Annotated in this window: 51 protein-coding genes (2 of these 51 running past the window's edge); 10 read left to right on the top strand and 41 right to left on the bottom strand. The window is 72.6% G+C overall.

Translation table 11 applies throughout. From position 1 onward, the window contains the following. The 4 genes from Asi03nite_RS16580 to gltB form a co-directional block, all read right to left on the bottom strand. Window positions 1–107, bottom strand: partial view of an acyl-CoA thioesterase gene (locus Asi03nite_RS16580; protein ID WP_203680733.1) — the start only. 772 nt of this gene lie to the left of the window's left edge; the window shows 107 of its 879 coding nt (coding positions 1–107); its start codon is at window positions 105–107; its stop codon lies off the left edge, out of view. After that, entirely contained in the window at window positions 104–1,540 is a 1,437-nt protein-coding gene (gene pyk / locus Asi03nite_RS16575) for a pyruvate kinase (RefSeq protein ID WP_203680731.1), read from the bottom strand. The genes Asi03nite_RS16580 and pyk overlap by 4 nt, the downstream gene beginning before the upstream one ends. Before the next feature lie 396 nt (window positions 1,541–1,936). After that, entirely contained in the window at window positions 1,937–3,406 is a 1,470-nt protein-coding gene (locus Asi03nite_RS16570; protein ID WP_203680729.1) for a glutamate synthase subunit beta, read from the bottom strand. Further along, entirely contained in the window at window positions 3,399–7,952 is a 4,554-nt protein-coding gene (gene gltB / locus Asi03nite_RS16565) for a glutamate synthase large subunit (protein ID WP_203680727.1), read from the bottom strand. Before gltB ends, Asi03nite_RS16570 begins: the two co-directional genes overlap by 8 nt. A 191-nt stretch (window positions 7,953–8,143) precedes the next feature. Between gltB and Asi03nite_RS16560 the strand changes: the two genes are divergently transcribed. Beyond that, complete coding sequence (locus Asi03nite_RS16560) at window positions 8,144–9,022, top strand: GNAT family N-acetyltransferase (protein WP_203680725.1); 879 nt, start codon at window positions 8,144–8,146, stop codon at window positions 9,020–9,022. 498 nt (window positions 9,023–9,520) lie between these two features. Here the strand turns inward: Asi03nite_RS16560 and Asi03nite_RS16555 are convergent, their stop codons facing one another. The 6 genes from Asi03nite_RS16555 to trpC are packed head-to-tail and all read right to left on the bottom strand — an operon-like array spanning window position 9,521 to window position 15,407. Then, window positions 9,521–10,711 (bottom strand): FAD-dependent oxidoreductase, encoded by a 1,191-nt coding sequence (locus Asi03nite_RS16555; RefSeq protein ID WP_239102730.1) that lies wholly within the window; start codon window positions 10,709–10,711, stop codon window positions 9,521–9,523. A 6-nt stretch (window positions 10,712–10,717) separates the two neighbouring features. After that, complete coding sequence (gene lgt / locus Asi03nite_RS16550; protein ID WP_239102729.1) at window positions 10,718–11,809, bottom strand: prolipoprotein diacylglyceryl transferase; 1,092 nt, start codon at window positions 11,807–11,809, stop codon at window positions 10,718–10,720. 55 nt (window positions 11,810–11,864) lie between these two features. After that, window positions 11,865–12,518, bottom strand: coding sequence for a pyridoxine/pyridoxamine 5'-phosphate oxidase (locus tag Asi03nite_RS16545; RefSeq protein WP_203680723.1), 654 nt, complete (start codon window positions 12,516–12,518; stop codon window positions 11,865–11,867). Next, a complete protein-coding gene (trpA, locus tag Asi03nite_RS16540) occupies window positions 12,518–13,315 on the bottom strand; it encodes a tryptophan synthase subunit alpha (protein WP_203680722.1) in 798 nt (265 codons plus the stop codon). Before trpA ends, Asi03nite_RS16545 begins: the two co-directional genes overlap by 1 nt. After that, entirely contained in the window at window positions 13,312–14,553 is a 1,242-nt protein-coding gene (trpB, locus tag Asi03nite_RS16535; protein ID WP_203680721.1) for a tryptophan synthase subunit beta, read from the bottom strand. The genes trpA and trpB overlap by 4 nt, the downstream gene beginning before the upstream one ends. Continuing rightward, window positions 14,550–15,407 (bottom strand): indole-3-glycerol phosphate synthase TrpC, encoded by an 858-nt coding sequence (gene trpC, locus Asi03nite_RS16530; protein ID WP_203680720.1) that lies wholly within the window; start codon window positions 15,405–15,407, stop codon window positions 14,550–14,552. The genes trpB and trpC overlap by 4 nt, the downstream gene beginning before the upstream one ends. Before the next feature lie 319 nt (window positions 15,408–15,726). Here trpC and Asi03nite_RS16525 point away from each other — a divergent pair, with 319 nt between their 5' ends. Continuing rightward, the gene (locus Asi03nite_RS16525) at window positions 15,727–16,014 is read left to right on the top strand and encodes a hypothetical protein (RefSeq protein WP_203680719.1); all 288 of its coding nucleotides are present in this window, start codon (window positions 15,727–15,729) and stop codon (window positions 16,012–16,014) included. A 45-nt stretch (window positions 16,015–16,059) separates the two neighbouring features. On the opposite strand, the gene Asi03nite_RS16520 is transcribed toward Asi03nite_RS16525, so the two are convergent. Genes Asi03nite_RS16520 through hisI form a run of 3 tightly spaced genes read right to left on the bottom strand, consistent with a single transcriptional unit; the run spans window position 16,060 to window position 18,472 of the window. Continuing rightward, window positions 16,060–16,611: a Trp biosynthesis-associated membrane protein gene (locus tag Asi03nite_RS16520; protein ID WP_203680717.1), complete on the bottom strand. Its 552-nt coding sequence runs from the start codon at window positions 16,609–16,611 to the stop codon at window positions 16,060–16,062. Then, window positions 16,608–18,116: an anthranilate synthase component I gene (locus Asi03nite_RS16515; protein ID WP_203680716.1), complete on the bottom strand. Its 1,509-nt coding sequence runs from the start codon at window positions 18,114–18,116 to the stop codon at window positions 16,608–16,610. The genes Asi03nite_RS16520 and Asi03nite_RS16515 overlap by 4 nt, the downstream gene beginning before the upstream one ends. After that, entirely contained in the window at window positions 18,113–18,472 is a 360-nt protein-coding gene (hisI, locus tag Asi03nite_RS16510; RefSeq protein ID WP_203680715.1) for a phosphoribosyl-AMP cyclohydrolase, read from the bottom strand. Before hisI ends, Asi03nite_RS16515 begins: the two co-directional genes overlap by 4 nt. 204 nt (window positions 18,473–18,676) lie before the next feature. Between hisI and Asi03nite_RS38535 the strand changes: the two genes are divergently transcribed. Beyond that, window positions 18,677–20,602: a hypothetical protein gene (locus tag Asi03nite_RS38535; RefSeq protein ID WP_203680714.1), complete on the top strand. Its 1,926-nt coding sequence runs from the start codon at window positions 18,677–18,679 to the stop codon at window positions 20,600–20,602. 238 nt (window positions 20,603–20,840) lie between these two features. On the opposite strand, the gene Asi03nite_RS16500 is transcribed toward Asi03nite_RS38535, so the two are convergent. Then, complete coding sequence (locus Asi03nite_RS16500) at window positions 20,841–21,566, bottom strand: DUF2470 domain-containing protein (RefSeq protein WP_203680713.1); 726 nt, start codon at window positions 21,564–21,566, stop codon at window positions 20,841–20,843. 70 nt (window positions 21,567–21,636) lie between these two features. Between Asi03nite_RS16500 and rpsD the strand changes: the two genes are divergently transcribed. Beyond that, the gene (gene rpsD / locus Asi03nite_RS16495; protein ID WP_203680712.1) at window positions 21,637–22,245 is read left to right on the top strand and encodes a 30S ribosomal protein S4; all 609 of its coding nucleotides are present in this window, start codon (window positions 21,637–21,639) and stop codon (window positions 22,243–22,245) included. A 97-nt stretch (window positions 22,246–22,342) separates the two neighbouring features. Here the strand turns inward: rpsD and Asi03nite_RS16490 are convergent, their stop codons facing one another. Further along, a complete protein-coding gene (locus Asi03nite_RS16490) occupies window positions 22,343–24,100 on the bottom strand; it encodes an ABC transporter ATP-binding protein (RefSeq protein ID WP_203680710.1) in 1,758 nt (585 codons plus the stop codon). Between the two features lie 49 nt (window positions 24,101–24,149). Further along, window positions 24,150–25,925: an ABC transporter ATP-binding protein gene (locus Asi03nite_RS16485; RefSeq protein WP_203680709.1), complete on the bottom strand. Its 1,776-nt coding sequence runs from the start codon at window positions 25,923–25,925 to the stop codon at window positions 24,150–24,152. A gap of 137 nt (window positions 25,926–26,062) precedes the next feature. Between Asi03nite_RS16485 and Asi03nite_RS16480 the strand changes: the two genes are divergently transcribed. Beyond that, window positions 26,063–26,689, top strand: coding sequence for a TIGR03085 family metal-binding protein (locus tag Asi03nite_RS16480; protein ID WP_203680708.1), 627 nt, complete (start codon window positions 26,063–26,065; stop codon window positions 26,687–26,689). A gap of 71 nt (window positions 26,690–26,760) precedes the next feature. Further along, complete coding sequence (locus tag Asi03nite_RS16475) at window positions 26,761–28,071, top strand: APC family permease (protein ID WP_203680707.1); 1,311 nt, start codon at window positions 26,761–26,763, stop codon at window positions 28,069–28,071. A 340-nt stretch (window positions 28,072–28,411) separates the two neighbouring features. Here the strand turns inward: Asi03nite_RS16475 and Asi03nite_RS16470 are convergent, their stop codons facing one another. After that, entirely contained in the window at window positions 28,412–29,302 is an 891-nt protein-coding gene (locus Asi03nite_RS16470; RefSeq protein WP_203680706.1) for a carbohydrate kinase family protein, read from the bottom strand. 126 nt (window positions 29,303–29,428) lie between these two features. Between Asi03nite_RS16470 and Asi03nite_RS16465 the strand changes: the two genes are divergently transcribed. After that, window positions 29,429–31,252, top strand: coding sequence for an AMP-dependent synthetase/ligase (locus Asi03nite_RS16465; RefSeq protein ID WP_203680705.1), 1,824 nt, complete (start codon window positions 29,429–29,431; stop codon window positions 31,250–31,252). 307 nt (window positions 31,253–31,559) lie between these two features. Beyond that, entirely contained in the window at window positions 31,560–32,321 is a 762-nt protein-coding gene (gene hisF, locus Asi03nite_RS16460; RefSeq protein ID WP_203680703.1) for an imidazole glycerol phosphate synthase subunit HisF, read from the top strand. 94 nt (window positions 32,322–32,415) lie between these two features. Here the strand turns inward: hisF and Asi03nite_RS16455 are convergent, their stop codons facing one another. Together Asi03nite_RS16455 and yczE are read right to left on the bottom strand one after the other, a co-directional pair. Further along, window positions 32,416–32,844: a hypothetical protein gene (locus Asi03nite_RS16455; RefSeq protein WP_203680701.1), complete on the bottom strand. Its 429-nt coding sequence runs from the start codon at window positions 32,842–32,844 to the stop codon at window positions 32,416–32,418. A gap of 131 nt (window positions 32,845–32,975) precedes the next feature. After that, on the bottom strand, window positions 32,976–33,599 hold the full coding sequence (gene yczE / locus Asi03nite_RS16450) for a membrane protein YczE (RefSeq protein WP_203680700.1): 624 nt from the start codon (window positions 33,597–33,599) through the stop codon (window positions 32,976–32,978). A 58-nt stretch (window positions 33,600–33,657) separates the two neighbouring features. Between yczE and yczR the strand changes: the two genes are divergently transcribed. Then, on the top strand, window positions 33,658–35,112 hold the full coding sequence (yczR, locus tag Asi03nite_RS16445) for a MocR-like transcription factor YczR (protein ID WP_203680699.1): 1,455 nt from the start codon (window positions 33,658–33,660) through the stop codon (window positions 35,110–35,112). 233 nt (window positions 35,113–35,345) lie between these two features. Here the strand turns inward: yczR and priA are convergent, their stop codons facing one another. The 6 genes from priA to hisD all read right to left on the bottom strand — a co-directional run bounded on the left by priA (window position 35,346) and on the right by hisD (window position 40,146). Further along, window positions 35,346–36,065 carry a bifunctional 1-(5-phosphoribosyl)-5-((5-phosphoribosylamino)methylideneamino)imidazole-4-carboxamide isomerase/phosphoribosylanthranilate isomerase PriA gene (priA, locus tag Asi03nite_RS16440; protein ID WP_203680698.1) on the bottom strand — a complete coding sequence of 240 codons (720 nt, stop codon included), beginning with the start codon at window positions 36,063–36,065 and terminating at the stop codon, window positions 35,346–35,348. 9 nt (window positions 36,066–36,074) lie between these two features. Continuing rightward, a complete protein-coding gene (locus tag Asi03nite_RS16435; protein WP_203680697.1) occupies window positions 36,075–36,398 on the bottom strand; it encodes a hypothetical protein in 324 nt (107 codons plus the stop codon). After that, on the bottom strand, window positions 36,395–37,021 hold the full coding sequence (gene hisH / locus Asi03nite_RS16430; protein ID WP_203680696.1) for an imidazole glycerol phosphate synthase subunit HisH: 627 nt from the start codon (window positions 37,019–37,021) through the stop codon (window positions 36,395–36,397). Before hisH ends, Asi03nite_RS16435 begins: the two co-directional genes overlap by 4 nt. Beyond that, window positions 37,021–37,632 (bottom strand): imidazoleglycerol-phosphate dehydratase HisB, encoded by a 612-nt coding sequence (hisB, locus tag Asi03nite_RS16425; RefSeq protein ID WP_203680695.1) that lies wholly within the window; start codon window positions 37,630–37,632, stop codon window positions 37,021–37,023. Before hisB ends, hisH begins: the two co-directional genes overlap by 1 nt. A 76-nt stretch (window positions 37,633–37,708) precedes the next feature. Further along, window positions 37,709–38,785 carry a histidinol-phosphate transaminase gene (locus tag Asi03nite_RS16420; RefSeq protein WP_203680693.1) on the bottom strand — a complete coding sequence of 359 codons (1,077 nt, stop codon included), beginning with the start codon at window positions 38,783–38,785 and terminating at the stop codon, window positions 37,709–37,711. After that, on the bottom strand, window positions 38,782–40,146 hold the full coding sequence (gene hisD, locus Asi03nite_RS16415) for a histidinol dehydrogenase (RefSeq protein WP_203680691.1): 1,365 nt from the start codon (window positions 40,144–40,146) through the stop codon (window positions 38,782–38,784). The genes Asi03nite_RS16420 and hisD overlap by 4 nt, the downstream gene beginning before the upstream one ends. Before the next feature lie 211 nt (window positions 40,147–40,357). Between hisD and Asi03nite_RS16410 the strand changes: the two genes are divergently transcribed. Further along, window positions 40,358–41,065, top strand: a complete 708-nt coding sequence (locus Asi03nite_RS16410; RefSeq protein WP_203680689.1) for an LON peptidase substrate-binding domain-containing protein — start codon at window positions 40,358–40,360, stop codon at window positions 41,063–41,065. Here Asi03nite_RS16410 and Asi03nite_RS16405 read toward each other — a convergent pair. The 16 genes from Asi03nite_RS16405 to murC all read right to left on the bottom strand — a co-directional run. Next, entirely contained in the window at window positions 40,980–41,735 is a 756-nt protein-coding gene (locus Asi03nite_RS16405) for a hypothetical protein (RefSeq protein WP_239102727.1), read from the bottom strand. The genes Asi03nite_RS16410 and Asi03nite_RS16405 overlap by 86 nt on opposite strands. A gap of 28 nt (window positions 41,736–41,763) precedes the next feature. Further along, on the bottom strand, window positions 41,764–45,297 hold the full coding sequence (dnaE, locus tag Asi03nite_RS16400) for a DNA polymerase III subunit alpha (RefSeq protein ID WP_203680687.1): 3,534 nt from the start codon (window positions 45,295–45,297) through the stop codon (window positions 41,764–41,766). Window positions 45,298–45,331: 34 nt separating this feature from the next. Then, window positions 45,332–46,738 carry a MinD/ParA family ATP-binding protein gene (locus Asi03nite_RS16395; RefSeq protein WP_203680685.1) on the bottom strand — a complete coding sequence of 469 codons (1,407 nt, stop codon included), beginning with the start codon at window positions 46,736–46,738 and terminating at the stop codon, window positions 45,332–45,334. A gap of 197 nt (window positions 46,739–46,935) precedes the next feature. Further along, window positions 46,936–47,934: a hypothetical protein gene (locus Asi03nite_RS16390; protein ID WP_203680684.1), complete on the bottom strand. Its 999-nt coding sequence runs from the start codon at window positions 47,932–47,934 to the stop codon at window positions 46,936–46,938. A gap of 22 nt (window positions 47,935–47,956) precedes the next feature. Further along, a complete protein-coding gene (locus tag Asi03nite_RS16385; RefSeq protein ID WP_203680682.1) occupies window positions 47,957–48,886 on the bottom strand; it encodes an RluA family pseudouridine synthase in 930 nt (309 codons plus the stop codon). Further along, on the bottom strand, window positions 48,883–49,467 hold the full coding sequence (gene lspA, locus Asi03nite_RS16380) for a signal peptidase II (RefSeq protein WP_203680680.1): 585 nt from the start codon (window positions 49,465–49,467) through the stop codon (window positions 48,883–48,885). Before lspA ends, Asi03nite_RS16385 begins: the two co-directional genes overlap by 4 nt. Next, window positions 49,440–50,168, bottom strand: coding sequence for a TraR/DksA family transcriptional regulator (locus Asi03nite_RS39150; RefSeq protein WP_507762558.1), 729 nt, complete (start codon window positions 50,166–50,168; stop codon window positions 49,440–49,442). The genes lspA and Asi03nite_RS39150 overlap by 28 nt, the downstream gene beginning before the upstream one ends. Window positions 50,169–50,290: 122 nt before the next feature. Beyond that, window positions 50,291–50,596, bottom strand: coding sequence for a DUF167 domain-containing protein (locus Asi03nite_RS16370; protein WP_203680676.1), 306 nt, complete (start codon window positions 50,594–50,596; stop codon window positions 50,291–50,293). 264 nt (window positions 50,597–50,860) lie between these two features. After that, window positions 50,861–52,186, bottom strand: coding sequence for a hypothetical protein (locus Asi03nite_RS16365; RefSeq protein ID WP_203680770.1), 1,326 nt, complete (start codon window positions 52,184–52,186; stop codon window positions 50,861–50,863). A 31-nt stretch (window positions 52,187–52,217) separates the two neighbouring features. Beyond that, window positions 52,218–53,030 (bottom strand): DivIVA domain-containing protein, encoded by an 813-nt coding sequence (locus Asi03nite_RS16360; RefSeq protein WP_203680674.1) that lies wholly within the window; start codon window positions 53,028–53,030, stop codon window positions 52,218–52,220. Between the two features lie 55 nt (window positions 53,031–53,085). Beyond that, on the bottom strand, window positions 53,086–53,379 hold the full coding sequence (locus tag Asi03nite_RS16355; protein ID WP_203680672.1) for a YggT family protein: 294 nt from the start codon (window positions 53,377–53,379) through the stop codon (window positions 53,086–53,088). 23 nt (window positions 53,380–53,402) lie between these two features. After that, window positions 53,403–54,137, bottom strand: coding sequence for a cell division protein SepF (locus Asi03nite_RS16350; RefSeq protein ID WP_203680671.1), 735 nt, complete (start codon window positions 54,135–54,137; stop codon window positions 53,403–53,405). Between the two features lie 189 nt (window positions 54,138–54,326). Further along, window positions 54,327–55,040, bottom strand: a complete 714-nt coding sequence (locus Asi03nite_RS16345; protein ID WP_203680670.1) for a YggS family pyridoxal phosphate-dependent enzyme — start codon at window positions 55,038–55,040, stop codon at window positions 54,327–54,329. A gap of 9 nt (window positions 55,041–55,049) precedes the next feature. Then, window positions 55,050–56,198, bottom strand: a complete 1,149-nt coding sequence (gene ftsZ / locus Asi03nite_RS16340) for a cell division protein FtsZ (protein WP_203680669.1) — start codon at window positions 56,196–56,198, stop codon at window positions 55,050–55,052. A gap of 299 nt (window positions 56,199–56,497) precedes the next feature. Beyond that, window positions 56,498–57,265 carry a cell division protein FtsQ/DivIB gene (locus tag Asi03nite_RS16335; RefSeq protein WP_373872120.1) on the bottom strand — a complete coding sequence of 256 codons (768 nt, stop codon included), beginning with the start codon at window positions 57,263–57,265 and terminating at the stop codon, window positions 56,498–56,500. Window positions 57,266–57,268: 3 nt separating this feature from the next. Beyond that, window positions 57,269–57,432, bottom strand: the final stretch of a protein-coding gene (gene murC, locus Asi03nite_RS16330) for a UDP-N-acetylmuramate--L-alanine ligase (RefSeq protein WP_203680763.1). It continues 1,240 nt past the right edge of the window; only the last 164 of its 1,404 coding nucleotides appear in the window; its start codon lies beyond the right edge, outside the window; its stop codon occupies window positions 57,269–57,271.

The following is a 57,432-nucleotide window of genomic DNA, read 5'->3' as shown; positions in this document are numbered from 1 at the left end:
CCGGTCTGCGGGCTGTCACCGGTGAAGGTGGCCGCGTCCACCTGCCTCAGGTCCAGGATCTCCAGAAGCTGGTCGACGGCGGCTTGACCCTGCAGGGGCTGCGTCATACGACCGACGGGTCCACGAGGGAGCCCAGCTGGTGCACACGCAGCGTGTTGGTGGAACCGGGCGCGTTCGGCGGGGAGCCGGCCACGACGACCACGTACTCGCCGGGCTTGGCCAGGCCAAGGCCCAGCATCTTCGCGTCCACCTGGCGGAACATGTCGTCGGTGTGCTCGACGAAGTCGGTCAGGAAGGTCTCCACACCCCAGCTCAGGGCGAGCGTGTTGCGGACCTCGGCGACCGGGGTGAACGCGTAGAGCGGCAGGTCGCAGTGCAGCCGGGCGAGACGGCGCACGGTGTCGCCGGTCTGCGAGAAGGCGACCAGCGCCTTGGCGCCGATGTTCCGGGCGATCTGCGAGGCGGCGATGGTCAGCGCGCCACCGTGCGTCTTCGGGTCGTGCTGCAGCCGGGCCACGCCCAGCCCGCCGCCCTCGGTGGTGGTGACGATCTTGGCCATCGTGCTGACCGTGAGCACCGGGTACTTACCGACGCTGGTCTCACCGGAGAGCATCACCGCGTCGGTGCCGTCGAGCACCGCGTTCGCCACGTCGGACGCCTCGGCGCGGGTCGGGCGCGAGTTCTCGATCATCGAGTCGAGCATCTGGGTCGCCACGATGACCGGCTTCGCGTTCTCCCGGCACAGCTGCACGGCGCGCTTCTGCACCAGCGGGACCTGGTCCAGCGGAAGCTCGACGCCCAGGTCGCCGCGGGCCACCATGACGCCGTCGAAGGCCAGCACGATCGCCTCGAGGTGGTCGACCGCCTCCGGCTTCTCCACCTTGGCGATCACCGGGACGCGGCGGCCTTCCTCGTCCATCACCTGGTGGACGAGCTTGATGTCGTCCGGCGAGCGGACGAACGAGAGCGCGACCAGGTCGACGCCGAGCTTCAGGGCGAAGCGCAGGTCCTCCTCGTCCTTGTCGCTCATCGCGGGGACGCTGACCGCCACGTTCGGCAGCGAGACGCCCTTGTTGTTGCTGACCGGGCCACCCTCGGTGACCAGGACCTGGATGTCGTTGCCCTCGATGCCGGTCACCTCGACCGCGACCTTGCCGTCGTCGATCAGGAGGCGGTCACCGACCTTGACCTCCTGTGGCAGCTTCGTGTACGTGCACGAGACGCGCTCCCGGGTGCCGACGATCTCGTCGCCGGTGATGACCACCCGGTCACCGGTCTCCCAGCGGTGCGGTCCGTCGGCGAACTTGCCGAGCCGGATCTTCGGACCCTGGAGGTCGGCGAGGATGGCGACCGGACGGTCGGCCTGCTCCGCGGCGGAGCGGACCAGCTCGTACATCTCCCGGTGGTTCTCCCGGGTGTCGTGGCTGAAGTTCATCCGGGCCACGTTCATACCCGCCTCAACCAGCCCGAGCATCCGCTCGGGGGACTTGGTGGCGGGGCCCATCGTGCAGACGATCTTTACGCGGCGTGTCACGGCCATCAGGCTAATCCTTCTCCTGGGGCGGCTCGGCGGCCGACCCCCGTCCTCGGCATGAACTGCGGGTGTCGACGGCGAGGTCAACCCGGGAAATCACGGGTTCGCTGCGTCGTCCGCGGGCTTCAGCGACCGCCGGACCAGCTTATCGGGCGTCCCGGTGGGCTCGTCAGCACATGCCACAACCCCCTTGCCGGCACCCCGGCAAGGGACACTGAACAGCAAAAACAGCAGCCATGCGCCCTGTGCGGGAGGCCGGGGGCCGGGTTGGCCGCAACCACCACGCATGTCGCCGGACGGCGGTGGGAGCGCCGGAAGACAACAGGCGGAGCCGAGTGTCTTCCGGCGCTCCCGTCACGGGCTCACCGGGGGCGAGAAGCCCGCCGGGCGGAGCGAGGCCGGCTACACGGAGAGTGGCTGCTGGTCCGAGCGGACCGGCGCGGGGAGTTCCCCGGAGGCGCCGAGGTAGTCGTGGATCGCGGCCGCCGCGGACCTTCCCTCGGCGATCGCCCAGACGATCAGGGACGCGCCCTTGTGCATGTCGCCGGCCACGAAGACGCCCTCGGCATCCGTCTGCCAGTTGATGTCCGCATCCAGCACGTTGCGCCGGTTGCGGGTCAGCCCGAACTGCGAGAGCAGCGGCTGGTCCTCGGTGCCCTCGAAGCCGATCGCCAGCAACACCAGGTCGGCACGCAGCTCGCGCTCCGAGCCCGGGGTGACGGTGACCTGCCGGACGCCGCCGACCCGCCGCACCGACACGTCGGCCAGCCGGATCGCGACCAGGTTGCCGTCCCCGTCGCCGACGAACTCCTGGACGGCCACGCCGAAGACGCGCTCGCCGCCCTCCTCGTGCGCGGCGTAGTTGCGCAGGATCATCGGCCAGGTGGGCCACGGGTCCCGGATGCCGGCCCGGACCTCCGGGGGCAGCGGGTACTGGTCCAGCTGGGTCACCGACGCGGCGCCCTGGCGGTGCGCGACGCCGAGGCAGTCCGCCCCGGTGTCGCCGCCGCCGATGATCACCACGTGCTTGCCCCTGGCGTCGATCGGCGTGCTGTCCTGCAGGCCGGCGACGATCCGGTTCGCCGGGACCAGGTGCTCCATCGCCAGGTGCACGCCCTTCAGCCCCCGGCCGGGGGTCTGCGGGGTGTCCCGGCCGGCGAGCGCGCCCGCGGCCAGCAGGACCGCGTCGTACCGCTCCCGCAGATCGTCGGCGGTGATGTCGACGCCCACCTCGACCCCGGTCTGGAAGACGACGCCCTCGGCGGCCATCTGCGCGAGCCGCTCGTCGATGACGTGCTTCTCGATCTTGAAGTCCGGGATGCCGTACCGGAGCAGGCCGCCGATCCGGTCGTCACGCTCGTAGACCGTGACCGCGTGCCCGGCCCGCGCCAGCTGCTGGGCGGCGGCCAGGCCCGCCGGGCCGGAGCCGACCACCGCTACCGACTTGCCGGACGGGGCCGGCGCCGGCTGCGGCACCAGGCCGCGCTCGAAGGCGTGGTTGGCGATCTCCACCTCGACCTGCTTGATGGTGACCGGGTCGTCCGCGATGCCCAGCACGCACGCCGCCTCGCAGGGCGCCGGGCAGAGCCGCCCGGTGAACTCCGGGAAGTTGTTGGTGGCGTGCAGCGACTCGATCGCCGACTCCCAGTTCCCGGTACGGACCAGGTCGTTCCAGTCCGGGATGCGGTTGCCCAGCGGGCACCCGTCGTGACAGAACGGGATGCCGCAGTCCATGCAGCGGGTGGCCTGGTCGCGGATCAGCTCCTCGCCCGCGGGCGGGTAGACCTCACGCCAGTCCATGATCCGCACCGGGACCGGCCGCCGCTTGGGCAGCTGCCGCTCGTAGCGGAGGAAACCGTTCGGATCAGGCACTGGTGACCCCCATGACCGCCTCGTCCACGTTGCGACCGGCGGCTTCGGCGGTCCTGATCAGTTCCATCACGCGCTTGTAGTCGCGCGGCACCACAGCGGTGAACTGCTCGACCGCTGCCGCCCAGTCCTTGAGCAGGCGCCCGGCCACCGCCGAGTCGGTCTCCGCATGGTGCTTCTCCACCAGCGAGCGCAGCTGGTCGCGCTCCTCGTCGGTGAGCGGCGCCAGGTCGACCAGCTCCGGATTCACCAGGTTCTGGTCGAGGTCCAGCACGAACGCCTTGCCGCCGCTCATGCCGGCCGCGAAGTTGCGCCCGGTCGGACCGAGCACCACCACGGTGCCACCGGTCATGTACTCGCAGCCGTGGTCGCCGACACCCTCGACGACTGCCGCGCCGCCCGAGTTGCGGACCGCGAACCGCTCGCCCACCCGGCCGCGCAGGAACAGTTCACCGCCGGTCGCCCCGTACAGGATGGTGTTGCCGGCGATGGTGTTCTGCTCGGCGACGAACGGCGCGTCCTCGGACGGCCGGATGATCACCCGGCCGCCGGACAGGCCCTTGGCGACGTAGTCGTTGCTGTCACCGATCAGCCGCAGGGTCACGCCGCGCGGCAGGAACGCGCCGAACGACTGGCCGCCGGTGCCCCGCAGGGTGAACTCGATGGTGTCGTCGGGCAGGCCGTTGCCGCCGTACCGCCGGCTGACCTCGCCGCCCAGCATCGCGCCGACGCTGCGCTGGTCGTTGCGGGTGACCACCTCGGCACGGACCTTGGCGCCCTTGATCAGAGCCGGCTGGGCCAGCGCGATCAGCTCGTTGTCCAGCGCCTTCTCCAGGCCGTGGTCCTGAGCCACCACGCCGCGGCGGGCCGCGTCCGCGGGCAGCTCGGGGACGTACAGGATCGGGGCCAGGTCGAGGCCGCCGGCCTTCCAGTGGTCCACCGCCTCGGCCACGTCCAGCACCTCGGCGTGCCCGATGGCCTCCTCGATGCTGCGGAAGCCCAGCTCGGCCAGGATCTCGCGGACCTCCTCGGCGAGGAACAGGAAGAAGTTCTCCACGAACTCCGGCTTGCCGGTGAACCGCTCGCGCAGCACCGGGTTCTGCGTGGCGATGCCGACCGGGCAGGTGTCCAGGTGGCAGACCCGCATCATGACGCAGCCGGAGACGATCAGCGGCGCGGTGGCGAAGCCGAACTCCTCGGCGCCGAGCAGCGCCGCGATCACCACGTCCCGGCCGGTCTTGAGCTGGCCGTCGACCTGCACGGTGACCCGGTCCCGCAGCTTGTTCAGCAGCAGCGTCTGCTGCGCCTCGGCCAGGCCCAGCTCCCACGGGGTGCCGGCGTGCTTGAGCGAGTTCAGCGGGGACGCGCCGGTGCCGCCGTCGTGGCCGGAGATCAGGATGACGTCGGCCTTCAACTTGGCCACACCCGCGGCCACCGTGCCCACGCCGATCTCGGAGACCAGCTTGACGTGCACCCGGGCGGCCGGGTTGACCATCTTCAGGTCGTGGACCAGCTGCGCCAGGTCCTCGATCGAGTAGATGTCGTGGTGCGGCGGCGGGGAGATCAGGCCGACGCCCGGGGTGGCGTGCCGGGTCTTGGCCACCCACGGCCACACCTTGTTGCCGGGCAACTGGCCACCCTCGCCGGGCTTCGCGCCCTGCGCCATCTTGATCTGCAGGTCGTCCGCGTTCACCAGGTACTCGCTGGTGACGCCGAACCGGCCGGAGGCGATCTGCTTGATCGCCGAACGGCGCTCCGGGTCGTAGAGGCGCTCGACGTCCTCGCCGCCCTCACCGGTGTTCGACTTGGCGCCGAGCCGGTTCATCGCGATGGCCAACGTCTCGTGGGACTCGGCGGAGATCGAGCCGTAGCTCATCGCGCCGGTGGAGAACCGCTTGACGATCTCGGAGGCCGGCTCCACCTCGCCGATGTCGACCGGCGGGCGGCCGGAGTCCAGCCGGAACAGGCCACGGAGGTGACCCGCCTGCGCGGACAGCTCGTTCACCTTGCCGGTGTACTTGCGGAAGACGTCGTACTGCTTGCTGCGGGTGGCGTGCTGCAGCAGGAACACCGTCTCCGGGTTGAACAGGTGCAGCTCGCCCTCGCGGCGCCACTGGTACTCGCCGCCGACCTCGAGCCGGCGGTGCGCCCGCTCGGCCGGGTTCGCCGGGTACGCCTTCTCGTGCCGCGCCTTGACCTCGGCGTGGATCTCGTCCAGACCGACGCCGCCGATCCGGCCCGAGGTGCCCGCGAAGTACCGCTGGAGCAGCTTGTTGTCCAGGCCCACGGCCTCGAACACCTGCGCGCCGCAGTACGAGGACACCGTCGAGATGCCCATCTTCGACATGATCTTCAGGACGCCCTTGCCGAGCGCCTTGACGTAGTTGCGCACCGCCTTGCGCGGGTCGATGCCGGCCAGGGCCCCGGTGGCGATCAGGTCGTCCACGCTCTCGAAGGCGAGGTACGGATTGACCGCCGCCGCCCCGAAACCGATCAGCACCGCCGCGTGGTGCACCTCGCGGCAGTCGCCGGACTCCACCACCAGGGCCACCTGGGTGCGGGTCTGCTCGCGCACCAGGTGCTGGTGCACCGCGGCGGTGAGCAGCAGCGACGGGATCGGCGCCAGGTCCGCGTTGGAGTCGCGGTCGGAGAGCACCAGGATGCGCACGCCGTCCTCGATCGCCTCGGACACGTGCCGGCAGATCTGGGTGAGCCGCGCCTTGATCCCCTCGGCGCCGTCCCGCAGCGGGTACAGCCCGGAGACCCGGACCGCCTTGAAGCCGGGCAGGTCGCCGTCCTCGTCGATGGAGAGCAGCTTGGCCAGCTCGTCGTTGTCGATCACCGGGTACGGCAGCACGATCTGCCGGCAGCTCGCCGGTCCCGGGTCGAGCAGGTTGCCCTCCGGGCCGATGGTGGTCGCCAGGCTGGTGACCAGCTCCTCCCGGATGGCGTCCAGCGGCGGGTTGGTGACCTGCGCGAACAGCTGGTGGAAGTAGTCGAAGAGCAGCCGCGGGCGGGTGGACAGCGGCGAGATCGGGGTGTCCGTGCCCATCGAGCCGAGCGGCTCGGCGCCGGTCCGCGCCATCGGCGCGACCATCACCTTCAGCTCCTCCTCGGTGTACCCGAACACCTGCTGGCGCCGGGTCACCGAGTCGTGCGTGTAGATCACGTGCTCGCGCGGGGGCAGGTCGGCGAGCTCGATCAACCCGGCGTGCAGCCACTCCGCGTACGGCTCGGCCGCGGCCAGCTCGGCCTTGATCTCGTCGTCGTGCGCGATCCGCCCGGCCGCGGTGTCGACCAGGAACATCTTGCCCGGCTGCAGGCGCCCCTTGGCGACCACCTCGGCCGGGTCCAGGTCGATCACGCCGGCCTCGGAACCGAGCACGACCAGGCCGTCGCGGGTGTGCCACCAGCGGCCCGGGCGCAGGCCGTTGCGGTCCAGCACCGCGCCGATGACCGTGCCGTCGGTGAACGCCACCGCGGCGGGGCCGTCCCACGGCTCCATCAGGCTGGCGTGGAAGCGGTAGAAGGCGCGGCGCGCCGGGTCCATGCCCGGGTCGTTCTCCCACGCCTCCGGGATCATCATCAGCACCGAGTGCGGCAGGCTGCGGCCGGACAGGTGCAGCAGCTCCAGCACCTCGTCGAAGCTGGCCGAGTCGGACGCCTCCGGCGAGTTGATCGGGAACAGCCGCTTGATGTTGCCCGGCAGGTTCCTGGTGGCCAGCAGCGCCTCGCGGGCGGCCATCCAGTTCTTGTTGCCCCGGATGGTGTTGATCTCGCCGTTGTGGGCGATCAGCCGGTACGGGTGGGCCAGCGGCCAGGACGGGAAGGTGTTCGTCGAGAACCGCGAGTGCACCAGCGCGATCGCGGAGGCGACCCGCTCGTCGGTCAGCTCCGGGAAGAACTCCGGCAGCTGCTCGGGCGTGAGCATGCCCTTGAACGTGATGGTGCGCGAGGACAGCGACGGGAAGTACGCCGGGACGCCGCGCTGCGAGGTCTCCCGCTCGGCCTGCTTGCGGATGCAGAACGCCACCCGGTCCAGCTCCAGGCCGGACAGCTGCTCACCGGCCGGGCCGGCGGGCGAGTCGACGAGCCGGTGCGCGGCGATGAAGACCTGCCGGATCGCCGGGCGCGCGTCCTCGGCGGTCGCGCCCAGGCCGGCCGGGCTGACCGGGACGTCCCGCCAGCCGAGCAGGTCGCCGCCCTCGACCAGGGCGTACTTCTCGAAGACCTTGACCGCGCGGGCGGCCTCCTCCGGATCGGTCGGCAGGAACACCAGACCTGTCGCGTAGTGGCCCGCGGCGGGCAGCTCGAAATCGGTGATCGCGCGGTAGTACTCGTCCGGGACCTGGATCATGATCCCGGCGCCGTCGCCGGTGTTCTGCTCGGCGCCACGCGCGCCCCGGTGGTCCAGGCGGATGAGCGCCGACAGGCCCTTCGCCACGACGTCATGACTGCGACGGCCGTGAATGTCAGCAACAAAGGCCACGCCGCAGGCGTCACGTTCATACGCCGGGTCGTACAACCCCTGGGGGTGCGGATATGCCACCGGGCCTCCTGTCGTCTCTGGTGTTTCAGATCAAGGTCGGGACGACGTCGGCCCTGCAAAGTCTCTTGAGTCTACGTTAAGAGACACTGATCTCCGCCAGGTGCGGTTTGATCACACCCAGCCCCTGGATCTCGGCTTTGTGTGGACGACCTGAATAGCACAGCCGCACCGCGGACCGGTAGTCTCGCGCGATGGCACGAGCGGATTCCGACCACTTCGACCGGCTCGAACAGTTCTACGACGCTTTGCCCCGGCCATGGGCCCGGACCGAGGAGATCGGTTCCCTGGTGCTCTTCGTCCGCGAGGGCGAGGGCTGGCCCTACTATGCCCGCCCGCGGCGGGGCGCGCCCACACCGTCCGCGGCCGACCTCACCGACTGCCGGGCCCGGCAGCGCGAGCTGGGCCTCCCGGAGGCGTTCGAGTGGGTCCACGAGACCACTCCCGACCTGCTCGCGGTGGCCCGTTCGGCCGGCCTCGAGGTGCTGCTCGCGCCGCTGCTCAGCCTCGATCCGCAGGCGCTGGTGCCGGACCTGCCGGTGCCCGGGGCGACGATCCGGGCGGTCGACCCGGGCGCCCCCGGCTTCGCCGCCGACCTGAACGCGTCGCGGGCCGTGGCCCGGCTCGCGTTCGCCGCGCCGGCCTATCGCTCGCCGCTGGAGATCGCTGAGAAGACGCTGGTCATCGACGGTGCCGGACCGTCCGAGCGGGACGCCGCGGCGGGCCTCGCGCTCAGCGACGCCGCGGTCGGCGAGACCGGGCGGATGCTGGCCGGCGGCGACTACGAGATCGTCGTGGTGGAGTCGCCGGAGGAGGGCGTCCTGGCGACCGGGACGAGCCAGCGGGTCGGCGACGTGGCCGAGATCGCCGGGGTGGCCACGCTCCCGTCGGCCCGAGGCCGCGGATACGCGTCACAGCTCACCGCCACGCTGGCGCGCAACCTGCTGCGCCGCGGCGCCCACCTGATCTTCCTGTCCGCCGGCGACGACGACGTGGCCCGCCTCTACACCAAGGTCGGCTTCCGCCGGATCGGCACGGCGTGCGTCGCGGAGCCCGCCGCGGCGCCCCTCTGAGGCAGGGTCCCGCGACTCGCTCACACTTCCCATGATGTGGTACGCGGTAAGCACCGTTAGCAAATTCGGTCGTTACCGCACGGCAACCGGCAGGCCACCGGGGCGGGGCGGGTGAACTCCACCTCCTCCCCGGCTCCCTGGCGGCGTGTCCTGGGCCGTCGAATCTCCCCCGGTTCAGCGGGGCGACGAACGGCCGGACACGACAGCCCTCTGCTCTGCGGAGTATCGGCAGGGTGGGCGTGGTACGCCGTATTCGTCTCCGCACCCGGCCGGCCCTGGCGTCCGGGGTGCCGTGCCTCATGCCGGCCGGCATGGCGGTGTTCGGAGAGCGCAGCTCGTCGGCCCAGCAGCGGGCCGGGGAGCAGATCGGCCGGCTCCAGGTGCTGACGCGTCAGGTCATGGGGCTCGACTCCCGGGACGCGCACCTCGCCGCCATGGCCCGCGACCTCGGCGAGATCGCCGGCTCGTTCCGCTACCGGGCGGGCCGGCGCCGGGGCGTCACTCGGGTGGCGACCAGTCCGGGACCGTGTCGACGGTGCGGCCCAGCAGGCGCGGGCGCATGTGGTTGAGAGCGGCGTCCCGCGCCCGCAGCGCGAGGCGCCCCCGGGCCTGCACCACAGCGGACATCCGCCGGCTCTGCCGGACCACTGTCGCGGTCCGCGGCTGCCGCAGCCGGGTGTACCCCTCGATCGCCCGGGTCAGGGCCTCCCCCGGCGCCACGCCGGCGAGCAGCGTGCGCAGCGTCGCGGCGTCCTCGAACGCCAGGCAGGCGCCCTGCCCGAGATGGTGCGGCATGGCGTGCGCGGCGTCGCCGATCAGCAGCACGCCACCAGGTCCGGACGGGAACGCGTACGTCCGGGGCAGCGGCCGCAGCTCCCGGACGCCCTGCGGGACGAGTTCCTCGGGCCGGGTCAGCGACAACAGCTCGCCGACCGGCTCGTGCCACCCGGCGAACCAGCGTTGCAGCAGCGCCAGCTGGGTGGCCGCCGGCTCCGGCCGGGGCGCGCCGGCCGCGGTGGCGACCCAGTAGATGCCGCCCTTCCCGGCGGCGTGCGCCCCGAGCGGGATGGACACGAAGCGGTACCCGGCGCCGAGCGTCTCCCCGCCCAGCGCCTGCCCCTGCGAGAGCTTCGGCACCCGGTAGCCCGGGATCACCGCCTGCCAGGCCGCGAACCCGGAGCCGACCGCGGCCGACTCGGGCGCCAGCGCCGCCCGGATCCGGCTGTCGATGCCGTCCGCGGCGACCAGCAGGTCCGCCTCGATCAGGCCGCGGCCGTCACCGACCGCGGGGCGCTCGCGGCGGCCGGCGCGCACCGTGGTCACCTCGAAGCCGGTCCGGATCTCGGTCTCGCCAAGACCCGCCACCAGCGCGTCGTACAGGTCCTCCAGGTGCACCACGGCCGGCGCCGGGTCACTCGCGCCGGCCCGCTGGCGTGGCGGCACCAGCCACTGCCCGTCCGGGCGGCGCACCCCGCCGTCCGGCAGCGGCGACGCGATCGCCGACCACCCGCCGTCCGGATCGAGGGCGTCCAGCGCGCGGCGGCCGTTGGGCCAGAGGACCATGGCGGTGGGCGGGGCGGCGATCCGCTCGGCGCGCTCCAGGAGCGTCACCCGCCACCCGGTGCGGGCCAGCGCGCCGGCCGTGGCCAGACCGGCCATCCCCGCGCCCACCACCACGGCCGTACGCATTCCGGATCAGCGCTCGTCGGTGATCGGGCCGGTCACCGGCTCGTCCTGGGCGGAGTCGGAGGACTCCGCCGGCTTCGCGGGCCCGGCGGGCTCCGGAGCGAGCACGCCGGTCCGCTGGTACTCCCGGAAGCGTTCCTCGCTGACCACCTGGTAACCCGCCGGGGCCTTCTTCGCGGCGGCCGGCGCGGAGACGTCCACCGCGGAGACCCCGGACTCGGCGTCCGCCGCGTCCGGGGCCGGCGCCTCGGTCGGGGCGTCGATCGGCACCACGTAGGCCCGGGGGCCGCGCATCACGACGAAGTAGATCGCCGCGCCCAGGAACACCACGATCGAGGTGAACACGTTGAGCCGGATACCGAAGAAGTGGTTCGCCTCGTCGGTGCGGAGCATCTCGATCCAGCAGCGGCCCGCCGTGTACGCCATCACGTACAGCGCGAAGGCCCGACCGCGGCCGAACTTGAACTTCCGGTCGAGCAGCCAGACCAGCCCGCCGACGCCGACGTCCCAGAGCGCCTCGTAGAGGAAGGTCGGGTGGTAGAGATCCGGGCGGGTGACCGGCTCGCCGTCGATCATGGTGGCGTGGCCCGGGTTCGCCGAGTCCATCTCGTGCACCTGCAGACCCCACGGGACCGTGGTGACCCTGCCGTACAGCTCGTTGTTGAACCAGTTGCCGAAGCGGCCCAGGGCCTGCGCGATCGGCAGGGCCGGGGCCAGCGCGTCGGCGAAGACGCTCAGCGGCAGGCCCATCTGGCGCGACGCGATCCACGCGCCGACCGCACCGCCGGCCACCGCCCCCCAGATGCCGAGACCGCCCTCCCAGATGTAAAGCGCCCGGACCGGGTCACCGCCGGAGCCGAAGTAGTCCTGCGGCGAGGTGGCCAGGTGGTAGAGCCGGGCGCCGATGATGCCGAACGGCACCGCCCACACCACCATGTCCAGCGACGCCCAGGGCGCCACGCCACGGTGCCGCAGCCGCTGCTCCATCAGGAGCGTGGCGACGACCATGCCGGCGATGATGCAGAGCGCGTAGGCCCGGAGCGGGAACGGGCCCAGGTGCCACACCGACGTGGTGGGACTGGGGATGAGGGCGTAGTTCACGGGTGCACACGCTACCGTCGCGAGGCCCGTTGGCAATGCCCAGGGAGACCCCGGCTCAGGGCCAGAGCTGTTCCCTGAGCCAGGAATCCGCCGTTCGGCGGTAACGCAGGCGCACGTGCCGGCGGCCCGGGTCACCCTGCCAGAACTCCACGCCGACCGGGTCGACCGCGTACACGGCGTGGGCGGCCGGCACGAAGTCCGGGTCGGCGGCGATCAGCCGCTCGGCCTCGGCGCGCGCCGGCCCCTCGTTCTGCGGGTCGGTCACGACGTCGCTCTGCGCGCTGCTCAGCATCGCCAGCCGGGAGAGCGGCGAACGCGCCAGGAAGTCCTCGGCCGCGGCCTCCGGACCAAGATCAATGACAGTTCCGCGTACGCGGACCTGCCGGCCCTGTTCGCGCCAGTAGAAACCGAGCGCCGCGGCCGGTCGAGCGCCGAGCTGCCGCCCCTTGGCGCTGGTCCGGTCGGAGGCGAAGTGCCAGCCCCGCTCGTCCAGGTCGCGCAACAGCAGCACCCGGACATCCGGCAGCCCGTCCTGGTCCACCGTGCTCAGGCTCATCACGTGCGGCTCGCGCACCCCGGCCGCCACCGCCTCGCCGAACCAGCGCAGGAACAGCTCGCGCGGCTCGGCAGGGGTCCGGCCGAGGTCGAACCTCGGCAGCTCGCCGGCCATCGCCGGCAGGGTGCGCAGCAGCCAGCTGATGTTTCCCATCAGCGGTCGCGCACTCCCTCCGCCAGCTCCGAGCTGAGGTCGCGCAGCCGGCGCAGGCCGGTGGCCCGGTCCGGCGCCTCCAGCACGCTGCGGATCAGCGCGCTGCCCACGATCACCCCGTCGGCGAACGCGGCCACCTCGGCGGCCTGCGCGCCGGTGCCGACGCCGAGGCCGACGCCGACCGGCATAGCCGGGTCGACCGCCCGCACCCGGGCGACCAGCTCGGGCGCCTGGGAGGAGACCGTCTTGCGGGCGCCGGTGACGCCCATCAGCGCGGTGGCGTAGACGAAGCCCCGGCAGTTGGCCACTGTCATCGCGATCCGCTCGTCCGTCGACGACGGCGCGACCAGGAACGTCCGGTCGATCCGGTGCCGGTCCGACGCCGCGATCCACTCGCCCGCCTCGTCCGGGATCAGGTCGGGCGTGATCATCCCGGTGGCCCCGGCGGCGGCCAGGTCGCGGGCGAACGCGTCCACCCCGTACTTCTCGATCGGGTTCCAGTAGGTCATCAGGACCACCGTGGCGCCGGCCGAGGCGACCGCCTCGATGATCTTCAGGGTGTCGCGGGTGCGCACCCCGGCGGCCAGCGCGATGTCGCTGGCCTTCTGGATCACCGGGCCGTCCATCACCGGATCGGAGTACGGCAGCTCGACCTCGATCACGTCGCAGCCGGCCTCGTGCATCGCGATCATCTGCTCGATGCTCTGGTCGACCGTCGGGAAGCCGGCCGGCATGCAGCCGACCAGCACCGCCCGGTTCTCCGCCCTGGCCTTCGCGAAGGTGTCCGCAATGCTCACGTGTTCTCCCCCGGGACGACGGGCTCGACCTTGTCGAGGATGCCGAAGTAGGCGCCGGCGGTGTGCACGTCCTTGTCGCCGCGGCCGGACAGGTTCACCACGATGGTCGGGGTGCGGCCGAGCTCCTCGCGCAGCCGCGGGGCGATCTTCGCGGCGCCGGCCAGGGCGTGCGAGCTCTCGATCGCCGGGATGATCCCCTCGGTGCGGCAGAGCAGCTGGAACGCGGCCATCGCCTCGTCGTCGGTGACCGGCTCGTAGACCGCCCGGCCGGTGTCGTGCAGCCAGGCGTGCTCCGGCCCGACCCCCGGATAGTCCAGGCCCGCCGAGATCGAGTGCGACTCGATGGTCTGGCCGTCCTCGTCCTGCAGCAGGTAGGTCCGGTTGCCGTGGAGCACCCCGACCGAGCCGCCGGTGATCGACGCCGCGTGCCGGCCGGTCGCCACGCCGTCGCCGCCGGCCTCGAAGCCGAACAGCCGGACGCCCTCGTCCGGGACGAACGCGTGGAAGATGCCTATCGCGTTGGAGCCGCCGCCGACGCAGGCCGCGACCGCGTCCGGCAGCCGGCCGAGCTGGTCCAGGCACTGCTGCCGGGCCTCGACGCCGATGCCGCCGACGAAGTCCCGGACGATCTCCGGGAACGGGTGCGGGCCGGCCGCGGTGCCGAGCAGGTAGTGCGTGGTCTCGACGGTGGAGACCCAGTCCCGCAGCGCCTCGTTGAGCGCGTCCTTCAGGGTGCGCGAGCCGTTGGTGACCGGCACGACGGTGGCTCCGAGCATCCGCATCCGGGCCACGTTGAGCGCCTGCCGCTCGGTGTCGGTCTCGCCCATGTAGACCACGCACTCGAGGTCGAGCAGGGCGGCCGCGGTCGCGCTGGCCACGCCGTGCTGGCCGGCGCCGGTCTCGGCGATCACCCGGGGCTTGCCCATCCGCTTGGCGAGCAGCGCCTGGCCGAGCACGTTGCGCACCTTGTGGGCGCCGGTGTGGTTGAGGTCCTCCCGCTTGAGCAGGATCTCCGCGCCGAGCGCCGCGGACAGCCGGTTCGCCCGGTACAGCAGCGAGGGCGTGCCCGCGTAGTTGAGCAGCAGGTCCTGGAAGGTGGCCTGGAACTCCGGGTCGCTCTTGGCCGACCGGTACGCCGCCTCCAGCTCGTCGAGCGCCTTGATCAGCGCCTCCGGGACGAACCGGCCGCCGTACCGGCCGAAGTGCCCGGACAGGTCCGGCAGCCTCTCGACGCTCATCGGACCGGCCGCGGCGTGGCCGGGTGGTTCCCGGCGTTGACCAGCTCGGCCACCGCGTCACGCGGCGACTTCTGGGTGACCAGGCCCTCGCCGACCAGCACCGCGTCGGCGCCGGCCGAGGCATAGCGGATCAGGTCGTGCGGGCCGCGGACCCCGGACTCGGCGATCTTCACGACGTTGTTCGGCAGGCCGGGGGCGATCCGCTCGAAGACCGACCGGTCCACCTCGAGGGTGCGCAGGTCCCGGGCGTTCACCCCGATGACCTTGGCGTTCGCCTCCAGCGCCCGGTCCGCCTCCTCCTCGTTGTGCACCTCGACGAGGGCGGTCATGCCCAGCGACTCGATCCGCTCCAGGAGGCCCACCAGCGCGTTCTGCTCCAGCGCCGCGACGATCAGCAGCACCAGGTCGGCGCCGTGCGCGCGGGCCTCGTGCACCTGGTAACTGGAGATCACGAAGTCCTTGCGCAGCACCGGGACCTTGACCGCGGCACGGACCGCGTCGAGGTCGTCCAGCGAGCCGCCGAACCACCTGCCCTCGGTGAGCACGCTGATGCACCGGGCGCCGCCGGCCGCGTACTCCCCGGCGAGCTCGGCCGGGTCCGGGATGTCGGCCAGCGCGCCCTTGGACGGCGACGACCGCTTCACCTCGGCGATCACCGCGACGCCGGGCTTGCGCAGCGCCGCGTACGCGTCGACGGCCGGCGGCGCCGCCGCGGCCCGCGCACGCACCTGCTCCAGCGGTGTCTGCGCCTGACGCGCCGCTACGTCCTCGCGCACACCGGCGAGGATCTCCTCGAGAACGTTCTGCGGCCGTGCGGGACCGCCACTGCCCGCTTCCGCCTGATCGGATGTCACGTAATGACTCCCCTCTCCGGGTGTCTTCGGCCCGATGCTAGGCGGCGAGGCCGGTCCCCGGCCTCCCGGGGTATGGCGCGCCTCACGAGGTGGACTGGGGCATAATGCCAGGCTGCCCGGCCCGCGTGTCAGTTCGCTCACATCGACCGCCGTCCTTGTACCGCGCTGTGCAGGGACACCTCCACCGAACGGCCGACGCCACTTTGCGTTGACAGGCGTGTCACCGTGCGGAAATACGACTCCGGCATCGTATGACTCGGGCAGACTTGTCCACGGCGTCGACGGCGCCGCCACCCGGACGATGATGCGGAGTCGACCAATGGCCACTGATCAGACCCCTCAGGCAGCGGGTTTCGCGGAGGTGTCCCGGACCCTCGTCGCGATCGCCGCGGAGGTGCTGACCGGCGTGCAACGCGCGGTGGTGGGACCCGGCAACGTGCGTACCGCTCGTGACAATGCGTGGTCGGCGATCGAGGCCGACCGGGCCCGGGCACAGGCCCGCGCGGACACCAGCCGGGCGGTGGCCGAGATCGTCGCCACCGGCCCCCGGCGGACCGTCGCGGCGGCCCGTCACCGGGCCCGCGCGGTCGCCGCTACCGTCCGGTAACCCCCGAACCGGGCGGAAGATATCCGCGCCGAGCGCGAAAAGCTCTCAAACGGTCGGATCGTCGCCCCGGTCCAGGGCGTCCCAGGCAGCGCGGTTGTCGGTGGGCTCCAGCGCGGAGCTCGGCCGATCGACAGGGGTGCCGGTAGGGGCCGGCCGCCGTTCGTACCGCGAGCTCATCGCCGCCCAGAGATGGCCGTGCCGCGCGGCGAGCAGGCCGCCCAGCGCGATGGCCGCGCCGCCCAGCCCGCAGGCGGCCGGCCAGACGACCGCCCCGGCGCCGGCCTCGCCGGCGTCCAGACCCACCCGGGCCAGCACCGCGCCGGCCACCACCCCGACCCCGGCGAGCAACAGCAGGATGCCGAGCACCCGCCGGGCGACGCCCTTGGTGGCCAGCAGCGCGCCGGTCCCGGCCAGCGCCACCACGGCCAGGCCGACGAGCCAGGGCCGCGCGTCGGCGCCGGTGCGGGCGGTGCTCAGGTCGGACAGGCCGGTGCGGTGCTCGACGGTCAGCGACCACGTCCGGGTGACGGCGAACAGCGCCAGCCCGGCCCCGGCCAGGCAGGCCGCGATCGCGGTGAGCTGGGTCCGGCGGTTCATCGGGCCGCGCGCAGGGTCTCCGCGGCGGCGATCGCCGCCAGGACGGCCGCCGCCTTGTTCCGGGTCTCCTGCTCCTCGGCCGCCGGATCGGAGTCGGCGACGATGCCGGCGCCCGCCCCGACGTACGCCACGCCGTCCTTGAGCAGCGCGGTCCGGATCGCGATCGCCATGTCCATGTCCCCGGCGAAGCCGAAGTAGCCCACCGTGCCGCCGTAGAGACCGCGCCGGGTCGGCTCCAGCTCCTCGATGATCTCCATGGCCCGGACCTTCGGCGCGCCGGAGAGCGTGCCGGCCGGGAACGTCGCGGCCAGCGCGTCGAAGGCGGTCCGGTCCGCGCGGAGCCGGCCGACCACCGTGGAGACGATGTGCATGACGTGGCTGTACCGCTCGATCCGGGCGAACTCCGGCACCTCCACGCTGCCCGCCTCGCAGACCCGGCCCAGGTCGTTGCGGCCCAGGTCGACCAGCATGACGTGCTCGGCGCGCTCCTTCGGGTCGGCGAGCAGCTCGGCGGCGAGCGCGGCGTCCTGCTCCGGAGTGGCTCCGCGCCAGCGGGTGCCGGCGATCGGATGCAGCAGCGCGGTCCGGTTCGCGCTGACCTTGAGATGCGCCTCCGGCGAGGAGCCGACGATGTCGAAGTCGTCGAAGCGCAGCAGATACATGTACGGGCTGGGATTGGTGGCCCGCAGCACCCGGTAGATGTCCAGCGCGCCCGCCTCGGTGGGCCGCTCGAACCGCTGGGCCACCACGATCTGGAAACCCTCGCCGGCCCGGATCGCCTCCTTGGCCCGCTCCACCGACTTCTGGTAGTCGCCCGGCACGGTGCGGCTGACCGGCTCGCCGGCCGGCACCCGCTCCACGGTGGACACCATCGGCGGGGTGGGCCGGGACAGCGCCGTGGTCATCGCGTCCAGCCGGCCGACCGCGTGGTGATAGGCCGCGCGCCGGGCGTCGTCGTCCGCGTCCTCGGCCAGCACCGCGTTGGCCACCAGCAGCGCCGAGCCCTCGTGGTGGTCGAGCACCACCAGGTCGGTGGCGAGCATCATGCCCAGCTCGGGCAGCGGCACGTCGTCGGCCGCGACGGCCGGCAGCCGCTCGAAGCGGCGGACCAGGTCGTAGCTGAGATAGCCGACCATGCCCCCGGTGAGCGGGGGCAGGTCGCCGTCGGCCGCGGCGCCGCCGGTCAGCGCGGCCACCGTCTCACGCAGCGCCACCACCGGGTCACCGTCGCGGGGGACGCCGTCCGGCGGCGTGCCCAGCCAGGCGGCCTGTCCGTCCTTCTCGACAAGCGTCGCGGCGCTGCGGACCCCGACGAACGAGTAGCGCGACCAGGCCAGGCCCTGCTCGGCCGACTCCAGCAGGAAGGTGCCCGGGCCACCGGCCAGCTTGGTGTAGACGCCGACCGGGGTCTCCCCGTCGGCCAGCAGCTTGCGGGTGACCGGGACGACCCGCCGGCGAACCCGGAGGAACCCGGCCTCGTCGGGCAACGTGGCTCCGCTGGTCATGACGCCTCCACTGGCAGCTCGTCGGTGAAACAGGTGTGCGTGCCGGTGTGGCACGCCGCCCCAGTCTGGTCGACGGTGAGCAGCAGCGCGTCCCCGTCGCAGTCCAGTGCCACCTTCCGGACGTGCTGGTGGTGGCCGGAGGTGGCGCCCTTGACCCAGTACTCCCCGCGGCTGCGGGACCAGTAGGTGGCCCGGCCGGTGGTCAGCGTGCGATGCAGCGCCTCCTCGTCCATCCAGGCCAGCATCAGCACGTCGCCGGTGCCGTGCTCCTGGACGATGGCGGCGACGAGGCCGTCGGAGGTGCGCTTGAGCCGGGCGGCGATAGCCGGGTCGAGGTAGGTCTTGGCGTCGGACACGAGCCCGATTCTCCCGCATCGCCGGGGCGGCTCCGCGCGGGATCCGCCGGATCCACGATCCGGTCACAGGGGATGTGCCGGGCCGATCCGACCGGTACCGTCGGCGGGGCGCTGTACCGCCTAGATTCCCTCATCGCCCGCCGCCGGTGTGTCCGCGCAGCTCCTAGCCGGGTGGGCGGGCCTCGCGACGGGAGTGGTTTACCGATGGAGCCCACGTCCAGTTCCGACAACGACCGGCCCGCGCCGGGACTCGCCCGCTTCTGGCAGGTCCGGCCGGATGCCGGCGCGGCCCCGGACGAGCCCGCGGGAGAGGAGGCGCAGATGGTCGCGCTCGGCTCCCGGCGCGCCGCCGACCAGCTGGAATCCGGCCTCCCGGCACTATCCGCCGACCTGCTGGCCGGCTCCTCCCTGCCGTTCGGCAGGCGCGCGGCGCCCCCGCTCGGCCCGGTCGCCTCCGCGCACGGCCCGGCCGGCTCCAACGGCTTCCACGGCGACCCGGGCGGTCTGCCCCCGAACGATCCGTTCGGACTGCACCGCGCCAATCGCCACCCCGGTCCCGGCCGCGCTGACCAGGGCGGACGCTCGTCCGACCGGGACCGGCACGGCGATTCTGATCACTCGGTGCCGTCGGGCCCGCAGCCCGAGCCCGGCCAGGACGTAGAGTCCCAGGGGCCCGAGGCGCAGACACCCGGACCGGAGACCTCTTTCGGGGGATTCCGGCTCGGCGGCACCGGGCGCCTCCTCTTTGGCGGGCGGGCCCCCGACGCGCATCCGGGCGTCAACGGGCACCCCCTCGGGGCGGAGCCATCGGCCGCGGAGGAGACCCGGGTCGCCGGGGACGGCGGTGCCCAGGTCGCCGGACCACCGGCCGACGAGCAGTCCACCGGTACGACACCGGCGGACGAGCCGGCGGACCTGGCGCCGCCGGAGGCCGGCCAGGATTCCGCCGACGAGGCGGGACCACGCGACGAGAACGGACGTGAGGACATGAACGGACGGGCAGGAGCCCCCGGCTACGCACAGGCCGGCGACACGCCGGGCTACGCACCGGCCGGTGACGCGGGCCCGGACGAGGCGCCCGGGGCGGACGGCGGCCCGCTCGACGAGCCGGCCGAGCCGCGGTCGGCCGCCGGCTGGGCGTCGGTCCCGGCGCAGCCGCCGACCTCGGGCGGTCCGGCCGGGCCGGTCTCCGGCGCGCCGGTGTCGCCCGGTTACGCGCCGGCGCCGTACCTGGCCACCGACTTCACCCCGGACCACCCGGCCGGCACGCTGGAGCCGGCCGAGCACGCGGCGGAGCAGCAGCCGGTCCCCGCGCCGCTCGACCCGGCCGCGTCCGCCGCGCCGGTCTCCCCGGCCCAGCCCCAGCCCCCGGCGCAGCCGCCGGCCCCACCGGCCACCGGCTCGGCCCCGGTGCCGGCACCCGCGCCGGATCTGCAGTTCCCGGCCGTGCCGCCGGCGCCCGTCCCGCAGATCCCGGCCACCCGCACGCCGCCGGACCTGCCGCCCGCCCCGGAGACCGGGTTCGCGTTCGGCTCGCCGGCCACCACCGGTTACAGCCTGGGCCGCTCCGGCGAGGCCTTCGGCGTCGCCTCGGTCACGCCGGCCACGCCGCAGACCGGCTCGGTCACCCCGCCGCCGCTGGAGTTCCAGCCGTACCCGGAGTCCGGCCTGGCCGGCGTCTCGGTGAGCAGCATCGGCCGGCGTGGCCTGGCCGAGGAGGAGCCGCACCCGGCGCCGGCCGCCCAGCGCTCGGCGAGCCTGGAGGACGCCGAGCCGGTCCGCCGGCCGGGCCGCCGCGCGGCGCAGGACGACGACGATCTCGGCGTCGACCCCGCCCTGGCCGGCGAGGAGGGGACGATCATCCGCCCCACGGTGTGGGACGAGGACGCCGCCCGGCACTTCCGCGCCGCCTGGCACGAGGTGAAGGCGGAGTTCGTCGACGACCCGGTGAACGCGCTGACCCGCGCGCACGACCTGCTCACCGACGCGGTCAACGAGCTGACCGAGGTGCTGCTGGCCGAGCGCGACGAGCTGGACCCGCTCCGCGGGACCGACACGCCGGACACCGAGAGCATGCGCATGGCGATGCGTGGCTACCGGGAGTTCCTCGACCGGATCCTGTCCCTCTGACCGCGCCACCGTTCGGGTGAAGGCGGGCGGCCCCCGGCACGGGGCCGCCCGCCTTTCTTTGTCACCCCGGGCACCGAGGCACCGGTGAGCGGGGCGAACGGGATCTCATCGCCCGACGGCGGCAGAAGGTGGAGCGATGAGATCCCGCGCTTCGGGAAGATCCGGTCCGGGACACGCCTGACCGGCGGCCGAACGGCGTGGCGGTACCGGTCCGCACGCCACGGCCCGGCGCCCCGGGTCACGCGGCGCAGCGGCGGCAGAGGATCGGGTGCAGCAGGTGGGCCAGGTCGTGGTGGTCGGTGACCGGGCGCGGGAAGGCCAGCCGGGCGCTGCGGGACCCCATCCGGACCAGGAAACCGTAGCGGTCCAGGCGTACCACCCGGGGCTCGTCCTCCGGGCGGGCGGCCTTGCCGAGCTGCCGGCGCACGTAGTCGCCCATCTCGGCCAGGTGGTGGTCGGCCAGGTCCGCGATCAGGTCGAACTCGACGGCGCGCAGCGGGTCCGGGGACGCCTCCGCGTAGTCGTCCGGGTCGATCTCCGCCAGGTTCTCGTTGCGCTCGAAGCGGACCTCCGCCACGTCCATCCGGTACAGCCCCTGGGTCCGACCCACGTCCAGCAGGTCACCGCAGGCGTCCGTGTTGGCGTAGTCCAGCGCCGCCGCGCGGGCCTCGTCCCCGCTCAGCCGTGACGCCCAGCCGGAGACCCAGACCCGGCCCAGCGCCGGCGACGAGGCCATCGGGGGCACGTCCCGGATGTCGAGGACCAGCGCGGTGTCGTCGTTGCCCGGCTGCGGCCGCAGCGCTGCGGAAAGCGTGCCCTCGGTGGGTACGAGCAGCAGCGGGCGGCCCTGCGTGTCGGTCACGTGCCGGACCGGGAGGGGCGCGGGGTGGCAGGCGATGTGGGCGACGGCGGGCAGGTGACCAGCGGCGAGCGTACGCGCGATCTCGGCGGGACTGGGTTGCATGACGAGCACCTCCGGGCACCGGTTAGGCTTACCTAAGTTAGGTAAGGCTAACCGTAACAGGAGATCCTGCGTGAACAACTCGCGACCCAAAGCCAAGCTCTCCCGGGCGCTCGGCATCCCGCTGACCCGCAAGTGCGTGAAGTACTTCGAGCGGCGGCCGTTTCCGCCGGGCGTGCACGGCCGTGGCCGGCGCAAGAGCTCGGACTACCAGGTGCGCCTGCTGGAGAAGCAGCGCCTGCGGCACCAGTACAACATCAGCGAAGTCCAGATGCAGGCCGCGTACGACGCCGCCCACCAGGCCGAGGGCAAGACCGGCGAGACCATGGTGACCCTGCTGGAGCGCCGGCTCGACGCGACAGTGTTCCGGGCCGGCCTGGCCCGCACCATCTACCAGGCCCGCCAGCTGGTGGTGCACGGTCACTTCACGGTGGACGGCAAGAAGGTGGACCGGCCGGGCTACAAGCTGAAGCCGGGCCAGGTCATCGAGGTCAGGGAGAGCAGCCGGCAGAAGCCGCCGTTCCAGATCGCGGCGACCGGCGCGCACATCGACGGGCCGACCGCGCCCTACCTGTCGACCGTGCTGGAGGAGCTGCGCGTCACCGTGATCCGGGTGCCGCTGCGCACCGAGATCCCAATCCTCTGCGACGAACAGCTGGTCGTCGAGTACTACGCCCGATAAGGCTCGTGACAACGCTGAGATGGCGGGCCTCTCGCCGCGGTCGCCCCTCACGAGGCGGCCGCGGCGAGCGACCCGCCATCTCACCGATCGAGACTGGTCAGCGTGTCTGTTCCAGCCAGCTGGCGTAGAGCTTGGCGTAGATCGAATCCGGCTCGGTGACAAGGCGCGAGTGCGGGCCGCGTTGCACGACGCGGCCCGCGTCCACCACGATCACCTCGTCGGCGGTCTCCGCGGTGGACAGTCGATGGGCGATGGCGACCGTGGTCCGCCCGCGCGTCACGAGGTCGAGCGCGTGCTGCAGACGCACCTCGGTGGCCGGGTCCACCGCGCTGGTCGCCTCGTCGAGCACCAGCAGGTCGGGATCGGCCACATAGGCCCGGACCAGCGCCACCAACTGCCGCTCCCCCACGCTGAGCGCCTCCCCGCGCTCGCCCACCGGGGTGTCCAGCCCCTCGGGCAGCCCGGCCAGCCAGTCCGCCAGGCCCAGCTCGGTGAACGCGTCCCGCAGCTGCGCGTCGGTGAGCGACGGCTCGGCGAACCGGATGTTCTCCGCGATCGTGGCGTCGAAGAGGAACCCGTCCTGCGGCACCATCACCACCCGCGACCGCAGCGACGAGAACCGCACCGAGGTCAGCGGCGTGCCGGAGAGCAGCACCTCGCCCTCGGCCGGGTCCATCAGCCGGGTCAGCAGTTTGGCGAACGTGGTCTTGCCGCTGCCGGTCTCGCCCACCACCGCGTACTTCCGCCGGGCCGCAAGATCAAGGTCAACGTCCGCCAGTACGACGGGTCCGCCCGGATAACGGAACGAGACGCCGTCGAAGCGCACGGAGAGCGGCCCCCCGGGCAGCGGCACCCCCCGCTCGTCCGGATCCGCCACGTCCGGCTCGACGTCCAGCACGTCCAGGATGCGACGCCAGCCGGCCACCGCGTTCTGCGCCTCGTTGAGCATGTCGGTGGCGATCTGCACCGGCTGGATGAAGAGCGTGACCAGGAACAGGAACGCGGTCAGCTGCCCCACCGTCAGATCGCCGTCCACGCCGAGCAGCACGCCCACGACCACCACGCCGGCCAGCGCCAGACCGGCCCCGACCTCGCCGCTGGAGAAGCTGGTCACGCTGGTCCGCAGGGCTTTCTGCTGGGCCACCCGGAGGTCCTCGATCGCGGTGTCCAGGCGGGCCTGGGTGCGGCCGGAGACGCCGTAGGCCCGGATCACCGTGGCGCCCACCACACTCTCCGCGATCGCCCCGAGCATCACCCCGGTCCGCTCCCGCGACGCCTGGTAGACCGCCCGCAGCCGCTTCTGGAACAGCCGGATCACGCCGACCGCCGGCCCGAACGCGATCAGCACCACCAGCGCGAGCTGCCAGGAGTAGACGAACATCACCAGCGCCGAGACCACCAACTGGCCCGAGGCGAGCATCAGCTGCATGCCGCCGTACTGCAGGAACTGCGAGATCTGGTCGACGTCGCTGGTCACCCGGGAAACCATCGAACCGCGCCGCTCGGACTGCTGGTGCAGCATCGACAGGTCGTGGATGTGCCGGAACGCCCGGGACCGCAGCCCGGCCAGCGCGGTCTCGCTGACCGTGAACAGCCGGCGGGTCATCAGGTACCCGCAGAGCGTGGAGACGAGCAACGCGCACAGCGTGACCGCCACGACCTCGCCGACCACGCCCAGGTCGGGGCCGCCGGCCGCGCGGACGCCGTGGTCGATGCCCTGCTGCACGGCGATCGGCACGGCCACCCGGCCGGCCATCTGCAACACGGCCAGCGCGACCGTGCCGCCCAGCCCGGTCCGCAGCTCCGGCGAGAGGGCCAGCCCGCGCCGGACGGTCGCCAGAGTCCCCTCGCTCATGCCGCCACCTCCGCTTCGCTCCGGCGCCGGCGCGCGCCGGGCACCGAGCTCACTGGTTCTCCGCCTTCTCGTACGCCGTGACCAGCTCCTGGTAGCCCTTGTGGAAGGTCATCAGCTCGGCGTGGGTGCCGGTCGCCACCACCCGCCCGCGCTCCAGGTAGACGACCTGGTCGGCGAGCGCGATGGTGGCCCGCCGGTACGCCACCACCAGGATCGACGCCCCCGCGTCCGCGCCGCGCAGCGCGCCCAGGATGGCCGCCTCCACCCGCGGGTCGACAGCGCTGGTGGCGTCGTCGAGCACCAGCAGCCGCGGCTTGCCGGCCAGCGCGCGGGCCAGCGTGAGCCGCTGCCGCTGGCCGCCGGAGAGCGAGGTGCCGCGCTCGCCGACCGGCGTGTCCAGTCCCTCCGGCAGGCCGGCGACGAACCGCTCGGCCTGGGCCAGCGCGAGCGCGCCGCGCACCGCGCCGTCGGTGACCGCCGGCCGGTCCAGGGCGATGTTGCCGCGGACCGTGTCGTCGAAGACGAACGGGATCTGCGGGACCAGGGCGGTCGCCGAGGCGAGCGCGGGGAGCGCCAGGTCGGGCAGTTTCACGCCGTCGATGCCGACCGTGCCGGACTCCGGGTCGACCAGGCGCACGGCGAGCGACGCGATCGTCGACTTGCCCGAGCCGGTCGCGCCGACCAGGGCGACCGTCCGGCCGGCCGGCACCGTGAAACTGACGTCGTGCAGCACCGGCGGGCCATCGGCGTACCGGAAGGTCACCCGCTCGAACCGCAACTCGGCCGGGCCCGCACCGGGCAGCGAACCGGCACCGTAGATCAGATCGCCCTCGGCCCCGAGCACCGCCTGCACCCGGTCCCAGCCGGCCACGCTGCGCGGCAGCTCGGCGACCACCCAGCCGATCGCGCGCACCGGAAACGCCAGCACGGTGAACAGGAAGGCGACGCTGACCAGGTCGGCCACGCCGATCGCGCCGGTCTGCAGGCGCCAGGCGCCGAGCAGCAGCACGGCCAGGGTGCCGAGGCTGGGCAGGCTGTCCATCAGCGGGTCGAACAGGCCGCGCAGCCGGCCCACCGAGATCAGCGCGTCGCGCAGCTCGTCGACGAAGACACCGAAGCGGCGCGACTCGTCGGCCTCCCGGCCCATCGTCTTGACCACCAGCGCGCCGTCGAAGCTCTCGTGCGCGACCGCGCTCACCTTGGCCCGGGTCTGCTGCGCCCGAATCTGCCGCGGCGACATCCGGCGCGAGTAGACCAGGTTGAGCCCGAACAGGGCGGGGAACAGCGTGGCGCCGACCAGCGCGAGCACCCAGTCGGTGGCGAACAGCGAGATCAGCGCGCCGATCAGCATCACCACGGTGCCGACCGCGAACGGCAGCGGGGCGATCGGCCCCCACGCCGCCTCGACGTCCGAGTTCGCGTTGGACAGCAGTGTGCCGGTGGCGTGCCGCTGGTGCCAGGCCGGCGGCAGCGCGAGGTAGCGCCGGGTGACCGCGGCGCGATAGCGCGCCTGCAGCCGGAACTGCATGTAGCCGGCGCCCAGCCGGCGGCCGAAGATGCTGGCCACGCGCAGGCCGCTGAGGCCCAGGAAGACCGTGGCGACCAGGGCGAGCTCGCGGGTGCTCGCGCGGCGCGCGGCGAGCGCGGGCACCACGATGTCGCCGATCACCCAGCCCACCACGTACGAGTTGGCGATGATCAGCAGGCCGAAGAGACTGCTGCCGATCGTGCCGATGGTGAAGAGCCGTGGCTCGGTGCGGATGGCGTGCCCGAGCACCCGCAGACCCCGCCCCAGCACGTCACGGCTGGCCCTGCTGCTGCTCATTTCCTACCTGACTGGTAAGCATTCACCGGGGGTTCCGGCCTTACCGATCCCATCCTGCCGAACGAGCCGCCACCAGCCCCAGTCTTTGCCCTGTGGCGACGATTACACCGGACCGCGCACGCGCATACCATCGGGCGATGAACGACTACGCCCGGCAGGACCGCCGGCTGCTCGCCGACCTGCTGCTCGGCGAGGGCCCGGACGCGCCGACGCTGTGCGCCGGCTGGACCACCCGGGACCTGGCCGCTCATCTCGTGGTGCGGGACCGCCGGCCGGACGCCTCGGCCGGGATGCTGATCCCCGCCCTGCGGCCGTACGGCGAGCGGGTGCGCCGGTCCACGGCCGCGTTGCCGTACCCGGAGCTGGTCGGCGAGGTACGCAACCCACCGGTGTGGAGCCCGGTCAGCAACCCGCTCACCGACGGGCTCGCCAACACGCTGGAGTTCTTCGTCCACCACGAGGACGTGCGCCGGGCCGCCCCGGGGTGGGAGCCGCGCCCGCTGCCGGCCGGACACCAGGCCGCGCTCTGGCGCGGCGTCAAGCTGGCCGCCCGGGTCGCGCTGCGCCGGCTGGGCGTGCCGGCCGAGGTGGTCGCGGAGGGCTTCCCGCCGGTGCGCACCGGGCCGGCGCCGCGGGTCCGGGTCACCGGGGACGCCGGGGAGCTGGCACTGTTCTTCTCCGGGCGGCAGCGGGCCGCCCGGGTCGCGATCGACGGCGACCCGGCGATCGGCGATCGGCTGCGCCGGGCCAAGCTCGGCTGGTGAACCGATTGGCCCGTGCCGGTCACACCGAATTGGCCACGACACGAGGGCCAATCGCGATCTAGGTTCGTCGCATGACCGCCCGACTCACGGTGTCCCAGGGCGCCGCGCTCTCCATCGGCGCCGTCCTGGGCACCGGCCTGATCTCCATGCCGGCCCTGGCCGCCGAGGCCGCCGGCCCCGCGTCGATGCTCGCCTGGCTCGCCCTGATCCTGCTCTCCGCGCCGCTGGCCTGGACGTTCGCCGCGCTCGGCGCGCGCTACCCGGACGGGGGCGGGGTGGCGACGTACACCGGGATGGCCTTCGGCCGGCGGGTCTCCGCCGCCGTGGGCTGGTGCTTCTACTTCGCGGTGCCGCTGGGCGCGCCGGTCGCCGTCTCCTTCACCGGCGGGTACGTGGCCGGCGCGCTCGGCGGCGGCCGGACCGCCGAGCTGCTCACCTTCCTCGGCGTGACGGCCACGGCGTACGCGATGAACTGGTTCGGCCTGCGGGTCTCCGGCCGGGTCCAGCTGGTGCTCACCGCCACCCTGGCCACGCTGCTGGTGGTCACCGTGCTGGCCGCGCTGCCGCATCTGGACCGGGCGAACCTGACCCCGTTCGCCCCGCACGGCTGGTCCGGGGTGGGCGCCGCGGCGGCCATCCTGGTCTGGGGCTTCGCCGGCTGGGAGGCGCTCTCCTCGCTGTCCGCGGAGTACCGCGACCCGCGCCGGGACGTGCCGCGGGCCACGCTGATCGCGGTGGCCGTGGTGGGCGTGCTCTACCTGGCGGTGGCCGCGGTCAGCGTGCTCGCGCTGGGGCCGGCGCTGGCCGGCAGCCGGGCGCCGCTGGCCGACCTGCTGGCGATCGGGGTGGGCGGGCCGGTCCGGGCGGTGACCGCTGTGGTGGCGGTGGTGCTGACGCTGGGCGCGGTGAACGCGTACTACGCCGGGGCGAGCCGGCTGGGGGTGGCTCTGGCCCGGGACGGCGCGCTGCCGGCCCGGGTGTTCGGGGACCGGCGCCGCTCCCTGACCTTCCTCTTCGTGACCAGCATCGGCTGCACGCTGCTGCCGCTCGCGCTGCGCACCTCGGCGCTGCTGGTGACCGGGTGCTTCACGCTGGTCTACGTGCTGGGCACGGCGGCGGCGCTGCGGTTGCTGCCGCGCGGCTGGTCGCGGGTGGTGGCCGGAGTCGCGTTCGTGGCGGTGTGCGGGCTGCTCTGGCTGAACGGGTGGCCTGCGCTGCTGAGCCTCGGGTTCGCCGGTGGCGCGCTGATCTACCAGCTGGGCTCGGAGAGACTCGCGCGGCGCCGCCAGGCCCTCGCCGATCCGGGACGGGTCGGCCGCGCCGGAGCCGAGGACCCGACCGGGGCGGTCCCCGCCGTAGCGGGGCAGCCAGTCGAGAGCTAGGCCCCGGCCACGCCGCCCCGGAGACGCCCGGGCCGGTGGCGAGCACCTGGCCGGGCCGGCAGCCGGTGGCCGGCGGCCCGGCGGCCGTCCGCGCTGGCGGCCCACAGCGCCCGGTACACCGCCACGGTGGTCCTGTCCTCGATCACCAGGTCCGCGTCTCGACGGTATGGGCAATCCGAGATGCGCGCCGGCAGCGACCCCGCACTTACGCTCGGCACAGCACTCGACACCAGGGGGATTCGGCATGAAGATCAGATATTGGACGATGTCGTTGCTGGTCGTGGTGGCCGGCGTGGCCGGGCCGGCGGCCGGCGGATCGGACGTCTCGCTGCTCGTCTCGCTACTCTGACCCTCGCCTGCGGGCCAGCTCGGCCGCCGTGATGAAGGCGTCCGGCCCCACCGTCCGGGTGCAGGCGTACGCTCCGGCGATCGTCGCGTCCTCGAGGCATTCGCCGTCGCCCTTCCCCGCTGCCCACCCGGCCAGGAAGGCGGCGGCGAACGCGTCCCCGGCGCCGTTGGTGTCCACGATGGGCGCGCCGGGGTCGGCCGCGTCGCGGTGCAGGACGCCGTCCCGGGTGATCAGATCCGCCCCGCCGGCGCCGTGGGTGACGACGACCTTCTCCGCCGGCAGTCCCGGATGTCCGAGACCGACCCCGCCGCCGGGGAGACGCCCCAGGTTCACCCCGCTGACGAAGACCAGATCCGCGCCGAGCGCGAAATCCCGGTGGTACGGGTTCCGCCCGTCCCAGTCGTGCAGATCTGTCGACACGGTCACCCCGGCCGCCCGCAGCGACGGCAGCAGATGCCGGGCCCAGTCCATGATCGTGACGTGCACGTGCCGTACCCCCGCGGGCAGCGGCCGGTAGAGCTCCTCCGGCAACCGGTAGCCGGGGACGTCCCGGCCGTCGTAGAGCGAGAGCCGCCGGCCGTCCGGGCTCATCAGGTTGACCGCCCGGCGGGTCCCGGCCGGGGCCGGCGCCGTGCGCAGCGGGATTTCCCAGTCACGGAACGCCGCGGCCACCCGCCGCCCCGGCCCGTCGTCCCCGATCGTGTCGATGACCTGCACCGACTCGCCCAGCGCGCGCAGTCCCAGGGCCACACACGCGCCGGTGTGCGAGACATGGTCCTCGATCGGCCCGCGCGGGCGTGCCGAGTCGGCCCCGAGCACCGGCAGACCGGCCACCGGGACCACGGTGTCGATGCCGGTACCGCCGATCACCAGGAAAGCCATCCGGCCACGGTAACGACTAGGATTGGCGCCAGTTACCGGGGCGCTCTAGCCGTGTCGTCGACCTCGCATTACCCTGCGGTAACAATGACGTTACGTCTCCCCGTTCAGGTTTTAAGGCGGCGCCTGATGGCTCTCGAGGTTCCCTACCGGTCGATCCCGGACATGCTCTTCCAGCGCGTGGCCAAGACACCTGACGCGCGGGCGTTCGCCGGGCCGGACGCCGACGACACCGGCATGGACTGGCTGACCTGGCGGCAGGTGGGCGAGCGCAGCAAGGCGATCGCGGCCGGGCTGCGGGAGCTGGGCGTCGGCCTGGAGGACCGGGTCGCCATCCTCTCCGGCACCCGCCTGGAGTGGATCCTCGCCGACCTCGGCATCAACGTGGCAGGCGCGGCGGCCACCACCGTCTACCCGACCACCGAGCCGGAGGACACCACGTTCATCGTGGCCGACTCCGGGTCCAAGGTGCTGATCGCGGAGAACCCGAAGCAGGCGCTGAAGATCGCCGGGGCGGAGACCTCGGTGACCAAGGTCGTGCTGATCGAGGGCCCGGCCGATGCCGGCGCCAGCCCGCCGCAGATCACCCTGGCCGACCTGGAGGAGCTGGGCGCCGCCGCGCTGCGGCGCGAGCCGGGACTGATCGACGAGGTGGTCGCCCAGCTCACCCCGGAGCACGTGGCCACCCTGATCTACACGTCCGGCACCACCGGCCGGCCCAAGGGCGTGGAGCTGCTGCACCGCGGCTGGACCTGGGAGGGCGTCGCGCAGGACCACCTGGGCCTGTTCTCCCCGGAGGATCTGCACTACCTGTGGCTGCCGATGTCGCACGCGTTCGGCAAGACGCTGCTCTGCGGCATCCTGCACGTCGGCGTCCCGACCTATGTCGACGGCCGGGTCGACAAGCTGGTCGACAAGCTCTCGCTGATCCGCCCCACGCTGATGTGCGCCGCGCCGCGCATCTTCGAGAAGGTCTACAACAAGACAGTCACCAGTGGCCTGTCCGGCGGCGGCCTGAAGCCGAAGATCTTCACCTGGGCGGTCGCCACCGGCAAGCGCAAGGTCGCGCTGGAGCAGGCCGGCAAGCCGGTCGGCGCGGTGCTCGCGGCGCAGTACGCGGTGGCCGAGCGCCTGGTCTTCAAGAAGCTGCAGGACCGCCTGGGCGGCCGGCTGCGCGTGCTGGTCAGCGGCTCGGCCGCGCTGAGCCGGGACATCGCCGAGTTCTTCGCCGCGGCGAACCTGCCGATCCTGGAGGGCTACGGGATGACCGAGGCCTCCGCGGCGAACTTCGTGAACCGTCGCGGCCGCCTGAGGATCGGCACGGTCGGCGAGGCGATCGGCGACCTGGAGGTGCGCATCGACACCGACGGCGAGGTGCTGATGCGCGGCGCGCCGGTGATGCGGGGCTACCACAACCTGCCGGAGGCCACCCGGGAGGCGTTCACCGAGGACGGCTTCCTGCGCACCGGCGACATCGGCGAGCTCGACGCGGACGGCTTCCTGAAGATCACGGACCGCAAGAAGGACCTGGTCAAGACGTCCGGCGGCAAGTTCGTCGCGCCGTCGGCGATCGAGGGCGCGTTCAAGGCGGTGTGCCCGTACACCTCGCAGGCGATAGTGGTGGGCCAGTCCCGCAACTTCGTCACCATGCTGATCACGCTGGACGAGGAGGCGATCACCGGCTGGGCCGCGGGCGGCCCGCTGGCCGGCAGGAGCTACGCCGAGATCGTCGCCGCACCGGAGACGCACCAGCTGGTCGAGGGCTACCTCGCCGAGCTGAACAGCAAGCTCAACCGCTGGGAGACGGTCAAGAAGTTCACCATCCTGCCGCGCGACCTGAGCATCGAGGCCGGTGAGATCACGCCGTCCATGAAGATCAAGCGGCGCAGCGTGGAGACGAACTTCGCCGAGTACATCGAGAAGATGTACGCGGGCTCGCTCGCCCAGATCTGATCCGTTCCGGCGGGCGGGCCGCTTCCGGCCCGCCCGCGACGGGCAGCGTCCGGACCAACGGCCATCAGGCCGGGCCGCATCGACGGCGCGGATGATTTCGCTGGTGTTCAACGGTCGGCACCGGCGAGGCCGGTCCCATCAGGCGGCGTGACATCGTCCCGGCCGTCGCCGTGGCGGCGGGCGCCGGCCCTGGGCGAGCCGGTGCACGCGGTCGACCTGGCCGGCGGCGTGCTGGTGATCGGCGGCGTGCTGCTGGGCCCGGTCAGGTCCCGGCCGTGCGCGAACCGCGGCTGGTTAGGGTGGGGGCATGACGGTCGCGGTGCGTGTTATCCCCTGCCTGGACGTGGACGCCGGACGGGTGGTGAAGGGGGTCAACTTCGTCGACCTGCGGGATGCCGGCGATCCGGTCGAGCTGGCCGCGGCCTACGACGCGGCTGGCGCCGACGAGCTGACGTTCCTCGACGTGACCGCCTCCTCCGACGACCGCGGCACCATGCTGGACGTGGTGCGCCGCACCGCCGAGACGGTCTTCATCCCGCTCACCGTGGGCGGCGGGGTCCGCTCGGTGACCGATGTGGACGTGCTGCTGCGGGCCGGCGCGGATAAGGTCGGGGTGAACACCGCGGCGATCAACCGGCCGGAACTGATCAGTGAGATCGCGGAACGGTTCGGCAACCAGGTGCTGGTCCTCTCGCTGGACGTGCGGCGGGCCGCGGGACAGCCGTCCGGGTGGGAGGTCACCACGCACGGCGGACGGCGCAGCGCCGGGCTGGACGCGGTGGAGTGGGCCGCCCGGGTGGCCGGCCTGGGCGCCGGGGAGATCCTGCTGAACTCGATGGATGCCGACGGCACCAAGGCCGGTTTCGATCTGGAGCTGATCCGCGCGGTGCGGGCCGTCGTGGGCATTCCGGTGATCGCCAGTGGGGGCGCCGGCGCGGTCGAACACTTCCCGCCGGCGGTCGAGGCGGGGGCGGACGCGGTGCTCGCCGCGAGCGTCTTCCACTTCGGCGAGCTGACGATCGGCCAGGTCAAGGAAAGCTTGCGGGCCGCTGGAAGCCCGGTCCGCTGAAAATCGATCGCTTCGGTACGAGCGGAGCCCCACGTCCCCGGCGATCGGGTGGCGAGCGTGCTCACGCCCGTACCGAAGCGGGAAGTCGAATTGATCAGCGGCCGTCGGCGAGCCGCAAGCTGTACTCCCGGACCGCGGCGGTGTAGGCCGCCTCGTCGAGCGTCCAATCGGTCCAGCCCGGCTGGGCGCCCCGGTTGAGCTGAGCCTGCAAGGTCATCACCGCGGACGACAGGCCGCTGAACGGGCGGGTCCGCCAGAGCTGCTCACCGGCCGGGGCGACCTCGATGATGTCGTCCTCGACAGTGATCAGGCCGGCGCCGGCCAGGCGGCGCACGGACTCCTGGAGATCGTCGCGGCTGGGCACGCTGTGGTGCAGGAAATCGGCAGCGGCCAGCAGGTCGGCGAGCGTCGCCCCGGACACCGGCAGCGCCGCGTGCAACGCCCGGTCGCGCTCCAGGCGCTCAGCGATGACCGCGGAGACGAAGATCCACGCGTCGTTCCAATTCCACCCGCCGGCCCCCATGCCGCAATGATGCCGTGCCGTCGCCATCCCGGGAAGTGAATGTGTCCGGATGATCACCGGCTGATGGCGAAGGTGGAAACAGGATCTTCACCCGCGATGACGGCATACACCGCGCATCAGGGCCGGCCGTCTCAGTGTGCGGGCACCGCGACGGCGTGCGCTTCCCGACCTGGCTCGCGGACCGTCAACCGGGGCAGGAAGAGGTGCACCAACGGGCCGATGGCCAGGGCGTACGCGATCGTGCCGAGCCCCGCGGTGCCGCCCAGCAGGATGCCTGCGCCGAGCACCGACAGCTCGATCCCGGTGCGGATCACCCGCAGCGGGACCCGGGGGAATCGCTTGGCCAGCCCGGTCATCAGACCGTCCCGCGGGCCCGGGCCCATCCGGCTGCCGATGTAGAGGCCGCTGGCGAAACCGTTCAGCAGGATGCCGCCGACCAGATAGCCGATCCGGGCCGGAATCGTCGCGCCGGTCGGCAGCACGGCCAGCGCCGCGTCCGCGGAGAATCCGACGATCAGCAGATTGGCCACCGTGCCCACCCCCGGGCGCTGCGGCAGCGGGATCCAGAGCAGCAGCACCGGGACGCCGACCAGCAGCACCACCCAGCCGAAGCTGATCCCGGTCACCTCGGACAGACCCTGGTGCAACACGTCCCACGGGTTGAGGCCCAGACCGGACTCCACCATCAGCGCCATGCTGACGCCGTAGAGGACCAGACCGGCAAGCAACTGTGTGACGCGGCCAACCAAGCTCATGCTGCCACTCTTGATGCCAATTCAGCGGTGTTAAAGTGCCAATTCTGGGGAGGTGGCCATGACGACGTCGGTCCGCGGGGAGCAATTGGCTCGTTTGCTCGGCCGTTGGCATTCGTTGCCGGGCCGCCACCGCAGTCCGGACTACGCCGCCCTGGCCGCCGCGGTGCGCGGCCTGCTCGCCGACGGGCGGCTGGCCCTGGGCGTGCGGCTGCCCGCCGAACGGGAGCTGGCCGAGTCGCTCGGCGTCAGCCGGACCACGGTGTCCGCGGCCTACCGCGCGCTGCGCGAGAGCGGTCACCTGACCAGCCGCCGCGGCGCCGGCAGCTGGACCACGCTGCCGCACGGACACCGGGTGGCCACCTCCGGCCTGTGGACCCCGGACGACGACCTCGACATGATCGACATGGGGGTGGCCGCGTCCGCCGCGCCGGTCGAGCTGGTGCCGGCCGCTCGGGCCGCCGCCGACGACCTGCCACGCTACCTGGGCAGCGCCGGCTACCACCCGACCGGCCTGCCCGAGCTGCGCGCCGCGGTCGCCGACAACTACACCCGGCGCGGGGTGCCCACCTCGGCCGAGCAGGTGCTCGTCACCAGCGGCACCCAGCAGGCCCTGGACCTGGTGCTCCGGCTCACCGTGCCGGCCGGCGCGCCGGTGCTGGTGGAGACGCCGACGTATCCGAACGCGCTGGCCGCCCTCTCCGCCCGGCGGGCCCGGATCAGCACACACGGGATGGACACCGCGACCGGGTGGGACGGCGAGATGCTGCTCGGCGCGCTGCGGCAGACCCGGCCCCGGCTGGCCTACGTGATCCCGGAGTTCCACAACCCGACAGGGCACCTGATGCCGGCCGGGCTGCGCGAGCGGATGGTGGCCACCGCGCACGCCTGCGGCACCGAGCTGGTCGCCGACGAGTCCTTCGTGGACCTGCCGCTGGACGACCCGGAGATGCCACCGCCTGTCGCGCTCTTCGACAGGCACTCCCGGGTGATGTCGATCGGCGGGATGAGCAAGCCGTACTGGGGTGGCCTGCGGATCGGCTGGGTGCGCGCGTCCGCCCCGCTGGTGCAGCGACTGGCCGCCATCCGGGTCGGCGTCGACATGGCCAGCCCGGTGCTGGAGCAGCTGGTCGCGGTGCACCTGCTGGACCAGGCGGCGTCGATCGTCGAGGCGCGGCGCGCGCAGCTGCGGTTCCGGCGCGACGCTCTGGTCACCGCGTTGCGGGAGCAGCTGCCGGAGTGGCGGTTCTTCGTGCCGGGCGGTGGGGTGACGCTCTGGGCCGAGCTGGACGGGCCGATCTCCAGCGCCCTGTCCCGCGCCGCCGAGGACGTCGGGGTGCGGCTCGCGCCGGGTCCGCGCTTCGGCCTGGACGGGACGCTGGAACGCTTCCTGCGGCTGCCGTTCACCCTGCCGGCGGACGACCTCACCGAGGCGGTCCGCCGCATCGCGTCGGTCCGCCACGACCTGGACCGCGCGGCCCGGCCGACCTGGCGCACGCCGGCCGTCATCGCCTGACGCCGCACCCACCCGGACCGGCCCCACGACGCCCGGCGCACCCGGACCGCCACCGCCTGACGTCCTGACCGGCGGATCACCATCCGCCCGGCGCGGCGCGGCGCGGCCGCCACCGCCGGCTCTCACGACCGGCCGCCACGACCCTCGGCCGCGCACACGGCGGAGCGATCAGGCCGGCACCGCGAGCGCCGCGCACACGGCGGAAGCGATACGCCGCACGTACCTGCAGACGATCAGGCCAGCGCCGCGAGCGCCTCACGCACGGTGAAGGCCCCGGCGTACAGCGCCTTGCCCGCGATCACACCCTCCACCCCGATCGGCTCCAGCGTCGCCAGCGCCCGCAGGTCGTCCAGCGTGGACACGCCTCCGCTGGCGATCACCGGCTTGTCGGTGGCGGCGCAGACCTCACGGAGCAGGTCCAGGTTCGGTCCGCGCATGGTGCCGTCCTTGGTGATGTCGGTGACCACGTACCGGGACGCCCCGGCCTTGTCCAGACGGGCCAGCACCTCGTAGAGATCGCCACCGTCCCGGGTCCAGCCGCGGGCGGAGAGGGTGCGGCCGCGCACGTCCAGGCCGATCGCCACCCGGTCGCCGTACTCCCCGCAGATGCGGTCGCACCACTGCGGGTCCTCCAGCGCGGCGGTGCCGATGTTGACCCGCTGGGCGCCGGTCGCGAGGGCCCGGGTCAGCGACTCGTCGTCACGGATGCCGCCGGACAGCTCCACCTTCACGTCCAGCCGGCGGACCACGTCGGCGAGCAGGCCGGCGTTGGAACCCCTGCCGAACGCGGCGTCGAGGTCGACCAGGTGCACCCACTCGGCGCCGTCGTTCTGCCAGGCCAGGGCGGCTTCCAGCGGGTCGCCGTAGGCGGTCTCCGAGCCGGCGGCGCCCTGGACCAGGCGGACCGCCTGGCCGTCGGCGACGTCGACGGCGGGCAGCAGTTGCAGGGTCACGATCTTCTCCTATGAACGGCGGCCGAGCACCACGACCACGAGGGCCGGGGCGGCGAGGACGAGCAGGACGGTGAGCAGGATCCGCAGCGCCTGGTCCGGGATGAACAACCAGACCGCGACGATGGCGAGCAGCGGCACGAGCACGATGCCGGTCCGCTGCGCCCGGCTGCGGCGGTACAGCCGGCCGGAGCTGCCGAGCCGGACGTGCGGCCGCAGACTCCGGATGATGGTGCGGCGACGCTGGCGGCGGGCGACCTTGCGGGCCCGTGCCGCTTTCTCCCGTTCCGCGACGGCGAGCCGGACGGCCCGCCGCCGGGCACGTTCCTTGCTCACGTCAGCGACGCGGCCCAGTTGCTGAGCAGCGCGTATCCGGCGTCGGCGGATTTCTCCGGGTGGAACTGGGCGACACTGAGCGCGCCCAGCTCGACGACGGCCGCGAACGGCTCGTCGTGGGCCGCGGTGGTCACCCTGGCGCCGGCTCCGCTCAGCAGATGAAGATCCTGAGCGGCGTACGAGTGAACGAAGTAGAACCGGGTGTCCGCGGCGACGTCGCCCAGCAACTTGGAGCCGAACGGCACGGTCACCGTGTTCCACCCCATGTGCGGGATGCGCGCGGCGTGCAGCCGGGTGACCGAGCCGGGCAACAGCCCCAGCCCCTTGGTCTCGACGCCGTGCTCCACCCCGGACTCGAACATGATCTGCATGCCGACGCAGATGCCCAGCACCGGGCGGCCCCGGGCGACCCGCTCGGCGATCACCGGTCCGGCGCCCAGCTCGTGGATGCCGGCCATGCAGGCGGCATAGGCCCCGACGCCGGGCACGACCAGACCGTCGGCCTCGGCGGCGGCGTGAAGGTCGCTGGTGACGACGACATCGACGCCGGTACGGGCGACGGCCCGCTCGGCGCTGCGCAGGTTCCCGGAGCCGTAGTCCAGGATCACCACCCGCGGGCTCATCAGAGCACGCCCTTGGTGGAGGGCAGCGCGCCGGCGTTGCGCGGATCGATCTCCACGGCCTCGCGCAGCGCCCGGGAGAACGCCTTGAACTGGGCCTCCACCACGTGGTGCGCGTCCGGGTGCCCGCCGGGGCGGCAGGCGCGCAGCACGTCCACGTGCAGCGTGACCTTGGCGGCGTGCCCGAAGGCCTCGAAGATGTGCCGGGTCATGCTGGTCGCGTAGACCGGCCCGATGTACGGCGTGAGCAGCGGCTCGTCGTGCACCACGTAGGGCCGGCCGGACAGGTCGACAGCCGCCCGGACCAGCACCTCGTCCATCGGGATGGTGGCCGATCCGTACCGCCGGATGCCGCGCTTGTCGCCGAGCGCCCTGGCGAACGCCTCGCCGAGCGCGATCGCGGTGTCCTCCATGGTGTGGTGCGAGTCGATCTCCAGATCGCCCTCGCAGCGCACGGTCAGGTCGAAGCCGCCGTGCTTGGCCAGCTGGTTGAGCATGTGGTCGTAGAACCCGACCCCGGTGCTCAGGTCGCCCTGGCCGGTGCCGTCGAGATCGATCTCGATCAGCACCTTCGTCTCGTTGGTGACACGCTCGATCCGGGCAGTGCGGCTCACCGAGCCTCCTCACTTCGTTCGTCGGCAGTGTGAACCGCTGAAGCGGCGCCGAGTGGGATGCGGTCGCTCCGCCCGCTCACGACAGGATCTCCTCGGCGGCGGACAGGAACGCGGACGTCTCGGACTCGGTGCCCGCGGTGACCCGGAGCCAGCCGGTCAGCCCCACGTCGCGGATCAGCACCCCGCGGTCGAGAAACGCCTGCCACGCGGCTCTCTGGTCGTCCCCGGCCCGGAAGAGCACGAAGTTCGCGTCGCTGTCGGCCACCCGCACCCCACGCGCCCGCAGGGTGGCGACGATGCGGTCGCGCTGCTCCTTGATCGCCTCGACGGTCGTCAGCAGCGAGTCCCGGTGCACGACGGCGGCACGCGCGGCGGCCTGCGTGATCGCGGACAGGTGATAGGGCAGGCGGACCAGCTGGACGGCGTCCACCACGGCCGGGTCGGCTGCCAGATAGCCCAGCCGGCCGCCGGCGAAGCCGAACGCCTTGCTCATCGTCCGGCTCACCACCAGCCGCGGGTGGCCGGGCAGCAGGGTCAGCGCGCTCGGCGTGCCGGGGCGGGCGAACTCCGTGTACGCCTCGTCGACGATCACCATGCCCCGGGCGCTCGCCAGCACCGCGTCGATCACGGCGGGGTCGAGCGCCGTGCCGGTCGGGTTGTTCGGCGAACAGACGAAGACCAGGTCGGGGTCGTGCTTCTCGATCTCGGCCACCGCCCGGCCCGGATCCAACCCGAAATCCGGGTCGCGCAGAGCGCCGATCCAGCGCGTGCCGGTGCCCTGGGCGAGCAGCGGGTGCATCGAGTAGGACGGGCCGAAGCCCAGCGCCGACCGGCCCGGCCCGCCGAACGCCTGGAGCAGTTGCTGCTGCACCTCGTTGGAGCCGTTGGCCGCCCACACGTTCGCCGTGGTCAGGCCATGGCCGAGATAGCTTGCCAGCTCGGCCCGCAGGGCGATCGCGTCCCGGTCCGGGTAGCGGTTGAGGTCGTGCAGCTCGGCCTGGACGGCCTTGCCGATCGCGTCGACCACGTCGTCCGGCACCGGGTACGAGTTCTCGTTCGTGTTCAGCCGCACCGCGACGTCCAGCTGCGGCGCGCCGTACGGCGACGTGCCGCGCAGGTCGTCCCGGATCGGCAGATCGTCGATGGAGGTCATCGGCCGGGCCTCCCGCCCGGCTGCTCCGCCTCGGACCGGAAGCGCGCCCGCACCGCGTCCCCGTGGGCGGGCAGATCCTCCGCGTTGGCCAGCGCCACCACGTGCCCCGCGACGTCGCGCAGGGCCGCCTCGTCGTACTCGATGACGTGGATGCCGCGCAGGAACGACTGCACCGACAGCCCGGACGAGTGCCGCGCGCAGCCCGCGGTCGGCAGCACGTGGTTGGAGCCGGCCGCGTAGTCCCCCAGCGACACCGGCGACCAGGCGCCCACGAAGATCGCGCCGGCGTTGCGGACCCGCATGGCCCACTCCCGCGCGTCCCGGGTCTGGATCTCCAGGTGCTCCGCCGCGTAGGCGTCGACCACGGTGAGCCCCTGCTCCAGGTCGCCGACCAGCACGATGCCGGACTGCTCGCCGCCCAGCGCGGTGCGCACCCGCTCGCCGTGCTTGGTCGCCGCCACCTGGACGGCCAGCTCGGCCTCGACCGCGTCGGCCAGCGCCGGCGAGTCGGTGACCAGCACGCTCGCCGCCAGCGGGTCGTGCTCGGCCTGGCTGATCAGGTCGGCCGCGACGTGCCGCGGGTCGGCCGTCTCGTCGGCCAGGATGGCGATCTCGGTGGGTCCGGCCTCGGCGTCGATCCCGACCGTGCCCTGCAGCAGCCGCTTGGCCGCGGTGACCCAGATGTTGCCCGGCCCGGTGATCACGTCGACCGGCTCGCAGTGCTCGAAGTCGCCGGCGGCCTCCACCGGCGTGGCGGCGCCGCGCGACCCGTAGCCCAGCATCGCGATCGCCTGCGCGCCGCCCACCCCGTACACCTCGGTCACGCCGAGCAGCGCGCACGCGGCCAGCACCCGGGAGTCGGGCAGGCCGCCGTTCTGACTCTGCGGCGGGCTCGCGACGACCAGGCTCTCGACGCCTGCCTCCTGGGCGGGAACCACGTTCATCACCACGGTGGACGGGTAGACCGCCAGGCCGCCGGGCACGTAGAGCCCGACCCGGCGCACCGGCACCCACCGCTCGGTCACCGTGCCGCCGTCGACCACCGTGGTCGTGACGTCGGTGCGGCGCTGGTCGGCGTGCACCCTGCGGGCCCGCTTGATCGACTCCAGCAGCGCGGCGCGGACCTCGGGGTCGAGGGTCTCGGCGGCTGCCGCGATCGCCTCGGCCGGCACCCGCAGACGCTCCAGCCGCATCCCGTCGAATCGCTCGGTGGCCTCCCGGATCGCGCTGAACCCATGCTGATGGACCGCCTCGACGGTCGGGCGGATCCGCTCGACGGCCACGGACACGTCGAGCTGGGCACGGGGCAGCAGGCCGCGCGGGTCCCGGTGGGAGCCGCGCAGGTCGATCCGATTCAGCACGCGCCCAGTCTAGGCGGCCGCGCCGACAGGTTTCGCCCGTGCGGCCCCGGCCCAGGCGTTGAGACGCGCAGGTCACATTTTCCCGCTCCGGCACTTCCGCCGGTACGGCCGCGGCCCGGTGCCGTACCCCGCCGACGATCTTTTCCGGCGCCGCAGCGGCCCCCGCCGATCGGCGGGTTGACCAAGGTCAGCGGACGGCTAGGCTGAACGCGTGAGCGATCGGCTGCCGGTCTTCCCGCTGAGCACGGTGCTCTTCCCCGGTCTGGTGCTGCCCCTGCACATCTTCGAGGAGCGTTACCGCGCTCTCGTGCGGGAGCTGGCGGCCCGCCCGGCCGAGCCGCCGAGCGAGTTCGGCGTGGTCACCCTCCGGTACGGCAGCGAGGTGACGCCCGACCCCGGCGACGGCCCGGCCCCGGAGCCCGCCCCGGTCCGTGCCGCCGATCTGTACGAGGTGGGTTGCACCGCCGAGCTGCGGCACGTCTCCGAGCTGCCGGACGGCCGGTTCGACATCATGACCGTCGGCCGGCGCCGCTTCCGGGTCCTCGAGGTCACGCAGGGCGCCGAGCCGTATCTGACGGCGCGCGTCGAGTGGCTCTCCGACGACGAGGCCCCGGACGAGACGGCCGAGCTGCTGCGGCCCCGCGTGCTGGCCGCCTTCCAGACCTATCTCGAGCTGCTCCGGCCGAACGCCGAGATCCTCGACCAGTTGCCGGACGACGCCACAGTGCTCTCCCACCTGGTCGCCGCGACCGCGCAGCTCACCCTGGACGAGCGGCACGCTCTGCTGGCCGCTCCGGACACCGCCGCCCGACTGCGCGCCGAGCTGCGGCTGCTCAACCGTGAGGCTGGTCTGCTGGCCCGGGTACGGGCGGTGCCGGTGCCGCTGTCGGATCTGGCCCGGCCGGCCAGCCCGAACTGAACGGCGGCCCGGCGAGCGGCGGCTGGTGGTCGTACTGCCCGTGGTTGGGGCCGTAGCCCGGCTGCGCGCCGGGCTGGTCCAGATCCGGGTCGTTGGACCAGCCGGCCAGCAGGGTCAGCACGATCACCGCGACGAACGCCGGCACCAGCGTCGGCCCGACCGAGTGCAGGGCCGGCGGCGCCAGGTACGTCGCGCCCTGCGCGGCCGTGGCCCGCCAGCTCTCGTACGCGTCCTTGCCGATCAGCTCGCCGAGTGGCACCGCGACCAGGCGCACCGCGGCCCAGGATCCGGCGACCACGCCGAGCAGCAGCGCCGGCCCCCGGTCGCGGCGCAGCACCAGCCAGGCGAGGACCGCCACCAGCAGGCCGAAGCCGATCCCGAGCAGGGTCAGCCAGCCGTCGGCGGCGATGTACTCCTCCGGCGACGGGTCGTTCACGACGATGCCGCCGGCCCCGGCGTCGATCACCGGCACGGCGGGCGCGAGCGCGTGCCAGAGCAAGCCCAGCGGCGCGCCGAGCAGCGTGATCACCGCGGCGCTGCCGAACCCGGCGGACAGCGTCCGCCGCCAGGACCGCCGGCTGCCGGGCTGGAGCCGCCACCAGGACGGCCCGTCCGCCGGCTTCTCCATCACGACCGGCGGCGGCGGTGTCGGGGGCTCGTCTGCTTGCACCCTCTGATCCTCCCAGATCCGCCTGTGATCAGGCGACGGCCGCGGGTCCGAGGATCATCTTGAGGTCGGCACGCAGCGCGGGCGTCGGCGCCACCCGGGCGGCGACCAGCCGCACCACAGTGGTCCGCTTGCCGTTCTGCAGGTGGACGTGCACCTCGGTGTCGCCCGGGTGGCTGACCAGGATCTCCTTGAGTTCGTCGACCAGTGGCGGGGTGACCCGGGTGATCGGCATGGTGAGGACCACCGGCTTGCTGTCCGGGTTGTGTGAGATGTCAGGGATGGACATGTCCATCGCCATGATCCGCGGAGTGTCGTCGCGCCGGTCCACCCGGCCCTTGACCACCACTATCGCGTCCTCGGCGATGTACTGTCCGACCAGCTCGTAGGTGTTCGGGAAGAACAGCGTCTCGACACCGCCGGCGAGGTCCTCGACGGTGGCCGAGGCCCACGCCCGGCCCTGCTTGGTGATCCGGCGCTGCACCCCGGTCAGGATGCCGGCGATCGTGACCACCTGGCCGTCCTGGACCGAACCCTCCTCGTTGAGCGCCGCGATGCTGATGTCCGCGTTGCTCTGCAGCACCTGCTCCAGCCCGGCGAGCGGGTGGTCGGAGACGTAGAGGCCGAGCATCTCCCGCTCGAAGGTGAGCTTGTCGCGCTTGTCCCACTCGGAGTCGCCGATGGTCGGCATCGCCACCGTGGCCGAGGAGCCGCCCGGAGTGTCGCCGAACGCGCCGAACAGGTCGAACTGGCCGGCCGCCTCGTTGCGCTTGACCCCGGCGTACGCGTCGATCGCCTCGGCGTGCACGGCGAGCAGCCCCTTGCGGCTGTGCCCCATCGAGTCGAACGCGCCCGCCTTGATCAGCGACTCGATGGTCCGCTTGTTGCAGGCCACCGCGTCCACCTTGGAGAGGAAGTCGTAGAAGTCGGTGTAGTCGCCCTTCTCCTTGCGGCAGCGCGCGATCGCCTCCACCACGTTGGCGCCGACGTTGCGCACCGCGCCCAGGCCGAACCGGATGTCCTTGCCGACCGGGGTGAACGGGCCGGACGACTGGTTCACGTCCGGCGGCAGCACCTGGATGCCCATCCGCCGGCACTCGGCCAGGTAGACGGCCATCTTGTCCTTGTCGTCGCCGACGCTGGTGAGCAGGCCGGCCATGTACTCCGCCGGGTAGTGCGCCTTGAGGTACGCCGTCCAGTACGACACCAGCCCGTACGCCGCGGAGTGCGCCTTGTTGAACGCGTACCCGGCGAACGGGACCAGCACGTCCCACACCGCCTGGATCGCCTCGTCGGAGTACCCGTGCTGGCGGCAGCCGTCGCGGAACGGGATGAACTCCTTGTCGAGGATCTCCTTCTTCTTCTTGCCCATCGCCCGGCGCAGCAGGTCGGCCTGGCCCAGCGAGTAACCGGCGAGGATCTGCGCGGCGCGCTGCACCTGCTCCTGGTAGACGATCAGCCCGTAGGTCGGCTCCAGGATCTCCCGCAGCGGCTCCTCCAGCTCCGGGTGGATCGGTGTGATCTCCTGCAGCTTGTTCTTGCGCAGCGCGTAGTTGGTGTGCGAGTCGACACCCATCGGGCCCGGCCGGTACAGCGCCAGCACGGCGGAGATGTCCTCGAAGTTGTCCGGCTTCATCAGCCGCAGCAGCGACCGCATCGGGCCGCCGTCGAGCTGGAACACACCGAGCGTGTCACCGCGGGCGAGCAGCTCGTACGCCGCCTTGTCGTCCAGCGGCAGGGCCAGCAGGTCCAACGGCTCGCCGTGGTTGAGCGCGATGTTCTTGTTGGCGTCGTCGATGATCGTCAGGTTCCGCAGGCCCAGGAAGTCCATCTTCAGCAGGCCGAGACCCTCGCACGTGGGGTAGTCGAACTGCGTGATGATGACGCCGTCGCTGGCCCGGCGCATCAGCGGGATGTGGTCGATGATCGGCTCGGCCGACATGATCACGCCGGCCGCGTGCACACCGGTCTGCCGGATCAGGCCCTCGATGCCGCGGGCGGTGTCGATCACCTTCTTGACGTCCGGGTCCGTCTCGTAGAGCGAACGGATCTCACCGGCCTCGTTGTACCGCTTGTGCTCCTTGTCGAAGATGCCCTCGAGCGGGATGCCCTTGCCCATCACGTCCGGTGGCATGGCCTTGGTGATCCGGTCGCCGACGGCGAACGGGTAGCCCAGCACGCGGGCCGAGTCCTTGATGGCGGCCTTGGCCTTGATCGTCCCGAACGTCGCGATCTGGGCGACCTTGTCCTCGCCCCAGCGCTCGGTCACGTAGCGGATGACCTCACCGCGCCGGCGCTCGTCGAAGTCGATGTCGACATCCGGCATCGAGACCCGCTCGGGGTTGAGGAACCGCTCGAAGATCAGGCCGTGCGGCAGCGGATCGAGGTCGGTGATGCCCATCGCGTACGCGATCAGGGAGCCGGCCGCGGAGCCACGGCCCGGCCCGACGGCGATGCCGTTGTTCTTCGCCCACTGGATGAAGTCCGCGACGACCAGGAAGTACGCCGGGAAACCCATCTGGATGATCACGCCGAGCTCGTACTCCGCCTGCTTGACGTGGGTGTCCGGGATCCCGCCCGGGAAGCGCTTGCGCAGCCCCTCGAACGCGACGTGCCGGAAGTACTCCTCCTCGGTGAACCCGTCCGGGATGGGGAACCGGGGCATCAGGTTCTTGAACTCGAACATGCCCGCGACGTCCACCTTCTCGGCGACCAGCAGCGTGTTGCGGCAGCCCTCCTGCCAGGCCTCGGAGGAGTCGACCGCGCGCATCTGCTCGGCGGACTTCACGAAGTAGCCGTTGCCGTCGAAGCGGAACCTGTTCGGGTCGGCGATGTTGCTGCCGGTCTGCACGCAGAGCAGCACGTCGTGGGCCTCGGACTGGGCTTCGTACGTGTAGTGCGAGTCGTTGGTCACCAGCGGCGGGATGTTCAGCTTCCGGCCGATCTCCAGCAGGCCGTCACGGACCCGTTTCTCGATCGACAGGCCGTGGTCCATGATCTCGAGGAAGTAGTGCTCCCGGCCCAGCGCCTCCTGGTACATCGCTGCGGACTTGAGCGCCTCGTCGAACTGGCCCAGCCGCAGCCGGGTCTGCACGGCGCCGGACGGGCAGCCGGTGGTGCCCATGATGCCCTCGGCGTGCTCCGCGATGATGTCGAAGTCCATCCGCGGGTACTTGCCGAGCTGGCCCTCGATGGAGGCCCGGGAGTTGAGCCGGAACAGGTTCTTCAGGCCGACCGCGTTGCGTGCCCACATGGTCATGTGCGTATACGCACCGTTACCGGAGACGTCGTCGCTCTTCTGCTCCGGACGGCCCCACTTGACCCGGCTCTTGTTCAGCCGCGACTCGGGAGCGACATACGCCTCGACGCCGATGAGCGGGGTGATGCCGGCGTCTTTGGACTGCTTGTACATCTCGAAGGCGCCGTGCATGTTGCCGTGGTCGGTGATCGCCGCGGCCGGCATGCCGAGCCGCTTGGCCTCACCGATCAGTTCCTTGACCCGGGCTGCTCCGTCGAGCATCGAATACTCGGTGTGAACGTGCAGGTGCACGAAGGAGTCTGACACCGGGCCCCCTCTTCTGTTGGCGAGGCCCGTCAGCTTACTCCGCGAAGGGCTCCAGCATCACCGATGCGGCGCGCAACCAAGCCTGCCGGGTGTCCGGTTGCAGGTCCGCGTACTCGATCGAGGAACCGACCTCGAGCGCCGGGTCGTAGGGCACCACGGCGACCGCGCGGGTCCGGGTCGCGAAGTGCTTCTTGAAGTCCTCCAGCAGCGGCAGCGCGCCCGGCGACGGACAGGAGATCAACGTCACGGCGTTGGCCACCATGTCGCCCATCCCGCTCTCCTCGAGCACGTCCAGCATCCAGTCGGCGGTGAACGCGGCGTCCTCGCGGGGCACCGTGGTGATCACCAGCTGGTCGGCGCTGCGCATGACCGTCCGCCAGTTCACGCTCTCCACGTTGTTGCCGGTGTCCACGCAGATCACGTCGTGGGTGCGGCGCAGCAGGTCCATCACCCGGCGCACGGTCGCCTGGTCCAGCCGTTGGGCGAACCGCGGGTTCTCCTCGCCGGCGAGCACGTCGTACGACCCGTCGGAGGCGTGCCGCAGGTAGGCGTCCAGCTCCTGCAGCAGCGCGTCGCCGTGCAGGCTCTCGATCCGCATCAGGTCGGCCAGCAGGTGCTTGATCGTCCGGGCGTGCCGGGCGCTGCCGGCCCGCAGGCCGAGCGTGCCGCGCAGCTCGTTGTCGTCCCAGGCGAGCACGCCGCGGCCGCGGACGCTGCCGATGGTGGCAGCGGCCAGCACGGTCGCCGTGGTCTTGTGGACGCCGCCCTTGGGGTTGGCGAACGCCAACACCCGGGGCTGGCCGAGCTTGCGCCGCATCACGGCGACGGCGCGCTCCATGCCCTCGTCGGTGCGGGTCTGCCGCCACTCGATCCGGGCGCCGGCCGCCGGGGACGAGGGAGCCGCCACCGGCGACGAGACCGGCTGCGGGGCGACCGGTGCGACCGGGGCCGGCGGCGCGACGGGCGCCGGCGGGGCGTACGCCTGCGGATAGGCCGGCGGTTGCGGGTAGCCGTTGGGCTGCGGCACCGGCGGCGGGTAGGTCGGCGCCGGCGGGTAGGCGCCCCGGGCCGGCGTCTGCGGCGGTGGTGGCGGCGGGGGCTGCGGGGCGCGGGGCGCGGGCTCGAAGAAGCTGTTCTGTTCCGGGCGGGCCTGCCAGCGCGGGTCCAGCGGGTTGATCGGGCGCTGCGGCATCGGGCGCTGCGGCTCCGGCCCGCCACCGGGGTGCCGGGGGTCGCGGTGCTCCAGCGGACTGACCGGCCGGGCCGACCCGCGCGTCGGCGGCGCCTGCTGGCCCCACTGCTGCGGAACGGCTGGCTGCTCGGGTCTCGGCTCCTCCTCGGGCTCCTCGGCGCGGTGACCGTGCCGGGCCCGGTCCAGCAGTGCCCGCCAGCGCGGGGCTGGTTCCGCAGGCCGGCCCCAGCCGGTCTCGGTCCCGTCCACGGCTCGTCCTTTCTGCGCCTACCCGACGTCGTGCTCCGGCGAGGGGTTCTCGCCAAGACAGGCTACGGACGAGAACCCTATTCGGGCCACCGGCCGAGTGCCCATCCCCCTGTCGTTCTTGATCACATAGCGGCACGCCGGTCGTGCACGTGCATCCACCCGGACGTTTCTTCGGACGGAAAAACCAACGCCCGGGTTCAGCGCCGCCGGACCCCGGAAGACCCGACGGAAGCGGCGTGAGCTGCGCTCGGCTCCGCCTCCGAGGGTACGGCAACCGGCTGCGTCGCCGGCCCGGCGGCAACCGGCGACGCCTGCCCACCGCGAGCGGGTGAGGCGGAAGTCACAGTGACACCGATCGACGACGGTAACCGGGACGGCACGGTGGTGGCAACGCCCGGCACCGCGGTTGGCACAGGGGTCACGGACGGCTCCGCTGACACCGTGCCGCTTTCCTCCGGCAGCGGCGGCCGGAACTCCGTGCGGTCCAGGCTGCGCACCTCGGGGGCCGGGTCGACCACCCGGACCCCGGGCCGGGACGCGAGGCCGTCCAGAGCCGCGGGAGCGGCGCGGATCACGGCCGCGAAGACACAGGCACATCCCGCCCGGTACGCGGCGGCCTCCTGCGCGGCGATCCCGGCGGCGTTGGCGTACGTCCGGCGCAGCCGCTGCTCGCGCTGCCCGTCGCCGGTCAGCGAGCGTTCCAGCCGCAGATAGTCGGCCTGCTCCCGATCCCGGCGCAGGGCCGCGTCGAGCATCCCGGCGGTCACGTCGCCCGGCATCGTGTAGACCGGGATCAGCGACACCTGCGTGCGCGTGTCGGGCAGCGGCACCCGGGCGTACACCTGCGCCACCGCCACGTCCGCCAGCAGCGCCGGCAGCCGCCCGGGCGCCGTGTAGTCACGCAGGCTGACCAGCGCCCAGGTGTCGCCCGCGGCCGGAGCGGACGGGTCGGCCAGCATGTCCAGCTCGCGCCGCGACGCCTTCAGATATCCGCCCACCGTCTGGCCCTCGACCACCCCGACCCGGACCACGTCGGCGGGGTCCTCGCCGGACGGGCCGCCCGGACGGCCGGCCCAGGCGACGGCGACCACCAGCGTGGCGGTAGCGGCCAGCGCCACGCCGGTCATCAGCTGCAACCGGAGCGAGCCGCCCCCGAACCTGAGGAGGACCGCCCGCAGTCGATGCGCGGGTCCCACGGTGTCTCCCGGAGTCAGCGGATCAGCCGGCGTCCTGCAGGACGTCCAGCGCGAATTTCAGGTCGTCAGGGTAGTCGCTGACGAACCGGACCTCATTGTGCGTCCGGGGATGCAGGAAGGCCAGTTCCCGGGCGTGCAGCCACTGCCGGTCCAGCTTCAGCCGGGTCGCCAGGGTGGGATCCGCACCGTAGGTGAGGTCGCCGACGCAGGGATGTCGCAGCGCCGAGAAGTGCACCCGGATCTGGTGGGTGCGCCCGGTCTCCAGCCGCACGTCGACCAGGCTGGCGGCGCGGAACGCCTCCAGCGTGTCGTAGTGCGTGACGCTCGGCTTGCCGCCGGACATCACAGCGAACTTGTAGTCGGCCGTCGGATGCCTGTCGATCGGCGCGTCGATCGTGCCGCGCAGCGGGTCCAGGTGGCCCTGCACCACCGCGTGGTAGCGCTTCTCCACCTCGCGCTCCTTGAACGCCCGCTTCAGAAAGCTGTACGCCATCTCCGACTTGGCCACCACCATCAGGCCGGTGGTGCCCACGTCGAGCCGGTGCACGATGCCCTGGCGTTCGGCGGCGCCGCTGGTGGCCACGTTCTGCCCCATCGCGGCCAGCCCGCTCACCACGGTCGGCCCGGTCCAGCCGGGGCTCGGATGGGCGGCCACACCGACCGGCTTGTCCACCACCACGATGTCGTCGTCGCTGTAGATCACGGACATCCCGTGCACCGGCTCGGCCACCAGGACCGGCGCGGTCGCCGGCGCCGGCAGGGTCACCTCGAGCCAGGAGCCCGCGGCCACCTTGTCCGATTTCGGCCGGGGAATGCCATCGACCAGCGCGTCACCGGCCTCGACCAGGGTGGCCGCGGCCGTCCGGGACAGCCCGAAGAGCCGGGAGACGGCCTGGTCCAGCCGCATCCCGTCGAGCCCGTCGGGCACCGGCAGGGAACGGACGTCGCTCATGCCGCCCCCTCCGTCTCGCTGGTCCTGGCCTTGCTCCGCAGGCGGCTGCCGTCCCGCTGCCGCCCGGTCAGCTCCAGCAGGACCGCCAGGCAGACGCCGACGGTCAGGCAACTGTCCGCGATGTTGAAGACAGCGAATTTCTCCCCGTACGGCGCGAAGGCGCTGATCATGTCGACCACGTGACCCTGGAACGGGCCGGGAGCGCGGAACAGCCGGTCGGTCAGGTTGCCGAGCGCCCCGCCGAGCACGAGCCCGAGCGCGACCGCCCACGGCACCGAGCGCAGCTTCGCCGCCATCCAGACGATCCAGCCGATCACCACCAGCGTGATCACCGGAAAGACCCAGGTGTACGCGCTGCCGAAGCTGAACGCCGCCCCACTGTTGCGCAGCAGCGAGAGATAGATCAGGCCACCGAAGATCTTGACCGGCTCGTTCGGGTCGAGATTCTCGGTGGAGAGGTGCTTCACCCACTGGTCGACCGCCAGCGCGACGAGCGCGGTGGCGCCCAGCACCGCGACGGCGCGCGGGGCGAACCGGGAGGCCTTTTCGGCGTTCAGCGTCTTTCCTCCAACTGCTTGCAAGAGACACAGAGAGTCGCGGACGGGAAGGCGGCCAGTCGCTCCACCGGGATCTGGTTGCCGCACCGCTCGCACCAACCGTAGTTGCCCTGCCCGAGCCGGTCGATGGCGCGTTCCACCTGTGTGATCCGCTCGAGCAGGTTGTTGGCCAGTGTGATCTCCTGCTCCCGCTCGAACGTCTTGGTGCCGGTGTCGGCCTGGTCGTCCCCGGCCGAGTCGGCGAGCCGCTCGCGCGAGAGCTCGGTGATCGCCCTGAGCGCCTGATCGTACTCGGCTTGCAGCTCCGTCAGCCGCGCCGCCAGAGCCTCCCGGATCTCCGCGGTCTCCGACGCGGTGCGGGTCCGCCCGGCGGCGGCCGTTCCGCTCGAACCGGCCCGGATGTCAGTTGCCTTGACCATCGTCGCTCCCTCGGCCGCGCCCGGCGCGGCGATCAGCGGTCCTGAATCCGGACCCCGGCCCTGCGGCCCGGCCGTCCGGTTTCCCTGTTGTCCCCCGTGCCCATCCGGGCGGTCCAGCCGCGCCGCGCGTCCCCGGGATCCGCCTGGGCCGTCTTCTCTTGTGCCCCGCTGCCCGGCGCGTTCGCGGTCGCCGTCGTAGATCTTGCCCCACCTGCACAAATGGCGCGGCGGGAAAGCACCGCGCACTCCGGAGGTTCGCAAGGATACGGAAGGTGAGATGCCCCGACAAACCTGTCGAGCCGCCATCCCCGACAAACCGGCACGAACGATCCGACTACCATCGGATACCCGACGATACACCGGGAGTCACTCGCACATCACCGCTTGTCACTCCCAGCGACCACCGGTTCCGGCCCGGCCTCGGCCTTTCATGCGTTCAGCAAGCGATCCAGCCGGGTCTCGATCTCACTGGCCGGCGCGGCGACGGTGAAGACCTTGTCACGGCTGGTGGCGCCGACCCGGAGGGTCACGTCGGCAGCCCGCACCCCGAGCGCGCCGGCGAGCGCGCGCCGGACCGCCTCGGTCGCCCTGCCGTCCACCGCGGGGGCGCCCACCGCGACGATCAGCGCCGCCCCGTGCGGCCCGGCATACGTCCCGCCGACCCGGGTACGCCCGGCGCCCGGCCGCACCCGCACCGCCACGGAGACTCCGGAGGGCACCTCCCGCTTGGCCATGCCGCCATTCTGCCGCCGGGCCGGCGCCACCAGAGACCAGGCGCCGCACCACCGGCCCGGCATCCATGATCAGGCCGGCGCCACCAGGCACCCACCGTCAGGCCGGCGCCACCGGCCACCGCGTCAGGCCAACGACTACGGCACCGATCGCGACCCGGGGAAAGGCCACCCCGACCCGAGTGGGACGGCCTTCCCCACGGGACTCACGCCGCAGCGTGGGGCGTGGCCGCGCCAGCACAACGCGAGCGGCGGCGATGCGGAGGTTCAGCGGCGGGCGTTGGCGCCGAGCAGCCTGTCGACCGGGCGGCACAACCCGCACGGGCTGAAGCCCAGCTCGACCGCCTCGGCCGCGGGCAGCGGCTCGGTCAGCCGGCCGACCAGGTGCGGGCAGTCCGCCATGTGGTACCGCGGCCGCCCGTCCACCACCAGCACCTCGGTGTCCAACCGGGCCACCTGCACGGCGTCGGTGGGCCGGACCGACTGCGGCAGCGGCTCGTCGTCCGGATCGTCCGCGTCCGGCTCGCCGAACCCGTCCCCGAGCGAGGCGTCCGGCTCCGTCCCCGGGAAACCCGGGCCCCGCCCCTCGCCACCCGATGACGAAGCCCCGGCGAACGATGCCCCGGCGGCCGAAGCCGCGGCGGTCGACGACCCGGAAGTGGAAGACCCAGCGGCGGGGAACCCGGCAGCCGAGGAGCCGGAAGTCGAGGAGCCAGCCGGCGCCTCGCCGGAGGAGGACCCACCGGCCGCGGCCCCGGCAGAGGAAGGCGCACCGGAGGCCCACGGCCCAGCCGCCCGCTGCCCCGGGCTCTCGGCGAGGTCGTCACGCCCGGCCGCGTGGTCCGCGGGCGCTGCGGATCCGGCCGGACGGGCCGCGGGATCAGCGGAGCCGGCCGGGTGAGCCACCGGATCAGCCGGACCGGCGGGGTGAGCCGAGGAGCCGGCGGAGCCAGCCCGCTCCTCCACCGGACGCCGCCACAGCTGATCATCCGGATCGTCGTCCCGAGCCGCCCCGGCGCCCGGCGTCACGACGGTTTCGTCCGGCAGATGTGTTCCCGCGGCAGGCGCACCACCGGGCGCCCGCCCGAGATCCTCGGCCCTTCCTTGATCCGGAACGGGCCGTTCCTCGTATACCTGATCGGCGGCGGGAGAACCGTTCGGGTCGGTCCGTCCCGCCGTGGCGGAGGACCGGGAATCGGCTGCGGACGCGTTGCCGGCCGGGGCAGAATCGTGTGCGGCGGACGGCGCTCCGGTGGTGCGGCGCGGCGGCGGTTCGCCGACGGAGTCCCGGTCGAAAGCGTTCCGGTCGTCGAAGGAGTCCCGGTCGTCGAACGAACCGGGGTCGCCGAAGGAGTCCCGGCGGTCGAAGCGATCCGGGCCGGCGAGGGGATCCGGGTCGCCGAGCGGGTCCCGCTGATCCGCGGCGTCCCGGCGGCGGGCCGCGGAGTTCTGCCGGACACCGATGACGAGGGCGACCGCGGCCAGCAGATTGGCCACGATCGAAGCTATGAGCAGGCTGCTGGACCCGCGGATCAGTCCGATCGCGAGGCACACCACCCCGACGAGGATGAGCGGGAGACTAGCAGGAATCATGGCTCATCCTCGTCGAGGTGCGGGGCTGTGGTCAGCGACCCGATTCGATGGCGTTGGAGCGGCCGCCGTACGACCCGGCCAGGCCGGCCGCGGCGAGACCGCCGGAACCACCGACCGAGCGGCTGGCGTCGGCCCGGGCCATCTCGGCCTCCAGTCCCTGGCCACGGCCGTCGAGGTCGCGCAGCTGGCTCTCGAGGTAGGCCTTCAGCCGCGTGCGGTACTCCCGCTCGAACTGCTTGAGCTCCTCGATGTGCTTCTGCAGCGCGGTCCGCTTGGCGTCCAGGCCGCCCATGGCCTCCTGGTGCCGCTGACGCGCGTCGCGCTCGAGGGCGTCGGCCTTGGCCCGCGCCTCGCGGGTGACCTCCTCCGCCTTGGAGCGGGCCTCGGAGAGCAGCTTGTCGGCCTCGCGGCGGGCGTCGGACACGTGGTCGTCGGCGGTGCGCTGGGCCATCATCAGCACCCGGAGAGCCTGCTGCTCACCGTCGGCGCCGGCCGGGCCGGCGCCGGGGCCGGGGCCTTGGGCCCGCACCTGCTCCAGCTCCGCCTGCATCTGCCGGGCGGCCTGCTCGGCCGCCGACTTGTCCCGCTGGACGCGGTCCAGCTGGGACTTCAGGTCGTTGAGCTCGGCCGCGAGGCGGGGGTCGGCACCCGGGCCGGCTGGCGCGCCACCCCGACCGCCGCGCTCCACCTGGGCACGCAGCTCGTTGTTCTCCTCGATCAGACGGGCGAGCTCGCGCTCGACCTCGTCCAGGAAGGCGTCGACCTCCTCCTCGTCATACCCCCGCTTGCCGATCGGGGGCTTCTTGAAGGCGACGTTATGCACGTCGGCCGGGGTCAGCGGCATCGAAACTCCTCGGGTCAGTCGCGGCCGCGGTTGGGGCTGCTGTCTATCTGTAGGTCTAGATGAGGCGAACTAGCACTAACTCCATGAGCACGAACAGGATAACCAGCAGCACGATGGAAGCCAGGTCCAAACTCACGTTACCAATGCGCAGCGGTGGGATCACACGCCTCAACGCCTTGAGGGGCGGATCCGTGACGCTCCACACCAATTCGAGTGCGGCGGATGCGCCCCGGCCCGGTTGCCAGCGGCGTCCGTACTGGAGCACCGCCCCCATGACGAACCTGCTCAGCAGTACCAGGAAGAAGAGGTACACCAACAGATAGAGAATTTGGAACACGATCGATACCACGTCCGGCGGATCCCTCGTTCGGGTCAACTCTGGGTGAAGAAGCCGCCCTCAGCGATCTTGGCCTTGTCCTCCGCGGTGACCTGGACATTTGCCGGTGAGAGCAGGAAAACCCGGTTGGTCACGCGCTCGATCGTACCCCGCAGGCCGAACGCCAGCCCGGCGGCGAAGTCCACCAGACGGCGGGCGTCGGACTCATCCATCTCGGTGAGATTGATGATCACCGGGACACCGTCGCGGAAGTGCTCGCCGATGGTCCGCGCCTCGCGGTACGTGGTGGGGTGCAGCGTGGTGATCTGGTAACGCTGCTCCTCCTCGATCGGCCGGTGCTGCACCTGCGGCTGGTGGACCGGCGGCTGCGGGGCCAGCGCCAGGTTCTCCCGGGTGGAGTAGGTCATCGCCGAGGACTGCTCGGGGGCCGGCGAGGGGCGGGTGATGGACCGGACACTGGCCCGCTCGATCCGGTCGTCCTCGTCCCGGTCCAGGTCGGCGCGCACCGAGGAGACGCGCTCGCTGAGCCGGCTGGAACGCTCGGACCGGTCGCGGTCGGGGCGTGCCCGCGGCACCGGGCGCTCCTCCTCGACCTCGTCGTCGTCGAAACCGTCGGAGTACCGGTCGCCGGTGGAGTAGCGGTCGCGGTCCCGGTCGCGGTCCCGGGACGACCGGTAGGAGCGGTCCGAGTAGCCACGCTCCTCGTAGTCGCGCTCGTCCTCCTCCTCGGCCAGCCCCAGCCAGACGGCCGCCTTACGGAAAGTACTCATGCCCCCACCTCCGTCCGCTCCTGCGGCCCGCGCCCCCTCATGGCGTGCCGCGTCCCCCCTGGCGAGCCGGACACCCGGTCCGAAGAGGACCCGTGACCCGCTGCGTCGCTGCGTCGTCGGACGCAACGGCCGCCGGTGGTGGCGCGTCGCGCAAAACAACACCTGTGTAGTTTGCTGCCCGCCGCAAGGCTATCGCAGCGAGTTTCGCATCCCGAGTAAAGATGTTCCGATTCGTACGTGTGTCGCCCCGTGCCGGACGGCCGCCTCCAGATCGCCGCTCATCCCCGCCGACAGCATCGTGGCGCCGGGGTGATCCACGACCAGCCGACCAGCCAATGCGGACAGTCGGGCGAAGGCGGTGTCCGGGTCCTCGCCGAGCGGAGCCACGGCCATCAGACCACGCAACCGCAGACCGTCCGAAGAGGCTACGGCGTCGGATACCCGCCAGAGATCATCTCCAACCGCGCCCCCGCGGCTGGGATCGCCGTCCAGGCTCACCTGGATCAGCACGTCGAGCGGTTCGTCACGGATCGACAGGGCGGCCCGGTCCAGTGCCGCGGCGAGGCGGAGCGAGTCCACGGACTCGACCACATCGGCGTACGCGGCAACCGATTTCGCCTTGTTCCGCTGCAGTTGACCGATGAAGTGCCAGCGCAGGCGCACGCCCGCGGCCCGCACCAGGGCGGCCTTGCCGGACGCGTCCTGGTCCCGGTTCTCCCCGACGTCGGTCACTCCGAGACCGGCGAGCAACAGCACGTCGCTCGCCGGATAGGTCTTCGTCACAGCGGTCAGCGTGACCGAGCCCACCGGCCGGTCCGCCGCCGCACACGCGCGGGCGATGCGCTCGCGCACCTGCTGCAGATTGGCGGCGAGCTCGGCCCGCCGCCCCTCGTCGTCTGCCATGAAGGAGGATCAGGAACCGTTCTTCAGGAAATCCGGCACATCGACGTCGTCGAAGAGCACGTGCTTGCGCGGCGTCGGCGTGGCCGGCGGCGGCGGGACCTGGTGCGGGGTGAGCGACGCCGGCGTGACCGGCGAGGCCGGGGACGTCGTGCTCGGGACCGGGGCCGGCGGGGCGACCTTGCGCACCGGCTCGGCCGGCTTGTAGGACGGCGAACCGCCGTCGAACCCGGCCGCGATCACGGTGACCCGCACCTCGTCGCCGAGCGCGTCGTCGATGACCGCGCCGAAAATGATGTTCGCGTCCGGGTGGGCCGCGTCGGTGACCAGCTGGGCCGCGTCGTTGATCTCGAACAGGCCGAGGTCGGAGCCACCGGCGATGGAGAGCAGCACGCCGCGCGCGCCGTCCATGCTCTGCTCCAGCAGCGGGCTGGAGATGGCCCGCTCGGCGGCCTCGACCGCGCGGTTGTCGCCACGCGCGCTGCCGATACCCATGAGCGCGCTGCCGGCGTTGCTCATCACGCTCTTGACGTCGGCGAAGTCGAGGTTGATCAGACCCGGCGTGGTGATCAGGTCGGTGATGCCCTGCACACCGGAGAGCAGCACCTGGTCGGCCTGGCGGAACGCGTCCATCATGCTGATCCCGCGGTCGCCGAGCGCCAGCAGCCGGTCGTTCGGGATCACGATCAGCGTGTCGCACTGGTTGCGCAGCTCTTCGATGCCGGCCTCGGCCTGGACCTGGCGCCGCTTGCCCTCGAAGGAGAAGGGCCGGGTCACCACGCCGATGGTGAGCGCGCCGAGCTTGCGGGCGATGTTGGCCACCACCGGGGCGCCGCCGGTGCCGGTCCCGCCGCCCTCACCGCAGGTCACGAAGACCATGTCGGCGCCCTTGAGGACCTCCTCGATCTCGTCGCGGTGATCCTCGGCGGCGTTCTTGCCGACGTCGGGCTGCGCGCCGGCCCCGAGGCCACGGGTCAGTTCCCGGCCGACGTCCAGCTTGACGTCGGCGTCGCTCATCAGCAGGGCCTGGGCATCCGTGTTGATCGCGATGAACTCGACGCCCTTGAGCCCAACCTCGATCATGCGGTTCACGGCGTTCACGCCGCCGCCGCCGATGCCTACGACCTTGATGACCGCAAGGTAGTTGTGCGGAGGTGTCATCGGGCTCAGCCTTCCCTTCCGGGGTTGGCGGATGTCGAGGGCCCCTGCGGTTCCGGTGGGAAACGCACTTCGACATCCGCTGCCGTACAAGGGAGGGCGAGGAAACCCTCACCCTCTACTAGAGGTTTAGAGTTATGTCAACCACTCGAACCTCTGGACGCAACGTATGCGGACATCGCGCCGGGACCAAAGAACCCGGGCGGCGTGTCGCGTGCGCTTAGGTGGCGAGTATGCGACTCACCCGTAACCTCGACGGTAATATTCCGTTCGTACGTTTTTGTCAGGTTTAGCTAACCCGACTACCGTATGGTCACGATTTTCGGGGCGCTCACGTCGATCTCGGCGCTCTTGCGCCCGAGCAGCGACGTGGCCACCTTGCTCTTCAGGTCGCTCTCGGTGTCGTCGCCCCAGATCACCACCCGCCCGCCACGCAGCTCCAGACGGATCGCCACCGGGGAGGCGACCGAGATCGCCACCAGCTGCTCCCGCAGGTCGTCGCTGAGCGCGGCCAGAACCTTCAGCGCCGAGCCGGTGTTCGCGTCGGCCGGGCCGGGCTTCTCCAGCCGGGCCAGCGGCAGGCCGGCCGGCGCGGCGGCGGCCACCTCGAACGGCACGCCCTCGTCGTCGATCAGGGTGAACTGGTCCCGGATCGGCACCGCGGCCACCGCGACGCGCTCGACCACCTCGATCCGCAGGGTGGACGGCCAGCTCCGGGTGACTGTCACCTTGTCGACCGGCGCCAGGCCGCGCACCCGGGCCGCCACCTCACCCAGGTCGACCCGGGCCAGCGGGCGCGCGTCCGGCACCGCGGCCGCCGCACGCACCTGGCCCGGATCCAGCGACTGGGCGCCGGCCACCTCGACCGTCTTCACGCCCAGCACCGAGGTGCCGTAGACCACCCAGGTCACCCCGCCGGCCAGCAGCAGCACGCCGGCCCCGGCCAGCCAGGGCAGGGCGGCGCGCAGCCGGCGCTGCCGGGCGCGGGCCATGAACCGGCGCGCGGACGGCGGCACCGCGTCGGTGTCCGCCCGCACCAGGCGCCAGTTGCGTGTGCCCCCGCCGGCCACGGATCAGCCCGCGAGGCCCGGTCGGAGGTCCGCCTCGGCGAGGGCGGCCAGCAGCTCGTCACCCATCAGCGAGATCGGCGGCGCGCCCATGGTCACCACCACGTCGCCGGGACGGCTGCGGCGGACCACCTCGGCCGGCACGTCCTCCCAGTCCGGGACGAAGACCT

Origin of the sequence: Actinoplanes siamensis (assembly GCF_016862395.1) — a bacterium.
Classification (GTDB): domain Bacteria; phylum Actinomycetota; class Actinomycetes; order Mycobacteriales; family Micromonosporaceae; genus Actinoplanes; species Actinoplanes siamensis.
Note: the sequence above shows the minus strand (reverse complement) of the source record. Positions and strands in the feature narration are given on the sequence as shown.

Coding starts and splice junctions, on each gene's coding strand:
- pyk (WP_203680731.1), bottom strand. CDS start 1,540: ATGGCCGTGACACGCCGCGTAAAGATCGTCTGCACGATGGGCCCCGCC.
- Asi03nite_RS16560 (WP_203680725.1), top strand. CDS start 8,144: ATGGCACGAGCGGATTCCGACCACTTCGACCGGCTCGAACAGTTCTAC.
- Asi03nite_RS16555 (WP_239102730.1), bottom strand. CDS start 10,711: ATGCGTACGGCCGTGGTGGTGGGCGCGGGGATGGCCGGTCTGGCCACG.
- Asi03nite_RS16545 (WP_203680723.1), bottom strand. CDS start 12,518: ATGGGAAACATCAGCTGGCTGCTGCGCACCCTGCCGGCGATGGCCGGC.
- trpB (WP_203680721.1), bottom strand. CDS start 14,553: ATGAGCGTCGAGAGGCTGCCGGACCTGTCCGGGCACTTCGGCCGGTAC.
- Asi03nite_RS16525 (WP_203680719.1), top strand. CDS start 15,727: ATGGCCACTGATCAGACCCCTCAGGCAGCGGGTTTCGCGGAGGTGTCC.
- Asi03nite_RS16520 (WP_203680717.1), bottom strand. CDS start 16,611: ATGAACCGCCGGACCCAGCTCACCGCGATCGCGGCCTGCCTGGCCGGG.
- Asi03nite_RS16515 (WP_203680716.1), bottom strand. CDS start 18,116: ATGACCAGCGGAGCCACGTTGCCCGACGAGGCCGGGTTCCTCCGGGTT.
- Asi03nite_RS38535 (WP_203680714.1), top strand. CDS start 18,677: ATGGAGCCCACGTCCAGTTCCGACAACGACCGGCCCGCGCCGGGACTC.
- Asi03nite_RS16500 (WP_203680713.1), bottom strand. CDS start 21,566: ATGCAACCCAGTCCCGCCGAGATCGCGCGTACGCTCGCCGCTGGTCAC.
- Asi03nite_RS16490 (WP_203680710.1), bottom strand. CDS start 24,100: ATGAGCGAGGGGACTCTGGCGACCGTCCGGCGCGGGCTGGCCCTCTCG.
- Asi03nite_RS16485 (WP_203680709.1), bottom strand. CDS start 25,925: ATGAGCAGCAGCAGGGCCAGCCGTGACGTGCTGGGGCGGGGTCTGCGG.
- Asi03nite_RS16480 (WP_203680708.1), top strand. CDS start 26,063: ATGAACGACTACGCCCGGCAGGACCGCCGGCTGCTCGCCGACCTGCTG.
- Asi03nite_RS16475 (WP_203680707.1), top strand. CDS start 26,761: ATGACCGCCCGACTCACGGTGTCCCAGGGCGCCGCGCTCTCCATCGGC.
- Asi03nite_RS16470 (WP_203680706.1), bottom strand. CDS start 29,302: ATGGCTTTCCTGGTGATCGGCGGTACCGGCATCGACACCGTGGTCCCG.
- Asi03nite_RS16465 (WP_203680705.1), top strand. CDS start 29,429: ATGGCTCTCGAGGTTCCCTACCGGTCGATCCCGGACATGCTCTTCCAG.
- hisF (WP_203680703.1), top strand. CDS start 31,560: ATGACGGTCGCGGTGCGTGTTATCCCCTGCCTGGACGTGGACGCCGGA.
- Asi03nite_RS16455 (WP_203680701.1), bottom strand. CDS start 32,844: ATGGGGGCCGGCGGGTGGAATTGGAACGACGCGTGGATCTTCGTCTCC.
- yczE (WP_203680700.1), bottom strand. CDS start 33,599: ATGAGCTTGGTTGGCCGCGTCACACAGTTGCTTGCCGGTCTGGTCCTC.
- yczR (WP_203680699.1), top strand. CDS start 33,658: ATGACGACGTCGGTCCGCGGGGAGCAATTGGCTCGTTTGCTCGGCCGT.
- hisH (WP_203680696.1), bottom strand. CDS start 37,021: ATGAGCCCGCGGGTGGTGATCCTGGACTACGGCTCCGGGAACCTGCGC.
- Asi03nite_RS16420 (WP_203680693.1), bottom strand. CDS start 38,785: ATGACCTCCATCGACGATCTGCCGATCCGGGACGACCTGCGCGGCACG.
- Asi03nite_RS16385 (WP_203680682.1), bottom strand. CDS start 48,886: ATGAGCGACGTCCGTTCCCTGCCGGTGCCCGACGGGCTCGACGGGATG.
- Asi03nite_RS39150 (WP_507762558.1), bottom strand. CDS start 50,168: ATGGCGGCTCGACAGGTTTGTCGGGGCATCTCACCTTCCGTATCCTTG.
- Asi03nite_RS16370 (WP_203680676.1), bottom strand. CDS start 50,596: ATGGCCAAGCGGGAGGTGCCCTCCGGAGTCTCCGTGGCGGTGCGGGTG.
- Asi03nite_RS16365 (WP_203680770.1), bottom strand. CDS start 52,186: ATGATTCCTGCTAGTCTCCCGCTCATCCTCGTCGGGGTGGTGTGCCTC.
- Asi03nite_RS16360 (WP_203680674.1), bottom strand. CDS start 53,030: ATGCCGCTGACCCCGGCCGACGTGCATAACGTCGCCTTCAAGAAGCCC.
- Asi03nite_RS16350 (WP_203680671.1), bottom strand. CDS start 54,137: ATGAGTACTTTCCGTAAGGCGGCCGTCTGGCTGGGGCTGGCCGAGGAG.
- Asi03nite_RS16345 (WP_203680670.1), bottom strand. CDS start 55,040: ATGGCAGACGACGAGGGGCGGCGGGCCGAGCTCGCCGCCAATCTGCAG.
- ftsZ (WP_203680669.1), bottom strand. CDS start 56,198: ATGACACCTCCGCACAACTACCTTGCGGTCATCAAGGTCGTAGGCATC.